Origin of the sequence: Terrabacter ginsenosidimutans (genome assembly GCF_039539425.1) — a bacterium.
GTDB lineage: Bacteria > Actinomycetota > Actinomycetes > Actinomycetales > Dermatophilaceae > Terrabacter > Terrabacter ginsenosidimutans.
Genome location: NZ_BAABDC010000010.1, coordinates 57,672 through 101,541 on the forward strand (window position 1 = coordinate 57,672; position 43,870 = coordinate 101,541).

33 protein-coding genes and 1 riboswitch (1 of these 34 running past the window's edge) are annotated in these 43,870 nt (G+C 71.2%); of the genes, 11 read left to right on the plus strand and 22 right to left on the minus strand.

From position 1 onward, the window contains the following. The 8 genes from murD to mraZ all read right to left on the minus strand — a co-directional run. Positions 1 to 85 carry the 5' portion of a UDP-N-acetylmuramoyl-L-alanine--D-glutamate ligase gene (murD, locus tag ABD831_RS19970; protein ID WP_344950983.1) on the minus strand. It extends 1,406 nt beyond the left edge of the window, so only the first 85 of its 1,491 coding nucleotides appear in the window; its start codon is at positions 83 to 85; its stop codon lies off the left edge, out of view. Then, positions 82 to 1,167 (minus strand): phospho-N-acetylmuramoyl-pentapeptide-transferase, encoded by a 1,086-nt coding sequence (gene mraY, locus ABD831_RS19975; protein ID WP_344950986.1) that lies wholly within the window; start codon positions 1,165 to 1,167, stop codon positions 82 to 84. Before mraY ends, murD begins: the two co-directional genes overlap by 4 nt. Further along, complete coding sequence (locus ABD831_RS19980; RefSeq protein WP_344950989.1) at positions 1,164 to 2,594, minus strand: UDP-N-acetylmuramoyl-tripeptide--D-alanyl-D-alanine ligase; 1,431 nt, start codon at positions 2,592 to 2,594, stop codon at positions 1,164 to 1,166. Before ABD831_RS19980 ends, mraY begins: the two co-directional genes overlap by 4 nt. Continuing rightward, the gene (locus ABD831_RS19985) at positions 2,591 to 4,201 is read right to left on the minus strand and encodes a UDP-N-acetylmuramoyl-L-alanyl-D-glutamate--2,6-diaminopimelate ligase (protein ID WP_344950992.1); all 1,611 of its coding nucleotides are present in this window, start codon (positions 4,199 to 4,201) and stop codon (positions 2,591 to 2,593) included. The genes ABD831_RS19980 and ABD831_RS19985 overlap by 4 nt, the downstream gene beginning before the upstream one ends. 11 nt (positions 4,202 to 4,212) lie before the next feature. Continuing rightward, the gene (locus ABD831_RS19990; RefSeq protein ID WP_344950996.1) at positions 4,213 to 6,435 is read right to left on the minus strand and encodes a peptidoglycan D,D-transpeptidase FtsI family protein; all 2,223 of its coding nucleotides are present in this window, start codon (positions 6,433 to 6,435) and stop codon (positions 4,213 to 4,215) included. A gap of 4 nt (positions 6,436 to 6,439) precedes the next feature. Further along, positions 6,440 to 7,090 carry a cell division protein FtsL gene (gene ftsL / locus ABD831_RS19995; RefSeq protein WP_344950999.1) on the minus strand — a complete coding sequence of 217 codons (651 nt, stop codon included), beginning with the start codon at positions 7,088 to 7,090 and terminating at the stop codon, positions 6,440 to 6,442. Further along, entirely contained in the window at positions 7,087 to 8,109 is a 1,023-nt protein-coding gene (rsmH, locus tag ABD831_RS20000) for a 16S rRNA (cytosine(1402)-N(4))-methyltransferase RsmH (protein WP_344951002.1), read from the minus strand. Before rsmH ends, ftsL begins: the two co-directional genes overlap by 4 nt. A gap of 374 nt (positions 8,110 to 8,483) precedes the next feature. Continuing rightward, entirely contained in the window at positions 8,484 to 8,915 is a 432-nt protein-coding gene (gene mraZ / locus ABD831_RS20005; protein WP_330472966.1) for a division/cell wall cluster transcriptional repressor MraZ, read from the minus strand. Between the two features lie 590 nt (positions 8,916 to 9,505). Between mraZ and ABD831_RS20010 the strand changes: the two genes are divergently transcribed. The 6 genes from ABD831_RS20010 to ABD831_RS20035 all read left to right on the plus strand — a co-directional run bounded on the left by ABD831_RS20010 (position 9,506) and on the right by ABD831_RS20035 (position 18,692). Continuing rightward, positions 9,506 to 10,441: an AAA family ATPase gene (locus ABD831_RS20010; protein WP_344951083.1), complete on the plus strand. Its 936-nt coding sequence runs from the start codon at positions 9,506 to 9,508 to the stop codon at positions 10,439 to 10,441. Positions 10,442 to 10,455: 14 nt separating this feature from the next. Next, the gene (locus tag ABD831_RS20015; RefSeq protein ID WP_344951009.1) at positions 10,456 to 11,700 is read left to right on the plus strand and encodes a DUF58 domain-containing protein; all 1,245 of its coding nucleotides are present in this window, start codon (positions 10,456 to 10,458) and stop codon (positions 11,698 to 11,700) included. Then, the gene (locus ABD831_RS20020; protein WP_344951012.1) at positions 11,697 to 14,006 is read left to right on the plus strand and encodes a transglutaminase TgpA family protein; all 2,310 of its coding nucleotides are present in this window, start codon (positions 11,697 to 11,699) and stop codon (positions 14,004 to 14,006) included. The genes ABD831_RS20015 and ABD831_RS20020 overlap by 4 nt, the downstream gene beginning before the upstream one ends. 193 nt (positions 14,007 to 14,199) lie before the next feature. Continuing rightward, positions 14,200 to 15,060 carry a polyphosphate kinase 2 gene (ppk2, locus tag ABD831_RS20025; RefSeq protein ID WP_344951015.1) on the plus strand — a complete coding sequence of 287 codons (861 nt, stop codon included), beginning with the start codon at positions 14,200 to 14,202 and terminating at the stop codon, positions 15,058 to 15,060. Positions 15,061 to 15,109: 49 nt separating this feature from the next. After that, positions 15,110 to 17,890, plus strand: a complete 2,781-nt coding sequence (locus ABD831_RS20030; RefSeq protein WP_344951018.1) for a cation-translocating P-type ATPase — start codon at positions 15,110 to 15,112, stop codon at positions 17,888 to 17,890. A gap of 160 nt (positions 17,891 to 18,050) precedes the next feature. Next, on the plus strand, positions 18,051 to 18,692 hold the full coding sequence (locus ABD831_RS20035) for a phosphatase PAP2 family protein (protein ID WP_344951021.1): 642 nt from the start codon (positions 18,051 to 18,053) through the stop codon (positions 18,690 to 18,692). Positions 18,693 to 18,747: 55 nt separating this feature from the next. Here the strand turns inward: ABD831_RS20035 and ABD831_RS20040 are convergent, their stop codons facing one another. From ABD831_RS20040 to ABD831_RS20080, 9 genes are all read right to left on the minus strand, one after another. Then, the gene (locus ABD831_RS20040) at positions 18,748 to 18,924 is read right to left on the minus strand and encodes a phosphatase PAP2 family protein (protein WP_344951023.1); all 177 of its coding nucleotides are present in this window, start codon (positions 18,922 to 18,924) and stop codon (positions 18,748 to 18,750) included. A 213-nt stretch (positions 18,925 to 19,137) separates the two neighbouring features. Further along, a complete protein-coding gene (locus tag ABD831_RS20045; RefSeq protein WP_344951026.1) occupies positions 19,138 to 20,493 on the minus strand; it encodes a diacylglycerol/lipid kinase family protein in 1,356 nt (451 codons plus the stop codon). Further along, positions 20,490 to 22,196, minus strand: coding sequence for a SulP family inorganic anion transporter (locus tag ABD831_RS20050; protein WP_344951028.1), 1,707 nt, complete (start codon positions 22,194 to 22,196; stop codon positions 20,490 to 20,492). The genes ABD831_RS20045 and ABD831_RS20050 overlap by 4 nt, the downstream gene beginning before the upstream one ends. Before the next feature lie 260 nt (positions 22,197 to 22,456). After that, positions 22,457 to 24,088, minus strand: a complete 1,632-nt coding sequence (locus ABD831_RS20055; protein ID WP_425582862.1) for an RNA polymerase sigma factor — start codon at positions 24,086 to 24,088, stop codon at positions 22,457 to 22,459. 319 nt (positions 24,089 to 24,407) lie between these two features. Next, on the minus strand, positions 24,408 to 24,806 hold the full coding sequence (locus ABD831_RS20060; RefSeq protein WP_142180156.1) for a universal stress protein: 399 nt from the start codon (positions 24,804 to 24,806) through the stop codon (positions 24,408 to 24,410). Positions 24,807 to 24,996: 190 nt separating this feature from the next. Next, on the minus strand, positions 24,997 to 26,262 hold the full coding sequence (gene metX / locus ABD831_RS20065) for a homoserine O-acetyltransferase MetX (RefSeq protein ID WP_344951033.1): 1,266 nt from the start codon (positions 26,260 to 26,262) through the stop codon (positions 24,997 to 24,999). 15 nt (positions 26,263 to 26,277) lie between these two features. After that, positions 26,278 to 26,392, minus strand: a riboswitch (SAM riboswitch). A gap of 85 nt (positions 26,393 to 26,477) precedes the next feature. Next, a complete protein-coding gene (locus tag ABD831_RS20070; RefSeq protein ID WP_344951036.1) occupies positions 26,478 to 27,935 on the minus strand; it encodes a DUF4192 family protein in 1,458 nt (485 codons plus the stop codon). A 132-nt stretch (positions 27,936 to 28,067) separates the two neighbouring features. Next, positions 28,068 to 28,790, minus strand: a complete 723-nt coding sequence (locus ABD831_RS20075; protein ID WP_344951039.1) for a YkvA family protein — start codon at positions 28,788 to 28,790, stop codon at positions 28,068 to 28,070. 4 nt (positions 28,791 to 28,794) lie between these two features. Further along, entirely contained in the window at positions 28,795 to 29,535 is a 741-nt protein-coding gene (locus tag ABD831_RS20080) for an EcsC family protein (protein WP_344951042.1), read from the minus strand. 174 nt (positions 29,536 to 29,709) lie between these two features. On the opposite strand from ABD831_RS20080, the gene ABD831_RS20085 reads away from it, so the two are divergent. Then, entirely contained in the window at positions 29,710 to 30,876 is a 1,167-nt protein-coding gene (locus ABD831_RS20085) for a MalY/PatB family protein (RefSeq protein WP_344951045.1), read from the plus strand. Beyond that, complete coding sequence (locus ABD831_RS20090) at positions 30,869 to 32,620, plus strand: DNA polymerase (protein WP_344951048.1); 1,752 nt, start codon at positions 30,869 to 30,871, stop codon at positions 32,618 to 32,620. The genes ABD831_RS20085 and ABD831_RS20090 overlap by 8 nt, the downstream gene beginning before the upstream one ends. Positions 32,621 to 32,893: 273 nt before the next feature. On the opposite strand, the gene ABD831_RS20095 is transcribed toward ABD831_RS20090, so the two are convergent. Then, positions 32,894 to 33,832, minus strand: coding sequence for a PAC2 family protein (locus ABD831_RS20095; protein WP_142180150.1), 939 nt, complete (start codon positions 33,830 to 33,832; stop codon positions 32,894 to 32,896). A gap of 84 nt (positions 33,833 to 33,916) precedes the next feature. Further along, positions 33,917 to 37,942, minus strand: coding sequence for an ATP-dependent RNA helicase HrpA (hrpA, locus tag ABD831_RS20100; RefSeq protein ID WP_344951051.1), 4,026 nt, complete (start codon positions 37,940 to 37,942; stop codon positions 33,917 to 33,919). A gap of 344 nt (positions 37,943 to 38,286) precedes the next feature. Between hrpA and ABD831_RS20105 the strand changes: the two genes are divergently transcribed. Next, positions 38,287 to 38,934, plus strand: a complete 648-nt coding sequence (locus ABD831_RS20105; RefSeq protein WP_344951054.1) for a hypothetical protein — start codon at positions 38,287 to 38,289, stop codon at positions 38,932 to 38,934. Positions 38,935 to 39,007: 73 nt separating this feature from the next. Then, on the plus strand, positions 39,008 to 39,988 hold the full coding sequence (locus tag ABD831_RS20110) for a hypothetical protein (protein WP_344951057.1): 981 nt from the start codon (positions 39,008 to 39,010) through the stop codon (positions 39,986 to 39,988). 33 nt (positions 39,989 to 40,021) lie between these two features. Here the strand turns inward: ABD831_RS20110 and ABD831_RS20115 are convergent, their stop codons facing one another. From ABD831_RS20115 to ABD831_RS20125, 3 genes are read right to left on the minus strand one after another with little or no spacing between them, the layout of a single operon-like run. Next, on the minus strand, positions 40,022 to 41,269 hold the full coding sequence (locus tag ABD831_RS20115; RefSeq protein WP_344951060.1) for a lipid II:glycine glycyltransferase FemX: 1,248 nt from the start codon (positions 41,267 to 41,269) through the stop codon (positions 40,022 to 40,024). Positions 41,270 to 41,293: 24 nt separating this feature from the next. Next, positions 41,294 to 41,782, minus strand: a complete 489-nt coding sequence (locus ABD831_RS20120; RefSeq protein WP_344951063.1) for a hypothetical protein — start codon at positions 41,780 to 41,782, stop codon at positions 41,294 to 41,296. Further along, positions 41,775 to 42,137, minus strand: a complete 363-nt coding sequence (locus tag ABD831_RS20125; RefSeq protein WP_344951066.1) for a hypothetical protein — start codon at positions 42,135 to 42,137, stop codon at positions 41,775 to 41,777. Before ABD831_RS20125 ends, ABD831_RS20120 begins: the two co-directional genes overlap by 8 nt. Positions 42,138 to 42,264: 127 nt before the next feature. On the opposite strand from ABD831_RS20125, the gene ABD831_RS20130 reads away from it, so the two are divergent. Beyond that, positions 42,265 to 43,710, plus strand: coding sequence for an ADP-ribosylglycohydrolase family protein (locus ABD831_RS20130; RefSeq protein WP_344951069.1), 1,446 nt, complete (start codon positions 42,265 to 42,267; stop codon positions 43,708 to 43,710). The last annotated feature ends 160 nt before the right edge of the window (positions 43,711 to 43,870 follow it).

The following is a 43,870-nucleotide window of genomic DNA, read 5'->3' on the forward strand; positions in this document are numbered from 1 at the left end:
CGACGACGAGGACGTTGAGCCCCGACCAGTCGGCGTCACAGTGGGTCAGGCCCTCGCGCGGCTCGTAGAGCGGGTCGTAGCTCACTGGGACCCCACCACCCACTCGGCGTAGAAGACGCCGAGGCCGAAGGCGACGAAGAGCCCGGCGATGATCCAGAAGCGGACCACGACCGTCACCTCGTCCCAGCCGACCATCTCGAAGTGGTGGTGCAGCGGTGCCATCCTCAGCACCCGTTTACCGGTGGTCTTGAACGACGCGACCTGCGCGACGACCGAGAGCGTCTCGAGGACGAACATGCCGCCGAGGATGATGAGCAGGATCTCGGTGTGCGTCGCGATGGCGAGGCCCGCGAGGGCGCCACCGAGGGCGAGGGAACCGGTGTCGCCCATGAAGATCTTCGCGGGCGTCGCGTTCCACCAGAGGAACCCGAAGCAGGCGCCCATGCCCGCCGCGGCGACGAGCGCGAGGTCGTGGGAGTCGCGGACCTCGTAGCACTTGATGCCCGGGTTGGTCTGGCAGTTCTGGTTGTAGGTCCAGATGCTGATGAGGACGTAGGCACCGAACACCATCGTCGAGACACCTGTCGCGAGTCCGTCGAGGCCGTCGGTGAGGTTCACCCCGTTGGACGCGCCCGCGATCATGACGTTGGCGAAGATGACGAAGAGGATGACCCCCACGACGGTGCTGCCCCCGAGGGCGAGGCTGATGTTCGTGTCGCGCACGAAGGACACGAGCAGCGATGCAGGTGTGCGGTACTGCTCGTTGGGGAACTGCAGCGCGAGGCCGGCGAAGGTGATGCCGACGAGCGCCTGCCCCAGCAGCTTCTGCTTCGAGCGCAGGCCCAGACTTCGCTGCTTGCTGATCTTGATGAAGTCGTCGAGGAACCCGACGAAGCCGAGCCCTGCGGCGAGGAAGAGCACGAGCAGCCCGCTCGCCGTCGGCGGGTTGAGCGTGAGCAGGTGGGACAGGAAGTAGGCACCCAGCATCGCGGCGAGGATGACGGCACCACCCATCGTGGGCGTGCCGCGCTTCGTGTGGTGCGAGGTGGGGCCGTCGTCGCGGATGAACTGGCCGTAGCCGCGCTTGACGAGGAACTTGATGAACAGCGGGGTGCCGAACAACGAGATGAGCAGCGAGACCGACGCCGCGAGCAGGACGCCCTTCACCGCTGCGCCCCCTCTCGGGACGACGCCGGGACGGGTGTCGCCCTGCCCTCGCCGCCCTCGCCGCCCACGGCCGCGAGCCGGTCACCGAGCCAGCGCAGCCCGCTGTCCCGGCTCGACTTGAGCAGGACGACGTCACCCGCGCGCAACCGCGGGGCGAGCAGGTCATGGGCCGCGTCGGTGTCGGGCACCCACTCCGAGCCCGGGAACGCGTCGGCGAGCGGCCGGGCACCCTCACCCACGGCCACGACGTGGTCGAACGCGAGCGACGCGGCATACGCCCCGACGGACGCGTGCTCGGCGTCGCTGTCGGGTCCGAGCTCGAGCATGCCGCCGAGGACCGCCCAGCGCTCCCCCGCCACGTGCATGGCTGCGACGGCGTCGAGCGCCGCCCGCATCGAGTCGGGGTTGGCGTTGTAGGCGTCGTTGACGACGACCACGCCATCGGGGCGGTCGGTGATCTCCATCCGCCAGCGGCTCACGGCCTTGGCGGCGCCGAGACCGGCGACGACCTGGTCGAGGGAGAGTCCCAGCTCGAGTGCAGCCGCGGCGACAGCGAGCGAGTTGCCCACGTGGTGGGCACCGCTCTGCCGCAGGGCGACCGGAGCCGTGCCTTGCGCACAGACCAGGGTGTATGCAGCCCTCCCGCGCTCGTCGAGGCGGACGTCCTCCGCGCGGACGTCCGCCTCAGGGGCGAGGCCGACGAGCTGCACCCTGGAGGTGAGGTCGGACGCCATGGCGGCGACCAGGGGGTCGTCGGCGTTGAGGATCGAGAGGCCCTCGGCCGGAACGGCACGAGGGAGCTCCGACTTGGCGCGGGCGATGTTCTCGCGTGAGCCGAACTCCCCGATGTGGGCGCTCCCGACGTTGAGCACGATCGCGACCTGGGGCGGCGCGATGCGCGTGAGGTAGTCGATGTGGCCCACGCCGCGGGCACCCATCTCGGCGACGAGGAAGCGGGTGGTCGGGGTGACTCGGCAGACGGTGAGCGGGACGCCGATCTCGCCGTTCAGCGAGTTGACCGGCGCGACCGTCTCGGCGACGGAGGTCAGCACCGACGCGAGGAGGTCCTTGACACTCGTCTTGCCGGACGAGCCGGTGACGCCGATGACGCGCAGCTCTGGTGCGCGGTCGATGACGCCTCGCGCCACCAGGCCGAAGGCGGTCTGGACGTCGTCGACGACGACGCACGGCACGCCCTCGACGGGACGCGACGTCAGGGCGGCCACGGCCCCGGCCGTGACCGCCGAACCGACGAAGTCGTGGCCGTCGGCGGTCTCACCGACCCGCGCGACGTAGAGGCTGCCCGGCCCGCAGTCGCGGGAGTCGGTGCTGACGCTCCCGTCGATGATCACGGCCTCAGGGGTCTCGGTGCCGTGCACCTGCCCACCGGTGAGGTCACGGATCTCGCTGAGCGACAAGGCGATCACGACGTCACCCCCGACGAGGTGACGGCTGCGAGGGCGGCGCGCACGGCGTCGCGGTCGTCGAACGGGTGCTTCACTCCGCGGATCTCCTGACCCTTCTCGTGTCCCTTGCCGAGCACCACGACGGTGTCGACAGGGCGGTCCTCCCCCGTGCCGACCACCGCGAGCGCGATGGCCTCGGCGATGGCGCTCGAACGCGGCCCGCCGTCGATGATCTCAGTCGCCCCCGGCGCCCCGTCACGGACCGCCTCGCGGGCGCCGGCGATGACCGCCGCCCGGATCTCGGCGGGATCCTCGGAGCGAGGGTTGTCATCGGTGACGACCACGACGTCGGCCTGACGCGCCGCTGCGGCGCCCATCGCGGGGCGCTTGCCCCGGTCGCGGTCGCCGCCCGCGCCCAGAACGGCGATGAGCCGGCCCGTCGTCGACTCGCGGAGCGCCGCCAGGGCGGCATCGACGGCGTCGGGTGTGTGCGCGAAGTCGACGACGCACCGCGGACCCTCGGGACCGCCCGACGCCACGACCTCCATCCGGCCCGGCACGTCGGGGGCCACGGACATCGCGGCCTCGACCTCGGTCGGCGCGAGCCCGATGCCCAGCAGCGCCAGGGCGGCGAGGGCGGTGTTGGCGACGTTGAAGTGCCCCGGCAGGTGCGAGACGAGTCGCAGGACCCGGCCGGTCGACCGCTCTCGCAACGAGAACGCGCCCTGTTGGGTCTGCTCGGTCTGCTCGGCCCGCTCGGCCCGCTCCGCGACCCAGTCGGCGTCGCCGCCGGCCTCCTCGGACGTGGCGAGCGTGACGGTCGGCACGGTGGCCTCCGTCGCGAGGCGGCGACCCCAGGCGTCGTCGACGCACACGACCGCGGAGCGGGAGCGCTGCGGCGTGAACAGCGAGGCCTTGGCGGCGAAGTAGTCGTCCATCGAGGCGTGGAAGTCGAGGTGGTCCTGCGAGAGGTTGGTGAAGAGCGCCACGTCGTAGACGACGCCGTCGACCCGACGCAGCTCGAGGGCGTGGCTCGAGACCTCCATGACACAGGCATCGAGGTCCCGCTCGCGCATGAGCCCGAGCAGCGCATGGAGGTCGGTCGCCTCGGGGGTCGTGCGCACCGACTCGATGCGCTCGTCGCCGATCCGGGTCTCGACGGTGCCGATGAGCCCGGTGCGCTGCCCGTGCGCGCGCAGCGCCGACTCGACGAGGTAGGCAGTGGTCGTCTTGCCGTTCGTGCCGGTGATGCCGACCATCGTCAGCCCCTCGGACGGATGTCCGTAGACCTCGGCGGCCACCGCGCCGAGGACGCTGCGGGGGTCGTCGGCCACGACCACGGGGACGGACGACGAGAGGTCCGCGAGGCCGTCCGGGTCGGTGAGGACCGCCACTGCGCCGGCGGCCACGGCGTCGGCGACGAAGCGCGCACCGTGCAGGTTGAAGCCCGGCAGTGCGGCATACAGGTCGCCCGGGAGGACGGAGCGGCTGTCGAGCGTGACGCCGGTGACGAGCACGTCGCCGGCCTCAGGTCCTGCCGCGCGCACGGACGAGCCGGTCCCGATCCGGGCCGTCAGGTCGCGAAGGAGCACACCCGACGTGGCGGGTCGAAGGGGGGAAGGTGACACGTCATCCCAACTTACAGGCCATCCCGCTTGGCCCGCGCATTGCTGATGACCGCCGGGTCGTCCGACGACAGCGGCTTGTCGGCCCAGACGTGGTAGTCCAGGGTCGACTTCGGGCTGGGCAGAGCGGCGGTGCGCTCGAGGAGGTAGGACATCACCTGGTTGAAGACGGGCCCGGCCAGCGCGCCGCCGAACATGCCGGCGCTGGGCTTCTGGATGAAGACGGCGACGACGTACTTCGGCGCCTCCGCCGGCGCGAAGCCGATGAAGGATGCCGTGAAGCCGTTGTAGCGCTTCAGCTTGTCGTCGTAGCGGTCGGCCGTGCCGGTCTTGCCCGCGACGCGGTACCCCTTGATGCGGGCGGCGCTCGCCGTGCCGTTCTCGCCGGTGACCTCCTCCATCATCCGCGACAGCTTGACCGCGGTGTCCTGGGTGACGACGCGCGTCGGCGTCGTCGCGGCCGACGGGATGAAGGTCCCGCTGTCGTTGACCGTGCCCTCCACGAGCGACGGAGGCACCCGCACGCCCTTGTTGGCGATGGTCTGGAAGACGCCGGCCTGCTGGATCGCCGTGACGGCGTAGCCCTGGCCGAAGAGGATGGTGTAGCGGCGCGTGGAGACCCAGTCCTTGGCGCCGGCGAGGAGGCCGGCGGACTCGCCGGGGAAGCCCACCGGCGTCTTGGCGCCGATGCCGAACTTGCGGTAGTAGGCCTCCATGACCGCCGGTGAGACCCGCTCCCCGATGAGCATGGTGCCCATGTTGGAGGACTTTGCGAGCACGCCTGTCGCGGTCATGTTCTCGACCCCGTGCGGCTCGTTGTCCTTGAACGAGGTGCCCGCACGCGGCAGCCGCGGCGGCACGATGACCCCGGTGTCGGGCGTGATGACGCCCTTCTCCAGCGCGGCGGCCATCGTCATGAGCTTGCCGGTCGAACCGGGCTCGAAGGCGTCGTTGAAGGCGTAGTTGCCCAAGGCCGCCTTCTTGGCGTCGGCAAGGTCGTTGGGGTCGAACGTCGGGTAGCTCGCAGCCGCCCGTACCTTGCCGGTGGCGACCTCCATCACGACGGCAGTGCCCGACTCGGCGCCGACGGCGGTGACCTGCTTGGCGAGCGCGTTCTGGGCGTACCACTGCAGGTCCGCGTCGATCGTCAGCTTGACGTCGCGCCCGTTGACGACGGGCGTGTCGACGCGCTGGGACCCCGGGATGATGTAGCCGTCGCGGGCCCGCTCGGCGACGCTGACACCAGGTGTGCCCTTGAGCGCCGTGTCGAACATCTGCTCGACCCCGCCTGCCCCGGTCTGGTCGATCGGCCGGACGAAACCGACGAGCTGACCCAGTGCCATCGAGGTGGGATAGATCCGCTGGGCGGTCCGCTCGCCGGTGATGCCCGGGATGCCCAGGGCCCGGATCTCGCGGTAGATCGCCGGGTTGACCTCCTTCTTGACCACGACGTAGCGGGTGCTGGAACGGGTGAAGAGCTTGGTCAGCTGCGCCGGCGTCATCTGGAGCAGGGGCGCGAGGTCCGCGGCCGCGCGGGTCACGCCGACCTTGGTGCGCACACCGTCGACCTTGACGACGTACTCCGGGATGATCGTCGGGTCGGCGGCGATGGTGAAGCGCTCGACCGAGTCGGCGAGGACCTGCCCGTTCGTGTCGAGGATCTGGCCGCGCATGGCCGGGGTCGTCGTCTTGACGGAGCGCTTGAACAGCGCGGCCTCCTGCGTCGCGGACGCGTCGAAGGCCTGGATGCGCAACAGCTGGCCGGCGAAGATCGTGAAGACGAAGAGGATGGCGACGAAGATGACCCGCGCACGGCGGCGCGGGTTCGCCCGCGAGATCTTCAGGGGGCGGCGTGGACCACGTGGACCATGTGGACCACGTGGACCACGCGAAGCGGCCTTCGGGGCGGGACCGCGACCCCGGCTCGAGGCGGGTCCGTTCCGCGTCGGGGCGGGTCGGGGGCCACCGCGGGCGTCCCCCCGGCGGGCGGTCCGGGTCGGCGTGACGCCACGACTGGCGGACGTCGCCCGCGCCGTGGAGGAGGTCTTGGGGTTGGTCGAACGCACCGGGGCGCCGGGCCGAGCCTGGGCCGGCGGAGTGCCCTGCGTACGTCCGTGGGTGACCTTTCCCTGGCCGGCGCGCGCCGTGGCAGCTGCCGGCGCGTCGCGGCGGGTCTGTCGAGCGGGCGCAGCGCCGCGACCGGACCGTCGTGGATCGGTCCCTCGGGTCTGCGTCACGGGATCACCTCACCGTCGTCTGCTGGGCCTGCCCACCCTGGTCCGACGCGGCGCCGTCGGTGGCCTGCCCCGTCGACGCGCCGGGCGTCGTGCCCAGTGTGGGTGCTGCAGGCGCCGCGGTGCTGGCACCCGACGCCGTCGGCGTGGCGCCCGAGGCGGCAGAGGCGGCAGCGCCGACCTTGCTCGCCGAGGACAGCACCTTCTTGACCGAGGCCGTGACCGCGGGCGGCGTCGGGCTCGTGACGATCGGGAAGGCGTTGTTCTTCGTGGCCGGCTCCGGCTCGCCCGTGACGGTGCCCTTCGACAGGTCGACGTAGCCGCGGGTGTTCATCCGCACCATCCCGATCTCCGCCGCGCTCCGCGCGAGCGCTCCGGTCGCCGACGCCCGGTCGATCTCCTCCTGCAGGTTGCCCGCGGTGTCGCTGAGGCGCACCGACTCCCGCTGCAGGTCCCCGAGCGCGAGCGAGCCCTGGGCCAGGGCGGTGTTGAGCAGCAGCAGGGCGATGAGGCCGCCGATGAGCAGCGCGATGCAGGTCGAGACGAAGGCGCCGTTGCCGGTGCGCGTGATGCTGCTCGGGATGACCCGAAGCGGTGTCGGGGCTGGCCCGCGCCGCGGCGCGCGGAGCGGCCGGGCCGTGGCGGTCATCTGGCTCATCGGGTGGGTCCCTTCCTGGTCCTGCTGTCTGTGCTGCCGGTCGTGGTGTTCGTGGAGGTGTCGCGCACGCGCTCTGCGACGCGGAGGCGGGCCGAGGCGGCCCGGGGGTTGGTGGTGACCTCGTCGTCACCGGGCGCCTCCGCGCCGCGGGTGACGAGCTTGAGGTATGCCGCGTGCTCGGGGAGCTCGACGGGCAGGCCCCGCGGCGTGCTGGAGGTGGCACCCGCGGCGAAGGCCTGCTTGGTGGCGCGGTCCTCGAGGGAGTGGTAGGACAGCACCGCGATCCGGCCGCCGACGGCGAGGACGTCGATCGCCTCGTCGATGGCGCGGCGCCAGACCTCGAGCTCGTCGTTGACCTCGATGCGCAGTGCCTGGAAGGTCCGCTTGGCCGGGTGCCCGCTCTGGCGCTGCGATGCCGCCGGGATGACACGCCGGAGCATCTCGACGAGGCGGCCGGACGAGGTGTACGGCTCGATCGCGCGGTCGTGCACGACGGCCTTGGCGATCTTGCGGGCGAAACGCTCCTCGCCGTAGTCGCGCAGGATGCGGGTCAGGTCCTCCACCGAGTAGGTGTTGAGCACGTCGGCCGCGGTCATCCCCGTCGACTGGTCCATCCGCATGTCGAGGGGTGCGTCGACGCGGTAGGCGAAGCCACGATCGGTCTCGTCGAGCTGGAGCGAGCTGACGCCGAGGTCGAAGAGGATGCCGTCGACGGCCTTCACGTCGAGGTCCGCGACGACCGCCTTGATGTCGTCGTAGACGGCGTGGACCGGTCGGAAGCGGTCACCGAAGCGCGCCAGGCGCTCCCCCGCGAGCGCCAGGGCCTCGCGGTCGCGGTCGATGCCGACCACGGTGCACTCCGGGAACCTGTCCAGGACGCCCTCGGCGTGGCCACCCATGCCGAGCGTGCCGTCGACGTGCACTGCACCGGGGCGCTCGAGGGCGGGCGCGAGCAGGTCGAGAATCCGATCGCGCATGACGGGGACGTGGCGTCCCTGCGCCGGTCCTCGATCGCTCATGTGCGTCCCTCTCACGCTGGTGCTGCTGGTGGGCCCCTGCTGGTGCATCTGTGGTGCACGGGGCTGGTGTGACTGTTGTGACCGAGCAGCAGATACAGATCGGCCATCGGTGCTGGTGGTGGGTGGCCGGTCGGCCGGAAGTGGCAGCGATCAGGTGGAGGGTGCTGATCGGATGCCGGTCGGAAGGTGCGGGGTGGCGTGGCCCACCTGGGGGCTGGTCCCCATCCGCTGCCTCGCCCGGGACGGGGGAAGTCGTCCCGGGAGCGGAGCGGCTGGAGGCCGGCACGCAGGTGGTGGTCGGTCGGTCGGTGGTCGGTGGTCGGTCGGAGTCCGGTGCGGTGGTGGTCGGCGCGCGGAAGAAGGGTCCCGGTGGCTCAGAAGAGCCCGGGGATCACCTCCTCCGCCGTGTCGGCGAAGCTCTGTTCGGTCTGCTCGAGGTAGGCGTTCCAGACCGCGCTGTCCCAGACCTCGAGGCGTGAGCCGGCACCGATGACCGTGACCTCACGGTCGAGACCGGCGTACTGGCGCAGGTTGGCCGGGATGGTGAAGCGGCCCTGCTTGTCCGGGATCTCGTCAGAGGCCCCGGAGAGGAAGACGCGCATGTAGTCGCGGGCGACCTTGCTCGTCGTGGGCGCCTGGCGCATCTGGTCGGCGACCCGGACGAACTCGTCCATCGGGTAGATGAACAGGCTGCGCTCCTGGCCGCGCGTGACGACCAGCCCACCGGCCATCCGTTCGCGGTACTTCGCAGGCAGGAACAGCCGGCCCTTCTCGTCGAGCCGGGGTGTGTGCGTCCCGAGAAACATGGTTCGCCACCTCCCCTTTGTCGACCCGCGGGCGCACCCATTCACTACCTTGATGCCCCACGATACTCCACTCTCCTCCACCGTCAACGAGGTTTGGCCCTTTTTGGTCCGGCGATTTCTGCGTTTTCGCAGGTCAGCAGTGGTGGAGCGAAGTGGAGCCCTTGAGCGCCACTCCCGGTCTGCGGGGGCGCGGTGGTCGGGGGGCACCGGACGGACGGGACGGCATACGCCAGCTCGCCCGTCGCATCCGTGCTCAGCGCGAGCCCGGCGAGGGCAACGAACGAACCGAACCGCTCCCCCGGACGTTGCACGTGGAGGAAAGTGGAGATGCACAAGCGGGTCCACGGATCCGGCAGCCCGGCAGGTCTCCATCCGGTCACGACCGAGGCAGCCCTACCGTGACGAGGGTCGATGGGAGAAGATCACCTGACGGGTGGGCGGGCCGTCACGAACGGTGCCGCGCCACGACATGGGGACGACAACCGGAGGACAGTGTGACCACGACGGACACGGGGATCGAGACGACGGCCGCTTCCGGCCGGCCTGCGGGCGCCGGCGCAGGGAGCGCCGGCGGGGCCGACCTCGGTCTCATCCACGAGGTGGCGGACCGGCTCATCGGAGCGATGACCAGTGTCATCGAGGGCAAGGAGGACGTCGTCCGCACCACGGTGACCGTGCTCTTCGCCGGCGGCCACCTGCTCATCGAGGACGTGCCCGGCGTCGGCAAGACGATGCTCGCCAAGACGCTGGCGCGTTCCATCGACGCGACGGTGCGACGCATCCAGTTCACGCCCGACCTGCTGCCGAGCGACGTGACGGGCGTCAGCATCTTCAACCAGGACGCCCGCCGCTTCGAGTTCCGGCCGGGCGCCATCTTCGCCAACGTCGTCGTCGGCGACGAGATCAACCGTGCCTCGCCCAAGACGCAGTCGGCGCTGCTGGAGTCGATGGAGGAACGCCAGGTCACCGTCGACGGCACGACCTACACGCTGCAGGCCCCCTTCATCGTGATGGCCACCCAGAACCCGATCGAGATGGAGGGCACCTACCCGCTCCCCGAGGCCCAGCGCGACCGGTTCATGGCCCGCATCTCCATGGGCTACCCGTCGCCCCGGGCCGAGCTCGACCTGCTCGAGACCCACGGCTCCAGCTCGCCACTCGATGCCCTGACCCCCGTCACCGACGCCGAGACGATCAACCGCGTCGTGCAGTCGGTCAGCCGGATCCACGCGAGCCCCGCGGTGCGCCAGTACATCGTCGACCTCGTGACCCGCTCGCGGTCGACGACGGCGCTGCGGCTCGGCGCCTCACCGCGTGCGGCGCTGCACCTGCTCCGGGCGTCGAGGGCCTACGCCGCGCTCGAGGGCCGCGACCACGTCATCCCCGACGACGTGCAGATACTGGCTGGTCCGGTCCTCTCGCACCGCCTCATGCCCTCGAGCGAGACCCAGCTCGCACGCCGCACCACCGCCGAGGTGGTCACCGACCTGCTGCGCCAGGTGCCGGTGCCGCCCGCAGCCCGCTGAGCAAGGACACGCGCATGCGCTCACTGCGGAGCGTCCTGACGACGAGGGGGCGGGCCTTCATGGGCTCGGGCACCGTTCTCGTGCTTGCCGGTGTCATCTTCGGTTTCCGCGACCTGACCCGCTTCGGGGTGCTCCTCGTCACGCTCCCCGTCATCTCTGCCGTGCTCGTGCGCACGCGCAAGACCCGGATGCGCATCGAGCGGCACACCCACCCCGAACGGATCAGCGTCGGCCAGGACGCTCACGTCACGCTCTCCTTCGAGAACGTCTCGAGCGCCACGACCCCGATCTTCCTCGCGGAGGAGCGCCTCGACTACGCCCTCGGCGACCGGCCGCGGTTCGTCGTCGGCCGCATCCCGTCCGGGCGTGTGCGCGCCATCGACTATGCCGTGCGCTCCCACCTGCGCGGACGCCACCACCTCGGCCCCCTCGGGGTCCAGGTCCAGGACCCCTTCGGCTTGGCCAACCGCAACGCCGTGCTCGAAGGCACGGCCGACCTCGTCGTGCTTCCGGCCGTGCACCCCCTCTCGTCGAACCGCCAGCCCAGCTCCGGGGTGGGGTCCGAGGGCGAGCAGGCGCAGCTCATCTCGCTCCACGGCGAGGACGACGTCACGATCCGCGAGTACCGCGACGGCGACGACCTGCGCCGCATCCACTGGCCGGCGACGGCCCGCACGGGCGACCTCATGGTGCGCCAGGAGGACCGACCCGCTCAGCGGCGAGCGGTGGTGCTCATCGACCCTCGGCCGTCGGCGCACGGAGGCACGGGAGCCAGCAGCTCCTTCGAGTGGGCGGTCACCGCCGCCGCCTCGGTGGCGGTCCACCTGTGCGACTCGGGGTATGCCGTCCACCTCGTCTGCGCCGAGACGGTCGAGACCGCCCGCGCGGCCGAGACCATGACGCCTGACGAGATCCTCGACGTCCTCGCCGTGGCGACTCCGCGTGACGACGCCGGCGATGACGAGATCCTGCGTGCCGGACAGGCCCTCGCATCCGCCGGTGGGTTCCTCGTGGCCATCGTCGGCCCGTTCGGACGTGACATCACCTCCCGGGTGGCGAGCCTTCGTCAACCGGGGACGACAGGCCTGGCCCTCGTCCTCGACGCACGCAGCTTCGGCGAGACCCAGGCGGAGGAGGCCGAGCCGCACGTCGACACCCTGCGCCTGGCCGGCTGGCGCGCCGTCGCCGTCCGGCGCGACGAGGACGTCGCGTACGTGTGGGCCGTCCTCACCGCCGCGACCGTGGGAGGCAGCCGATGACCCGCCGACGGTGGAGGATCACGGTCCTCGGCGCTCTCGCGACACTGAGCGCCGTCTACCCCATCACCAGCCTGTTCGTGGAGACGACGTGGCTCCCCCAGGCGGTGTTCATCATCGCCCTCGTGGCCGGGCTCGGCCTCCTGGGGCGAGGACTCACCCGTTCGCGTGGGCTCGTGGTCCTCGTGCAGGTGCTCGTCACCGCCTACGTCATCCTCGCCCGCTGGACCGGTGAGTCCTTCGTCCTGCTCGTCCCCACCCCCGCGACGCTCGAGGCGGCCAACTCGCTGGCGCTGCAGGCCCTGGAGACGGTCAACCGCTACTCCGCGCCCGCACCGCTCAACGAGGGCATCACCTTCTGCCTCGTCGTCGCCGTCGCGCTCGTGGCCATCGCCGTCGACGCCATGGCGGCCACCTGGCGCAGTCCGGCGGCCGCGGGGCTGCCGCTGCTGACGGCATACCTCATCACGGCCGCCAACGGCGACGCTGCGCTCGCGCTGCGCTACTTCGTCGTGCCGGTGGCGCTGTGGCTGGTCATGCTGCACACGACCGCACGCGCGCAGTTCGGCCGCTGGGGCACGGCCAACGCGGCCGCCCACAGCGAGATCGACGAGGCCGCCCACGACCGGGACGCCTTGCGCTCCTTCACCGCCGGGGCGCTCAAGCTCGGCGCCATCGGTGTCGTCGTCGCCGTCGTCGTCCCGGCCGTCATCCCTCACTTCCCGCCGCGCTACCTCACCGAGGGGCTGGGGCGAACCGGTGGCGGGGGCGGGGAGGGCTCGGTCGGCTTCAACGACACGCTCGACCTGTCACGCAGCCTCAACAACCAGGACCAGTCGCCCATCCTCACCTACACGACGACCGCGTTCACCCGGGCGCCTCTCCGCGTCCTCGCCACGTCGTACTACTCACGTGGCCAGTGGAGCATCGCGGGCGCGACCGGGGCCCGCCCCGACAACCCGCCGCCGCTGCCTCCGCAGGACAAGCGTCGCGACTACGTCGTCACCGTCTCGAACAACACCCTGGCCGCGCCCCGCATCGCCGCGCCCTACCCCGTCGTCGCCGTCGCGATGGAAGGCACGCCGTGGACCATCGACCCCGTCACACGTGACGTGCGCGTCGGCCGGGCCGTCAGCGACTACCGCGTCACCTACGCCGACATCGCCCCGTCCCCGCCGCAGCTGCGCGATGCCGGCCCCCCCGACTCCCCCGACATCACCGACGACGACCTGACCATCCCGGAACGCTCTCGCGACCTCGTGCAGCGCTGGTCCGACGAGGTGACGCGCGGGAAGGGCAACGCGCTCGACAAGGCCATCGCCATCCAGAACCACCTGCGCGACACCAGCCGGTACACCTACTCCCTCGACCTGGGCGAACCGCTGCGGGACGGCGAGGGGCGCCTGCTCGAGCCGATCCAGAACTTCTACCAGACCCGGCGCGGCTACTGCGTGCAGTTCGCGACCGCGATGATCATGATGGCGCGGGCCCAGGGCATCCCGGCCCGGATGGCCATCGGCTTCCTGCCGGGACAGCTCTCCGGTGAGCGCTATGTCGTGCGCGCCAGCGACGCGCACGCGTGGCCCGAGCTCTACTTCCAGGGCTACGGCTGGCTGCGCTTCGAGCCGACGCCCGGCGCCCGTTCGGGCGCACCACCGCCGTATGCCGTGCTGGGCTCGGACTCCGGCCCCACCGGCGGCGGCCGCGGGGTGAGTGAGACCGGCACGCTCGGCGCCTCGGCGGCGAAGCCCAAGATCACGGCCGAGACGGCCGTCGCACCCGCGCCGCAGCAGCGCGGCGTCCTCGAGACCCTCGGCGCGGTGTTCACGCTGCGCAACCTCGTGCTCGTCGTCGCCGTTCTCGTCGGCCTGCTCGCGGCGTTCACCATGCCGATCACGGCCTGGCTGCTCCGGGTGCGACGGCGACGTGCAGCCGTGACGCAGCAGGACCTCATCGAGGCCGAGTGGGAGGAGCTGACCTCACACCTCGGCGACCTCGGCATCGACGCTCCGGCAGGCGTGACCCTGCGCCAGCTGCGCGAGCGGTACGTCGGCGAAGGTCACCTCGACGAGGAGAACGCGACCGCCATGCGACGGGTCACAGCCACCCTGGAGAAGTCGCGCTACGACCTGCCCGAGCGAACGACGCCGCAAGAGGCGTTCCGGCTGCACGAGGACATCCGCTCGATCCGTCGTCAGGTCGGCCGCACCCGGGCCTGGCAGACGAGGGCGCGGTCCTTCTTCTGGCCCGCCACCGGCGTGTCGTTCTGGCGGTCCCTGCCGGGGCGCCTGACCTCCCGGCGCCGCTGACGGACTGCGCCGACGAGATCCGTTCACGCCAAACCAGGCCGACCCGAGAACTCCGGGACCGGCTCCGAAGCCGTGGGCCCACGTTCGGGGAAGGTCGGACGCGGTGCTGCCGGCCGAGTTAGCCTACAAAGGCGGTGAACGTTTCCTATGGCCGCAACGGCTGACGCGGCGCGCGTCGTGCAGGAGGCCGACGATGAGCAAGAAGAAGGCCAAGAGGGCGGACGAGACGGACGAGCTCCCTGTCGGGACACCAGGCACGTGGGACGAGTCCTCCGACGCTTCGAAGTTGCGTCGCAAGACCTACGAGTCCGAGCTCGAGCCCCTGCAGGCAGAGCTCGTGGCCATGCAGGAGTGGGTGAAGTCGTCCGGCGCCAAGATCTGTGTGGTGTTCGAGGGACGGGACACGGCCGGCAAGGGCGGCACGATCAAGCGACTCGTCGAGCGCGTCAGCCCACGAGTCTTCCGAGTGGTCGCGTTGCCGGCGCCGACCGATCGGGAGAGGTCGCAGATGTACCTCCAGCGGTACATCCAGCACCTGCCCGCCGCAGGCGAGGTGGTGATCTTCGACCGCAGCTGGTACAACCGCGCCGGGGTCGAGCGCGTGATGGGGTTCTGCACCCCCGCGCAGACCGAGCGTTTCCTCGAGCAGATCGCCGGTGTCGAGAAGGCCATGGTCGACTCGGGGATCCTCCTGATCAAGTACTGGCTCGAGGTCGGCGCCGAGGAGCAGACGCGCCGGATCGAGAGCCGCATCCATGACCCTCGGAAGGTATGGAAGCTCTCGGACATGGACCTGAAGTCCTACGGCCGCTGGTACGACTACTCGCGTGCCCGCGACGCCATGTTCGCGGCCTCCGACACCCCGTGGGCCCCGTGGTACGTCGCGCACACGGACAACAAGAGACGTGGCCGTCTGAACATCATCAGTCACCTACTGAGCCAGATCCCCTACGAGCCGCTCGAGATCAGGGACGTCGAGCTCCCGAGGCGTCAGGAGCCTGGGGACTACCAGTCCCCGGCCCTGCCGCCGCGCTTCATCCCCACACCATTCTGAATTGCGACGGCCTCTTCATGACTGACCGCGTCGTCCCAGGGAGGAAAGCATGTCCGAGAAGGTCAGCGCTCCGACCGTGACTGCGCGGCGGGACCACGCCGTCGCGTGGTGGGCCCTCCCGGTGGATGAAGTGACCAAACGGCTGGATGTCGACCCGGTCAGGGGCCTGACGGAGCTGGAGGCGGAGCAGCGGCTCAGGACGTCGGGCGCGAACGCGATAGCCGAAGCGGAGCCGGAGCCGATCTGGAAACAGTTCCTGAAGCACTACCGGGACTACATGCAGATCGTGCTCGTCATCGCGGCGATCGTCAGCCTGCTGATCGGTGAGTGGGGGACGGCGGTGGGACTGGCGCTGCTCACCGTCTTCAACGCCTGGTTGGGATACCACCAGGAGGGCAAGGCCCACGCAGCGGCGGCGGCGCTCGGGGCGATGCTGGAGGCAGTCGCCAAGGTGCGGCGCGACGGCTCCGTCCTCGAGATCCCCGCCGCAGAGATCGTGCCCGGCGACATCGTCCTTGTCGACGCCGGTGACCGAGTGCCCGCAGATGGCCGAGTGATCGTTGCCGCCACGCTCCAGGTCGAGGAAGGCGCTCTGACGGGCGAGAGCGTCGCAGTCGAGAAGACGACCGAGCCGCTCGGCACGACCGACGTAGCGATCGGCGATCGAACCAACATGGCCTTCATGAACACCAACGTCACGCGCGGCCACGGGGAGATCCTCGTGACCACCACGGGGATGGGCTCCGAGGTGGGGCACATCGCGCACTTGCTTGCTGGCCAGAAGGTGGAGAAGACACCTCTGACCAAGCAGGTCGACCGGCTCACGATCTTCATCATCGGCGCCGCCCTTTTCGCCTTCATCGCCATCGTCATCATGGGCCTCGCGCAGGGTGAGTCCTTCACGGTCCTCTTCGGCATCGGTGTCGCCCTGGCCGTCGGATCCATCCCGGACGCCCTTCCCGCAGTGGTGACGACGATCCTTTCGGTGGGGTCGGTCAACATGGCCAAGAAGAACGCGATCATGAAGGTGCTGCCCGCCGTCGAGACGCTGGGCTCGACCTCGGCGATCAACTCCGACAAGACCGGGACCCTGACGCTGAACCAGATGACCGTCCGAGAGTTCACGACCGTCGCTCATCACTACACCGTCAGCGGTGAGGGCTACAGCTTCGACGGGCAGGTCCAACGAACGACGGGCGATCCCGAAGCCAATCTGGACTACGTGTTCTTCCCGTGCGCGCTCTGCGACGATTCCGACATCCAGGACGGCGCCGTCGTCGGCGACCCCACGGAGGGGGCACTCTACGTCCTCGCCCAGAAGGGCGGCATCGACGTCAGGCAGTTCCGCCTGAACCACCCGCGCATCGCGGCGGTGCCGTTCGACTCCGACTACAAGTTCATGGCCACCTTCCACACGATGCCCGGGTCTGAAGGTCAGCCTGTCGTACGGGCCTACGTGAAGGGCGCGCCGGACGTGATCCTGGACCGGTCGACTCGAGCCCGGATGCCCGGAGGGGTGAGCGTGATGCTCACCCCTGAGATGCGCGGGAAGGTCCTGGCCGAGAACGAGCGCATCGCCAGCCAGGGACGGCGCGTCCTGGCGTTCGCGCAACGCGAGTTCGATCCCGCCACCTTCGACCCCGCCGCCGACCTGATGGAGCTGATGCAGGACCTCGAGCTGGCAGCCCTGGTCGGCGAGGTCGACCCGCCGCGGGCGGAGGCGATGAAGGCCATCGCCGAGGCCAAGCAGGCCGGGATCCGGGTCCGCATGATCACCGGAGACCACGCCATCACCGCTGCCGCGATCGCCAGCGAGCTGGGCATCGAGGGGCGGGCTGTGACCGGCGCCGAGTTCGCCGCGCTCGACGACGAGCAGGCGGCCAGGCAGGTCGACGAGATCGGCGTGATCGCCCGGGTGGCGCCCGAGCACAAGGTCAGGCTGGTGGAGGTGCTCAGGCGCAACGGGCACATCGTCGCGATGACAGGGGACGGGGTGAACGACGCGCCGGCCATCGGTGCTGCGGACATCGGCATCGCCATGGGGATCACCGGAACGGATGTCGCCAAGGGCGCGGCCAAGATGATCTTGACCGACGACAACTTCGCCACCATCGTGGCCGCCGTCGAGGAAGGACGCTCGGTCTACGACAACCTGCAGAAGTTCCTGCGGATCCAGATCGCCAACCTGTTCATGTTCGTCCTCGCGTTCCTCGGCTCGACTGCGTTCCAGATCGCCGGCACCGCGCTGCTGATCCCTTCCCAGGTGCTGTGGATCCACATGGCCGTGGTGGCGCCGCTGGGCGCGGTCATGGGCCTGGACGTCGCCAGCCCGGGGATCATGCGGCGCAGGCCCCGTCCCTTCAACCAGGCCATCATCATCAGGTCGATGATGGTGCGCCTGTTCGTCAACGGACTGTTCATGGCCGCCGCGACGCTGGTGCTGGTCCAGATCGGCAAGACCACCTATGACTCGCTCGAGGTGGGGCAGACCATGGCGCTGGTCGGCTTGTCGCTCATGAACATCTTCCTCGCCCTCAACCTCCGTTTCCCTGAGGACAGCGCCTTCGGGAGCGCGACGCTGTCCAACCCGAAGCTGCTGTGGGCCTTCGCGTGGGCGGTCGTCGGCGCGATGCTGATCACCCAGATGCGCGTGCTGCAGGACCTGTTCCACACCACGCCACTCGACGGCAGGCAGTGGGCCATCGTCCTGGTACCCGGCGTCGTGCTGCTGATCCTGGGCGAGCTGTACAAGGTGATCCTTCGCGTCTGGCGGGCGCGCGACCGGGCGAAGGTCTCCAACCAGACCGCGGCATCGTCTCTGGCCGGCTGACCGGGGCCGGCTGAACTCGGCCATCTCCGTGGGCGCCGACGAACCTCCCCTGGTGACGCCACGACGGCTTCGCGGCCCGGTGGCCCTCACTGGGCGAACGCGCCGACGGTTTCTGGCCTGGGGGTCTGCCAGCACCGTGACCTGTCTGGCGCTGTGCGTCGTGGCTGCGCATCATCCGCAGCTGCTCGACCAGTGGGACCACGTCCTGGCACTTGGTCCAGACTGGTGGCGGCGCTCTGCGTCGTGGCTCGAGCACCCGCTGGTGTGGGTGTCCTCCGCCTTCGGCACCGTGGCAAGCGCGATCGCGACGGTGGTCGTCGCGGGCCTGCTGCTGTACTGGAAGCAGGGCAGGGCGGCCGCCTACGTCGTACTGACGATCGCCGGCACCTCCCTCGTGACCGCCGGCCTCAAGCAGTACGTCGGCCTCGCGCGGCCGGTGGTGGTGAACCCGATCCTCCAGTACACGTCGAGCGCGATGCCGAGCGGCCACGCGTCGAACATTGCTGCGGCTGTCACGGTGACCGGTGTCCTGTCGGCCCTGTTCCTGCGTCGGCGTGCGCGCCGCCGCCTCGTGCTCGTGGTCGGTGTGATCGTGGTGGTCGTCGTCGGGCTCGACCGGCTCATGCTCGGGGTGCACACCCCAACGGAGGTCGTTGCCGGCTACACACTCGGAGCCGGGCTCGGCCTCCTCGCCGCGTACGTCGTCAACCCGGTGGCGCGGGTCTGCGTGGAGCGCGTCCACGAGGCGGGCGACCGCGCCGAGCCCGCGAATCCAGGTGAACCACCTGAAGCGCAGGCATGAGTGCCACAGAACATGGGTCGGGCGGGCCACACCCGGGCCGCGCTCTGGGCGTTCGTCAGCCTTGGTGCAGCCGCGAGGCCACGGTCGAGGTCAGAAGTCCGAGCCCTGCACCAACAGTCGCACCAGCCAGGACATCACCCGGGTAGTGCACCCCGGTGTAGACACGCGAGAACGCCACGACTGCCGCCGCCGACGCGGAGTGTCCTGAGGCGAACGAGGCGGACGACGGCATACCCACCCATCGGCCGGGGGCACGCCCAGCCGGGAACGACGGAGGCGCTGACGGGCCGCCATCTTCATCGGCTGGTTGACCAGGAGCGACGTCACCCCGATCGTGGCCGCCCCGTGACCGCGACGCCGGACGAGCCTCGACAGTCGAGGGGGCCGTGAGCCGCGAGGCGCTCGGCAAACAGCGCTTCGACAGGCTCGGGAGGGGCCGGACTGCTCATCCGGCGTCCGCGCGGCGCCCGGTCGCGGTGCGCCAGAGGGCGGCGAGGGTGGACCTCGTGGTGATCCGCGCCGGGTGGGCGGCACGCGACCGTCGTAGGGCGGCGCGCGGAAGTCGGACGGTGACCGCGCCAGGCCGGATGGCGAAGCGCAGCGGCGGATCGAGGACGAGGGCCTCCCCGTCGACGCCGACCTCCACCGGCCCAGCGGCGCGCACGTCGAACTGGGACGCCGTCCACTCGTTCCATCCCGCGAAGTGCTGGACCTGACCGGTCATCTCGAGGGCGGCAAGCTTCTCTGCGTCCGCGGCCGACCCGACTCGCAGCGACACGACCCCGAGCAGCCCGCTGTCGAGCCGCTCCCGTGTGCCTCCGCCACGCAGGTGCGCGAGATCGTAGGGGTTGTTGGACACCAGCAGCAGCTGGCCCGGTACGGCCTCCTCGCCAGAGGGCAGCATGTAGTGCAGGTCGAGAGATTTGGCCCCCGGGCCCAGCATGTCGGGCAGCAGGGCCGAGGCGGTCTGCACCTTCGCGTCGCGGTAGTCCGCCGACTGCACGACTTTCGCGTACACGCCCATCGACGCGTTGTTGACGAACACCCGGCCGTTGATCTCGGCCAGGTCCACCCGCGTGTCGACTCCGTCGTCGAAGGCCTCCAGCGCGCCCGGGACGTCTTCGCGGTCGATGCCCAGGTCGAGCGCGAAGTGGTTGCGCGTCCCCGCGGGCACGACGACGAAGGGAAGTCCGTGCCGGCTGGCGATCGAGGCGACGATCGCCAGTGAGCCATCGCCTCCAGCCATGCCGAGCAGGTCGGCGCCGCGGGTGACAGCAGCCTCGGCCACTGCCCGGAGGTCGTCGCCGGGCTCCAGGACGTAGGGCTCGACACCTCGCTGCTTGCAGAGCTCGACGAGGCCGAACCGCTCGACCTTGCCCCCGCCTGACTTCGGGTTCATGATCAGCACCGCCTGCCTCGCCTTGGGCGCGGCTTCGGCGTCGTCGTCGAGTGTTGCCGGGGGCAGTGCGTAGCGCGCTGCAGCTGCGGAGAGCGCCGCGAGGGCCAGCCCGACGGCCAGCACCCGGACACTCTGGCTCGCGAGTATCACCAGGACGAAGACGACGAGCGCGATGGCGCCGAGCACGGCAGCGGTAGCCCGGACGCTTCCCTTCCGCGACACGACGTACCACGCGGCCACCACGGCCACCCCGAGCGCGATGACGCTGACCAGCAGGACGTCCCAGCGGCGGATGGAGACGACCACGAGGAAAAGCAAGGCTGCCGCCAACGCCATCATGGCGAGCATTGCAGAGGCCCTGCGCAGTGCGCTGGGCCTTCGGTCGTGGACAGACGTCGTCATGAGGGCTCCTTCGGGGCCTGCCAGCTCGCGCCGGTCAGCCGCCGGTACTCGGCGACAGCCGAGTCGACGGTCGGGAGGAAGTGCTCCGGGGCGATGGTGCGGGTCAGCTCGTACCTCTCGATCTTCGCGCGCACCGGGTCCTTCATCTCTGCGAACACGAGCGACACCCCGCGCGCGTTCAGCCAGGTGTCCAGCTCCTGCAGCATGTCTGAGGCCGTGGTGTCGACGTCCGTGATCGGCTCTGCCGCGACCACGATCCAGCTCAGCGACGGGTCGTCCTCAGCCATCTCGCGAACCGTCTCGCCGAAGCTCCGGGCGTTGGCAAAGATGAGCGGCGCGTCGAACCGGTAGACGACCAGTCCGGGCAACCGCTCGGCGTCGGGGTAGCTCTCGGTGTCGTGCAGTCCCGCAACCCCCTCCACACGGCCGAGCTCTGCCTGGTGCGGCCACCAGGTGCGGCGGAAGACGTTGAGGATGGACAGCCCGACCGCGATGAGGATGCCGGGCAGGACACCGAGGAGGGCCACGCCGAGGAGGGCGATGAGGGACAGGAGGAACTCCGTCCGACGCTGCAGCCAGAGGCGACGCGTGCCAGCAACGTCGGTCAGCGACACAGCGGCAGCGATGACCACGGCACCCAGCGCTGGTTGCGGCACGTACTGCATCAGCGAGTTGGCGAAGAGAAGGACGACGGCGATCACCAAGGCGCCCACGACCCCGGTGACCTGGGACCGGGATCCGGCCTGTTCCGCGACTGCCGTCCGCGACCCGCTCGTGCTGACCGGGAAGCCCTGGAAGGCTCCGGCGGCGATGTTGGCGGCCCCGATGCCGATCATCTCCTGGTTTCCCTGGACGCGTTCGCCCCGTCGGGCAGCGAAGCTCGACGCCGTTGACATCGTGTCGGCGAGCGCGACGACGGCTATCGCAAGGGCTCCCAGGAAGAGCGGAGGAAAGTCACCCCAGCCCACGTGCGGGATCGCGAACGTCGGGAGGCCTTGCGGGAGCACGCCGACCGTGTCGACCCCGTGGGACTCGAGGTCGTACAGGTTCACCACGACGGCTGTGAGGGCGACGACGACGAGAACGCTCGGGACCTTGGGGATGAACCTGTTGAGCAGCAGGATGCCGGCAAGCGCGCTGACTCCGATGAGGGCGGCCGTGCGGTTGGCCGCCCCGGTGAACAGGCCCGACACGAAGGCGTTCGCCTCAGCCACGAGGCCGTTGGCGTCGGTGGAGAACCCGAAGAGCTTGGGCAGCTGACCGACGATGATGGTCAGCGCGAGACCGTTCATGTAGCCGATCTGGGTCGGCCTCGACAGCAGGTCCGCGACGAAGCCGAAGCGCGCCAGCCCGGCGACGACCATGACGACACCGACGATGACGGCCAGCATCGACGCGAGCGCAACGGCACGCGCGGGGTCACCGCCGGCGAGCAGCAGGGGGGCGATCGTTGCAGCGATCATTGGCCCCAGGGACGAGTCCGGTCCCAGCACGAGCACTCGGGAGGGCCCGAAGACGGCATATCCGATGAGGCACAGGATCGAGGTGTAGAGCCCCGTGACGGGCGGGAGCCCTGCCAGCTGCGCATATGCCATCCCTTGCGGCACCAGCAGCGCCGAAAGGACGAGCCCCGCGACGATGTCCTTCGGGAGCCACGACCGCTCGTAGGAGTGGGCCAGACGCAGGCCCGGAACGCGATCCATCCACCCGCTCGTCCCGACGTCGTGTCGGTCGGCGAGCGCGGCCATGGTCAGCCGCCGATGTGGGTGCGCACGCTGAGTTGGTATCGACCAACGCCCGAGTGCTCTCGTCCAGTCTGGAGAACAGGCACCATCCGAGCCTACAGGCGGCCGGCCGCGCCGTCCGGCGTTCACAGAGCGCTCGGCACCGCCAGGGACGGCAGCGGGTCAGGTACCCGAAAGGGCACCCGACCCGCTGAAGCCCGACAAGAACAGGGCGACTGTCAGTCGAGGTAGTCGCGCAGGACCTGGCTGCGGCTCGGGTGACGCAGCTTGCTCATCGTCTTGGACTCGATCTGACGGATGCGCTCACGCGTCACGCCGTAGACCTTGCCGATCTCGTCGAGGGTCTTCGGCTGACCGTCGGTGAGGCCGAAGCGCATCGACACGACGCCCGCCTCACGCTCGGAGAGCGTGTCGAGCACCGAGTGCAGCTGCTCCTGCAGGAGCGTGAAGCTGACGGCGTCTGCCGGGACGACGGCCTCGGAGTCCTCGATGAGGTCACCGAACTCGCTGTCGCCGTCCTCGCCGAGCGGGGTGTGCAGCGAGATGGGCTCGCGGCCGTACTTCTGGACCTCGACGACCTTCTCCGGGGTCATGTCGAGCTCCTTGGCGAGCTCCTCCGGGGTGGGCTCACGGCCCAGGTCCTGGAGCATCTGGCGCTGCACGCGGGCGAGCTTGTTGATGACCTCGACCATGTGGACCGGGATGCGGATCGTACGAGCCTGGTCGGCCATGGCGCGGGTGATCGCCTGACGGATCCACCACGTCGCGTAGGTCGAGAACTTGTAGCCCTTGGTGTAGTCGAACTTCTCGACCGCACGGATGAGGCCGAGGTTGCCCTCCTGGATGAGGTCGAGGAAGAGCATGCCGCGACCGGTGTAGCGCTTGGCGAGCGAGACGACGAGTCGCAGGTTGGCCTCGAGAAGGTGGTTCTTGGCCTTCTTGCCGTCCTGGGCGATCCACCAGAGCTCGCGCTTGAGCTTCATGTCGATCTTGTCACCGGAGTTGAGCTTCTCCTCGGCGAACAGGCCGGCCTCGATGCGCTTGGCGAGCTCGACCTCCTGCTCGGCGTTGAGGAGGGCGACCTTGCCGATCTGCTTGAGGTAGTCCTTGACCGGGTCGGCCGTCGCACCTGCGGTGACGACCTGCTGGGCCGGGGCGTCGTCCTCGTCGTCGTCACGGATGACGAAGCCGGACTCCTCGGTCTCCTCGGCCTTGGCCGCGGCTGCCGGAGTGGCGCCCTCTTCGGAGTCCTCGTCGGCGTCCTCCACGGGCTCGACGACGACGTCCTCGAGCTCCGCGACCGGGGCGTCCTCGGGCTCGGCGTCGTCGGCCTCGTCACCGGCGCCGGCGGCGCCGGCAGCACCCTCGCCCGATGCCGTGGCCTTCTTGGCCGCGGTCTTCTTCGTCGCCGTCTTCTTGGCGGGTGCCGGCTTGGCTGCCGCCTTGGCGACGCCGGCGTTGGTAGCTGCCTTCTTGGTCGTCGTCGCGGCGACCGAGGTGGACTCCTCGCCGGTCGGCCCCGCGGTGGTCTTGGCCGCCGTCTTCTTGGCGGCGGTCTTGGTCGCCGCGGTCGTCGTCCGTGTAGCGGACTTCGTCGCCGCGGCGGTGCTGGTGCGTGCGGTGGCCACAGTGCCTCCCTTGGTCCCTGTTCGGGTCTTCTTCGTCGTGCTGACGTGCGGCGCATCGACGACGATCTCGATGTCGTGGGCCTCGAGGGTCGTCAGGACCGGCTTCATCTGCTTCAGGTCGAGTCCGGCATCGACCTGGGCGCGCGCGATCTCCGTTCCCGTGATGGTGCCGCTACTGCTGCCCTTGACCAGGAGCTGCATGATCGCCTCGTGCTGGAACACCTTCGGCAGGGTCTTGGGAGCTCCAGCGCTTGTTGCCTTGGGCACGGATGCAGTCGCCTTTCGTCGCAGGTCTCGTTGTGATCGACCCGATTTCGGGCATGCATCATCACAACGAACGAGAATGGGGGTTGGTGCCGGGAGGGTGTGGCCAGTTGGAGTCGATCCCTGTTTCGAGCTCTCGGTGCGCCTTGTGCGATCCCGTACTCAGACATTATAAAACGGCCGATGCCGTTTGGACGAACGCACGTCGAACGCGCGCCCGGCGCGAACGGGCCGGAGGGCCCTGCGAGACCCTGTGGCAGCGCCGGGGGGTGGCGCCTCAGTCGCCCTTGACCGCCAGCACCGGGCAGCTCGCGTCGAGCAGGATCCGCTGCGCGTTGGACCCGAGGATGAGCTTGCCGACAGGGCTGCGACGACGAAGACCGATGACGATGAAGTCGGCCTTCTCCTCCTCGGCGACGGAGATGAGGTCCTCGGCGGGGTCGTTGCCCCGGACGAGCTGGCGCACCTCGTGCTCGAGCCCTCTCTCCTCGAGAACGGCCTGCACGCGGGCCAGCTCGGTCTCGAACTGCCTGGCCTCGTCCGCGTCAAAGTCCTTGCCCCCGCGGTGGGAGCTGATGACGACGAGCTTCGCACCGCGCAGGACGCACTCCTCGGCGGCTCGCTTGAGCGCCGCACGACCTTCTTTGGTGGCGACATAACCAACGACGATGGCCACTTTCCCGGACCTCCTTGGGACGGAAACAACCAGTGCTCGCACCGTACCCGATATCGCGGCGCCGGGTGCGTCCCGCGCCGACAGTGCAGACCAGGCTGCGTCACACCGTCCGACACGGCGTGCGGACCGCTGTCCTCACCCACTCCTGACCCCACGTCCGAGGGCGAACCCGCCCGGGACGCAGCAGGGTTCAGAGGGTGCGCCGGTCGAGCGCATCCCGGATGATCCGACCGACCTGGTCCTCCTCGATGAGGAATCCGTCGTGGCCGAAGTCGGACACGATGTGCGCCCGGTGCGAGGTCGGGAGAGCGGCGTGCAGCTCGTCGGACAGGCGTGGCGGGTAGAGGCGGTCGGTGTCGACCGAGACGATCGTGCAGTCGGCGCTGACGCGTCGCAGGGCCGCCTCCACGCCGCCTCGGTCGCGCCCGACGTCGTGGGAGTTCATGGCCTCGGTCAGCACCACGTAGGAGTTCGCGTCGAAGCGACGAGCCAGCTTGCCCGCGTGGTGGTCGAGGTAGGACTCGACGGCGAAGCGACCGCGGTCGCCGGCGCGCAACGGATCCTCGCCGAGCTGCGGGGCGCGACCGAAGCGTTCGTCGAGCTCGCTCTCCGTGCGGTAGGTGATGTGGGCGATGCGACGCGCGAGACCGAGGCCCGTATCGGGGCGCCGGTCGCTCGAGTAGTAGTCGCCACCGGCGAAGTCGGGATCGTGCCGGATGGCGAGCAGCTGCGGCTGGCACCAGGCGATCTGGTCGGCCGTGGCACAGGGGGTCGAGGCCAGCACGATGCAGCGGTCGACGTCGTCAGGGTGGGTGACCGCCCACTCGATGGCTCGCATGCCGCCCATCGAGCCGCCGACGACGGCGGCGACGCGGCGGATGCCGAGGCGGTCGAGGAGCAGCCGCTCCGCCGCGACCTGGTCGCGCACCGTGACGTAGGGAAACCGGCTCCCCCACGGCTGCCCGTCCGGGGCCTGGCTCGAGGGGCCGGTGCTGCCCTGACAGCCGCCGAGGACGTTGGAGGCGATGACGAACCACTCGTCGGGGTCGACCGGGCCGCCCGCACCGACCAGGGAGTTCCACCACCCGGGCGAGGCGTGCCCGGGGCCGGCCTCGCCGACGACGTGGCTGTCGCCGGTCAGGGCGTGCTCGACGAGGACGACGTTGTCGCCGGCCTCGTTGAGCCTCCCCCACGTCTCGTAGGCGATCCGGACGTCGGGCAGCACGCCCCCGCGCTCGAGCTCGAGGTCACCGAGGTGGACGAACTGGCGTCGTCCCACGGGGTCGCCGACCCGCCAGGCGCCGTCAGCCCGATGGGCCGGTGGCCGTGTCGACCCGTCGGTGCCGTCCCGCTCCAGGTGGCCGGAGGCCTCGGTGCCCTGGGGCGAGATGGTGCCCTCGGCAGCGTGACGCACGGTCGGCCGACGCGTGCTCTGCTTCCGGTGGGTGACGGTCATCGGGGTACTCCTCGGTCCTCGCGCTTGCACGCACCCACTGCGGGTGCGGCCAGGTCCTCACCCGGGGCACCCCACCGCGAAGGAGGGTTGCCGACCAGCGAGCCGGGGCTTGTCGCTGGTACTCGTGACCTGCGCCAACCATACGCGAGCACCCACCGGGACAAGGTCGCCCGGTCCACGACATGGACGCCCGCCGTTCCGGACGGTCCCCGCCCTCATGCGCAGCGCGAGGGCCGGATGCCGTGGTCGAGGGACTGGCGCACGAGCCGGCACAGTCGGTGGTCCGGTTCGAGGTCGAGCGCGTGGTCGACAGCGATGCCGGCCCGTGCCCCGTCACCGCACCACCATGCGAGCGACGCGACGACCGACAGCAGGGGTGCCGCGTGCGCAGCCGGGGTGAGCCGGCACACCTGCTCGAGGCGCCCGAGCATGAGACGCGGGCCCGACGCCACGTCCCAGTCCTTCCAGCCCTCGTCCGACTCCCGCCCACCCACCTCGTCAGTGCCATCCCAGCCCTCGTCCGACTCCCGCCCACCCACCTCGTCAGTGCCATCCCAGTCGTCCGGCTCGACGTCGCACGCCGGCCCGACGGTCTCGCCCCCGCCGTCGTTAGCGCCGCTCGGCGTGTCCGACCCGAGGTCGAGCAGGGCGTGCAGAGCCCGCAGCGCCTCGAGGTCGGACGCGGCCAGCCGCGAGGCGACGTCGCCGCCCGCCCCGGCATCGATGCTCGCGGAGTTATCGGTCCCGTCACGTGCTCCGCCATCGGCGGCTGGTGCGAGTCGAAGGTGCGGGCCGAGCAGGACGTCGAGCATGACGACGAGCTCGACCGGGAAGGTGTCGAGCGGCGCCGTTCCCGGGCACAGCCACCCGATGAGGGCATCCCGGAACTGGACGTCGCGCAGGGGGCCCACGAGGGAGGGCAGCCAGTGCTCGATGCCGTAGCCCACGACGTCACCGGTCAGCACGCCTCCCCAGGCGACGAGGGAGTCGTTGACGAGGAACTGGCGGGAGGTCGGCTCACCGCCGTCGAGAACCCCCAGCCCTGCGCCCGCAGCCTTCGCCCGCCGGGCGGGGTCACGGCGCCCGGTTGGCTGCTGCGGCAGCTCGGACACCGACCCTCCCGCCGCGCGGTACCGACGCTGCCAGTCCTCGATGGCGCTCGCCGTCAGGTCGTGCCGGGGCTCGGATGGCGACAGCGGACTCACGAGGCGGGCGAGCTCCTCACGGTCCGGGAGCACCGCGTGCCCGAGCGCCACGTAGCTCGCGACCGCCGGCACGTCGGCCTGCTCGGGCAGGAGCCAGCCCTCGTCGGGACAGCAGTCGCACCCGACGGAGCGCCACCGGCCACCACGCAGCACGAGACGCTCCCGGACGATGACCCGCTCGGCCTCGACTCCCTCGGCGAGGGCCTCGAGCAACGGCAGCGACTCGTCGGGGACGTCCTCGAAGCCGACGATGGCCACCGACGACGGGGCGCCCTGCAGCAAGGTCGGCAGGGTCTGCGCAGCGGCCTCGGGAGCCAGCTGCGCGTCGACGACGTCGAGCCGGGCCACCAGCCCGAGGCGCTTGCCGTGGAAGCACACCACGACGACACTGCGCTCCGGTTGGAAACCCAGGTGGAAGGGGATGATGGTCAGCAGCTCGGCCGGCCCGGACAGTGAGATCTTCGGCATGCACCGAGCCTCGCCGCCCTGCTCGGAGCTGGGCAGACCCACTGGCCCACCTGTGGAGGAACGACCGTCACGGCGAAGGGGTGTGGATCCAGGGCGCCCCGCCGGCCGTCACCGCGAGGTCGGGGCCCGGTCTCAGCGCTCCAGACGCTTGCGGACCGACTCGAGCACGTAGTCGGTCGCAGCCCGGCGGACGCCCTCGGGCAGCCTGACTCGATCCCCTCGGCTCGACCCCGAGGCCGCGGCCCGGGTGCCGTGCCCGCCCGTCGAGCCGGTGCTCGGACGCTGGCGGGAGCCCGCGCCCGGCAGGCGTACCACGCCGTCGAGGAGGCTGCGCGGAGCGGCTGCACCGGTGGTGTCCCGGTCGGGCCGCAGGCCCGAGTTCCCGCCGACGCCCGTCACCGGGACCAGGGCGTTCGCAGCGCTGCCCCGGCCGCCCGGACCAGTCGAGCCCGGCGCGTCCATGGGCACCGCGGCCGACGCGTGCCGGCCGGCTTCGTGGCTCGTGGCCCGAGACCGGCGCAGACCCTGCCCGGCCTCCCACGCCATGAACCGGTCGGTCTCCTCGAAGAACGTCCTGATCGCCCACGAGATGACGACGGCGTCGTCGGCAGCCCCCACGACCGGCAGCACGGCCTCCGGGAGCAGGTCGACCGGAGAAGCGACGTAGGCGACCGCGCCCGCGACGAGACCGAGCCGCTTGAGGGTCGTGCCGGCATACGTCCGGTCGACGGTGCAGCGCACCAGACGGGGCACGGCCTGGACGCGCTCGGAGATGCTCGGCGCTCCGGGACGCGTGGAGGCCCGGACGACCGAGGCGACGGTCGCGGCCATCTTGATGCGGGACGCGGTCTTCATGCGCTCAGCGACCGAAGGTCTCGACGGGCGGGAACTCCTTCGCGGCCTGCTTGCCGATGCCGTTGAGCATGTACACGTCGATCGCCGCCCCGATGAGACCGCCGACGAGAGGCACCGCGCGCCCGAGTCGGGCGAACGTGCCCTGCCCGATGCGGCCGAGCAACCGGAAGCCGACCGCCTTGTTGAGGACCATCAGGGCCGGGGCGGGCAGCCGGTCGAAGGCGACCGACGAGAGCTTGCCTCCGGCGGCCTGCAGGCCGGCCTTCTTGAGCAGGTCGTCGCTGTCGGCGCCGGCGAGGGTGAGCAGGATCGCCGAGCGGATCTCCGGCTGGTCGATGTCGTAACCGCGCACCTTGGCCGTCGCCGCCGTCATGCGCGTGGCGAGGAGGTAGAACTCCAGGACGTTCGCGGGCAGCGAGATCGGCATCGTGAAGAAGCCGCCGAGCCCCGTCACGAAGCCCCCGACGGCACCGAGCTGGCGGTGGTCGCGCACGATGATCCGCAGCGCCTGGTCGGCGTCCCCGCGGGCGTGCTTGAGGGCGCTGGCAGCGACCTCGTGGGCGGGGTCGAAGGGGCCCCTGCCGTCGATGCCGACGTCGAGGAGCCGCTCGACGAGTCGGGTCGCCGCTCCGGAGAGGCCTCCCTCGGCCGGCAGTGCGGCCCGCTCGAGCGCGCCGGCGTCCTTCGATCGCCGCAGCTTCGCGGCGGTCGCGTTCGATGCCTCGACCGTCTCGGTCCTGCTCAAGCCCAAGATGCCCACCAGTTGCCACCCTCTTCGTCCGACGTCGTGTGTCTCGGTTCCTGCGCGCCGCCGACGACACCGTATGCCGCCGCGGTCGCCCGTGGCACCCTCGTACCCAGTCGACCCGGCAGCGGGACCGCGGGAGACGGCGTCGGTCGCCTCTCGTAAGGTCGCCCCATGGGCGAGACGAGCGCGAGGCAGCCACCCATCCTCGGCGTGCCGTTGGCGGACCTGCGGCGCGACCGCACCTCGGTGAAGTGGGGCGTCCACGGCCCCGACGTCATTCCGATGTGGATCGCAGAGATGGACTGCGCACCGTGCCCAGCCGTCGTCGGCGCCGTGGGTGCCGCCGTGTCGCGGGGCGACACGGGCTACGCCCTGACCGAGGAGTACGCCGCCGAGTTCGCTGCGTTCGCCCACGCCGAGTGGGCGTGGCAGCTCGACCCGCGCACGACGACCCGGGTGGCCGACGTGCTGTCCGGCGTGACGCACCTGCTGGGGCTGTTCACCGACCCGGGCGGTCCGGTCGTCGTGAGCCCGCCGGTCTACAACGCCTTCTACGAGGTCATCGAGGCGTGCGGGCGACGGGTCGTCGAGGCACCGCTCGGGCCGGACCACCGCCTCGACCTCACCGGCCTCGCCGAGGTCTTCGCCAGGGAGACCGCCGGGGGCTCGCGCACGGCATACCTGCTGTCCAACCCGCACAACCCGACGGGCACGGTGCACACCCGGGCCGAGCTCGAGTCACTGGCCCGCGCGGCCGACGAGCACGGCGTGCGCGTCGTCTCCGACGAGATCCACGGACCGCTCGTGCTGCCGACGAGCACGTTCACGCCCTACCTCACCGTCGCCGGCTCGGAGCGCGGCGTCACCGTGACGTCGGCCTCCAAGGCGTGGAACCTCGCCGGGCTCAAGGCGGCGATCATCGTGCCGGGCGAGGGCGCCGTCGACGCCGTGCGCCGGCTGCACCCCTACGTCACGTTCGGCGCGAGCCACCTCGGCGTCATCGCGCAGACGGCGGCCTACCGCGACGGTCGCGAATGGCTGCACCGGCTCGTCGGCGAGCTGGACGCCAACCGTCACCTGCTCGCCGAGCTCGTCGCCGAAAAGCTGCCCGGCCCACGTCTCGTCGTGCCCGAGGCGACCTACCTCGCCTGGCTCGACCTCGGGGGGCTCGGTCTCGGCGACGACCCCGCCGGTGAGGTGCTGCGCCGTGCGCGCGTCGCGCTCTCCCCCGGCCCGATCTTCGGCTCGGGGTGCCAGGGGCACGCTCGCCTCAACTACGCCACGTCGCCCGAGATCCTCCGCGACGCGGTCGACCGGATCGCGAGCATCCTTGCCTGACAAGAATCTCGGGCCCCCGCTCGTCGCGCTCGTCGTCGGTTCTCAGGGGGCGTATGCCGTGGGGCCGGGCCTCGACGAGGCATGGTCGCTCGGCGACGTGGTGCGACGCTTCCAGGAGACGACGGCGCGGGTGGGTCCGCGGTGGGTCGTGTGGTCCGCCGCGTCCACCCTGCGTCGTGTGGTCGACGCCGGCGTCGACGTGTCGCGCACGTGGGACCTCGCGGAGGCGCACCGCATCGTGCACGGGGGGTGGTGGGCCACCCCGGGCCATGTCGTGGCCGGGTGCCGTGGGCTGGACGAGGCCGACGTGCCCGCGGCGCGGACGCCCCGGCTCAGCGGGTTCGACGGCGACCTCTTCGACGTCGCGGCCGGGGACGACGTGTCCCTCCTGACGGCTGCCGGCCACCTCCGTGCGGATGCCCTCACGTGGGCGACCGACGACGCCCGCCTGCGCGAGCTGGCGGTACTGGCACTCGGGTGCCAGACGAGCCAGCGTCAGGCACTGGGCCGTATCGGTGGCTCGCACGTCGGCCGCCTCGAGCGCACCGTCTGGTCCGAGTCGGCGGCAGCCGTGCTCTGCCTCGAGCTCGAACGAGACGGGCTGCCCGTCGACCGGGCGGCGGCCGAGGACCTCATCGCGGCCTCCGCGGGGCCACGGCCTCTCGACGACGCGGACTCAGCACGCATCCGGTCCGAACGTGACGCGCTCGTGCTGCGCCACGCGCCCGGCCGGGAGCGCACCGACCTGCGCAACCCCGCGCAGGTGCGCGACCTGCTGCTCTCCGCGGGCGTCGACGTGCCCAACACCCGCGCCTGGGTGCTCGAGCCCTACCGGCACACCCACCCCCTGGTCGACGCGCTGCTGCGCTGGCGCAAGGACGAGCGCATCGCGACCACCTACGGCTACCGCTGGCTGGACGACCACGTCGGCGCCGACGACCGGCTGCGCGGCGGCTGGACCGCGTGCGACGGTGCCGCCGGGCGCATGACGGCCCAGAACGGCCTGCACAACCTCCCCGCTCCCCTGCGGCCCGCCATCTGTGCCGCACCGGGCCACGTGTTCGTCCGGGCGGACCTCGGCCAGATCGAGCCGCGCGTGCTCGCGGTCGTCAGCGCCGACCGGGCGTTCGCCGAGGCGACCCGAGCGGACGACCTCTATGCCCCGGTCGCGGCGAAGCTCGGTGCCGACCGGCCCAAGGCCAAGGTCGCGGTGCTCGCAGCGATGTACGGCCAGCGGTCGGGAGCGGCCGGCGAGGCACTCAAGGACCTCGAGCGCGCCTACCCCGTCGCGATGGGGCTGCTCGACCGCGCCTACGCCGACGGCGTGGCCCGGCGCCCGGTGCGCACCTGGGGTGGCCGCCTCATCCGTTTCGGTCGCGTGCCGGCGCCCGCCCTCGGCCCTGGCGCGCCCGAGCCCTCGGGGAGTGCCGAGTTCTCGGCCACCGGCGCAGACGGGGCGCGGGGCCGCTACGCGCGCAACGCGATCATCCAAGGGTCGGCGGCCGAGCTCTTCAAGGCGTGGGCCGCTACGGTGCGCCACGCGGTGCGCCCGCTCGCCGGCCAGATCGTGCTGTGCCTGCACGACGAGCTGCTCGTCCACGTCCCCGAGCAGCACGCACCGGCCGCGGTCGCCGCGGTCGAGGGCACGCTGACGAGCGCAGCCCGCACGTGGGCCGGCACCGACGAGGTCCGCTTCGTCGCCGACACCTCGGTCGTCCGTCGCTGGAGCGAAGCCAAACCCTGACGCGCCGCACGTCGAGAAGTGAGCACTCGACCGCCAGGGAGCGGGGCGCGGCGGTGCGAGCGGCATCGGAGGCGGCCCTCGGCATACGAAAGGCGAAGCCGCGCTGGGACGGCCGCCGACGCTCCAGCCGCGAGCGCCACCGCGCCCCGCGAGCGCCACCGCGCCCCGCGAGCGCCACCGCGCCCCGCGAGCGCCACCGCGCCCCGCGAGCGCCCCGAGACAGACGAAGCGGGCCCGACCACGTGGTCGGGCCCGCTTCGTCCTGGTGCTGGGTCAGCTGTGGCCGTCGCCCTGGTCCTCGTCGGTGACGTCCTTGAGGAACGCCTCGAACTCGGCGCCGATCTCGTCGGCCGTGGGCAGGTCGGACAGGTCGGTGGCGAGAAGGTTGCGCTGCTGGCGCCCCTCGAGGAAGGTGTCGTACTGCTGTTCGAGGGCCCGGACCACCGCGGTGATCTCGTCGGACTCCTCCATCTGCCGGCTGATCTCGGCCCGGTTGAGCCCGGCGGTCGCGGACAGCTCACGCAGGTCGAGGTCCAGGCCGGTGGCAGCGCGGACCCGCTCGAGACCGAGCACCGCTGCGTCGGCGAACTCGCTCTGGCCGAGGTAGTGGGGCACGTGGACGGCGAAGCCGATGGCGTCGAGGCCGGCCTCGCCGAGCCGGAACTCGAGCAGGGAGGAGAAGCTGGCGGGCACCTGGACCGTGCCGAACGCCGGGTCGTTGCCGGTGACGAGCCGCGGGTTGGTGCCATGGGCCGTGACGCCGAGCGGACGCGTGTGCGGCACCGCCATCGGGATGCCGTGGACGCTGACCGTCAGGTCGACCCCGAACGTCCTGATGAGGGAGGTCGTCGCCTCGACCATGCGGTTCCACTGGTAGTCCGGCTCCGGGCCGACGAGGAGAAGGAAGGGCACGCCCTCCTTGTCGACGACGCGGTGGAGCAGCAGGCTCGGGTCGTCGTAGCTGCTCCAGTGGTCGCGGTCGAAGACCATGACGGGACGGCGGCCGCGGTAGTCGAGCAGCTGGTCCACGTCGAAGGAGGCGATGACGCGCGACTCGTGCGTCTCGAGGATGTGGTCGGCCATGAGTCGCTGGGTGTGGCCGGCGTCGATGAATCCACCGAGGGCGACGACGAGCACCGAAGCCTGCAGCTCCTGGAGCTGGCTGGGTGAGGTGTCGCTCTCGAACTGGAAGAGCTCGGTCGGGTCCTGCACGGGTCTGGCCTTTCGTCTACGGGGTCGAAGGGTGCAACGCCCCGCCGCATCCCATGATTCCCTGTCGCGGGGTGGGCCAGCAGGTCAGGCGCCGACCTTGGCGATCGCCTTGAGGATGCGCTGGGGCGACACGCTGTATGCCGTCCCGACCGTCTGCGCGAAGAGCGAGACCCGCAGCTCCTCGATCATCCAGCCGATGTCGACGACCTCGGATGCGCCACGCTGCGCCGGGCGCAGGGAGTCGAGCAGGTCGGCGTAGCGGCCCTCGACGAGGTCGACCTGCTCGAGCGCCTGTGCGTCGCGAGCCAGGTTGGCCTGCCCCTTGTCGAGCCGGTGGGCGATGGCCCGCAGGTAACGGTCGAGGTCGGGCAGGCGGCGCAGTCCGGTGTCGGCGACGAACCCCGGGCGCACGAGCTCACGCAGCTGCGCGCGGACGTCGGCCAGCATCGGCCGGATGGCCGCGCTGCTCGAACGGTCCAGCTCGGCGAGGCGGTTGGTCAGGGCGAGGTGCTTGGCGAGGATCGGCTCGACGAGGCCGACGACCTGCACCACCTTGGCGCTCGTGTGGGTCCGCACGGCGGACAGCGCCCACTCGAAGTCCTCCCGACTGCGGACCGCGTGGTCGTCACGGTCGGTGACCGCCTCGTCGCGGGTGGCGTCGATCGCGGCGGCGAGGCAGTCGTCGAGCAGAGCCGGCACGCTGCCGTGCGGGTTGTGGCCGAGGGCGAGCTTCTGCGTGTTGGTGAGCCGGGCCAGGATCTGCTTCCACGGCGGGCTGATCCCGAGCAGGAGCAGCCTCCGCACCCCCAGCCGGTGCTCGGCGTCGGCCTCGGCCCGGGTCGGCAGCACGCGCAGGTCGACCGCCGAACCGGTGTCGACGAGCGCCGGGAACCCCTGGATGCCCTGTGCGCCCTCGAAGCTGTCGGGCACCCCCTCGTCGGGGAAGGAGGTGAGCCCGCGGCGCTCGAGACCTGAGCCGGCGCGGCTGACCTGCCGCCGCAGCTGTGGGGTGGCCGCGTCACGGACGGCTTCGAGGTCCTTGCCGGTCGCCACCGCTCGTCCGTCGGCACCGTCGACCTGGAAGGTGACGGCGAGGTGTGGCGGCACGCGCTCGACGTCGAAGTCCGTCGCCGTGACGGCCACCCCGGCCCGCCGTCGCAGCACCGTCGCGAGCGCCACGAGCAGCGGGCCGGACGTCGGGTCGAGCTCGGGCAGGACGGCGCGCGCGTGGTCCGGCGCCGGGACGAGGTTGCGGCGGATTCCCTTGGGCAGGCTTCGGATCAGGGCTGTGACGAGCTCCTCGCGGAAGCCCGGGACCTGCCAGTCGAAGCCGTCTGGACTCACCTGGTTGAGGCGTTCGACGGGGATGTGGACGGTCACGCCGTCCTGCGCCGAGCCGGGCTCGAACTGGTAGGTCACCGGCAGCACGTTCTCGCCCTGGGTCCACGTCGTCGGGTGGTCCTCGTCGGCGATGCTGCCCGCGCTCTCCCGAAGGAGCAGCTCCTCGGTGAAGGTCAGCAGGTCGGGCGTCTGCCTCCGTGTCTTCTTCCACCAGGTGTCGAAGTGGCGTCCCGACACGACCTCGGCGGGGACCCGTTTGTCGTAGAAGGCGATGAGGGTGCTGTCGTCGACGACGATGTCGCGACGGCGGGTGCGGGCCTCGAGCTCACCCAGACGCTCGACGAGGGCGGCGTTGTCGCGGAGGAAGGCGTGCTCGGTGTGCCAGTCCCCCTCCACGAGGGCGTGCCGGATGAAGAGGTCGCGCGCGAGCTCGGGGTCGACGCGGCCGAGTCCCACGACGCGCCCGACCACGAGCGGCACCCCGTAGAGCGTGACCCGTTCGGTCGCGACGGCCGAGCCGCGCTTGCCCGACCACCGCGGCTCGGAGTACTGGCGCTTGACGAGGTGCTCGCCGAGCTGCTCGGCCCACACCGGGTCGATGCGGGCGTTGACCCGGGCCCAGAGGCGGCTCGTCTCGACGAGCTCCTCGGCCATGACGAACTGGGGCTGCTTGCGGAACAGGGCCGACCCGGGACTGATCCCGAAGCGCGTGCCGCGCGCACCGGCATACTCACGCTTCTGCTCGTCACGGACGCCGACGTGCGAGAGCAGCCCGGCGAGCAGCGACTGGTGGATCGCATCGGCGTCCACCTCGCCCTCACCCACGTGGACCGAGCCTCGACTGATGTCGAGACCGGCCTGCTTGGCGGCCTGCTTGACCTGGCTGTGGAGGTCCTGCCACTCGCGGATGCGCAGGTAGTGGAGGAACTCGGCCTTGCACATCCGCCGGAAGGCGCTGCTGCTCAGCTCCTTCTGCTGCTCCTTGAGATACGCCCACAGGTTGAGCCACGTGACGAAGTCGCTCGTCTCGTCGGCGAAGCGCTTGTGCGAGGCGTTCGCGAGCTCCTGCTTGTCCTGCGGTCGCTCGCGCGGGTCCTGGATCGACAGGGCGGCGACGATGACGAGCACCTCCCTGAGCACGCCGCGCTTGTCGGCCTCGATCACCATGCGCGCGTGGCGGGGGTCGATGGGCAGGGCTGCGATGGTGCGGCCGTATGCCGTGAGGCGACGTCCCGGACGCCGCCGACCTCCCGCGGCGGGCTGGTCGTCCTCGGGCGAGAACGCCTGCAGCTCCTCGAGGAGCCGGACGCCGTCGGTGATCTGGCGACTGTCGGGCGGGTCGACGAACGGGAAGCGGGCGATGTCGCCGAGCCCGAGGCTCGTCATCTGGAGGATGACGGAGGCGAGGTTGGTGCGCAGGATCTCAGGGTCGGTGAACTCGGGTCGGCTCTCGTAGTCGTCCTCGGAGTAGAGCCGAATCGCGATGCCGTCGGCGACACGGCCGCAGCGCCCCGAGCGCTGGTTGGCGGAGGCCTGGCTGACCGGCTCGATGGGCAGGCGCTGGACCTTGGTGCGCTGGCTGTAGCGACTGATGCGCGCCGTGCCCGTGTCGATGACGTAGCGGATGCCCGGGACGGTGAGCGAGGTCTCGGCGACGTTGGTGGCCAAGACGATTCGCCGCCCGGTGTGTGACGAGAAGACGCGGTGCTGCTCGGCGGCGGACAGGCGTCCGTAGAGCGGGACCACTTCGGTGACGGGCAGCTTCATCCCGTTCAGGGCGTCGGCCGCGTCACGGATCTCGCGCTCGCCGGAGAAGAAGACGAGGATGTCGCTGCTCGTGCCGGAGTGACGCTCGGTCCACAGCTCCTCGACGGCCTCGCAGACACCCGTCACCATGTCCCGCTCCTCCGCGTCCGGGCGGTCGGGATCGACGAGCGGGCGGTAGCGGATCTCCACGGGGAAGGTGCGCCCCGAGACCTCGATGATGGGCGCGGCCTCTCCCGTGGCCGGGTCGGCGAAGTGCTCGGCGAAGCGCTGGGGGTCGATCGTCGCCGAGGTGATGACGATCTTGAGGTCGGGGCGGCGCGGCAGGAGCTGCTTGAGGTAGCCCAGGATGAAGTCGATGTTGAGGCTGCGCTCGTGGGCCTCGTCGATGATGATCGTGTCGTAGCGCCGCAGGTCGCGGTCGCGCTGCATCTCGGCGAGCAGGATGCCGTCGGTCATCACCTTGACCAGCGTGTCCCGGCTGGACTGGTCGGTGAACCGGACCTGGTAGCCGACGGCGGTGCCGAGCTCGACGGCCAACTCCTCGGAGAGTCGCTCGGCGACGGCCCGTGCCGCGATACGGCGCGGCTGGGTGTGGCCGATGACGCCGTCGAGGCCTCGGCCGAGCTCGAGGCAGATCTTGGGGATCTGGGTCGTCTTGCCCGAGCCGGTCTCGCCGGCGATGACGACGACCTGGTGGTCCCGGATCGCAGCGGCGATGTCGTCGCGGCGCTCGACGACGGGCAGGTTCTCGGGATAGGTGATCGGCGGGACCGTCGCCTCCCGGGCGGCACGGCGAGCCTCCCGCTGCTCGGGCGTCAGGTCGCGGCCGCCAGCGCGGCGAGATGCCGGCCCTCGGCCAGAGCCCCGTCGATCGGTCGCCTCACCGGAGCCCTGGGGCCTCACGTCCGCATGCGGCGCTGCCTCCCCGGAGGCGGGGCGGCGACGGCCCCGACGTCGGGGTGGCCGCGAGCGCGCGGGGGCGTTCACGGGCTCGTCGGGCATGGTCGACAGGATAGGCGCGGACGAGGACTGCTCCGAACGGATATCCGGTCGTCACGAGCGGAGAGGTGCGAAACCGTGGTCAGGCGCGGCCCGGGAACGCAGCACGGGTTCGCGGGGTCTGAATGGTCGAGACGAACGGCACCTGAGGACCTACCGTGGTCCCACCCATCCGAAACGAGGCACCGTTGTCCGATCCCGACCGCAGCCGTCCGGCAGTGCCGGACCCGCAGCAGGACCGCCACGTCTCCTTCCCGGACGATGCCCGACCCAGCGGACCCACGACGGCGGGAGCATCTCTGCCCCCTGAGGCATGGGCCCCCCGGACACCGAGCCCCGAGCCCGCGATGACGCCAGGGGTCACCCTGACCGGGCACGCCCAGGGCGTGCCGGTCCACACGATCCTCACCACCCCGCCAGTGCGCCCCGAGCCGCGTCGCCGTGGCCGCGGCTGGGCTGCCCTGCTGTTCATCCCCGGGCTGCTGATCGGGTTCGCGAACAACGGAAGCGGCGGGAGCGGCGGCGAGTCCGGCACCGTGACCGGCGAGTGCTGGTCCGACCCAGGTGCCGACCCGCAGACCATGTCCTGCGACCCCTCCTTCGCGGTCACGGCCGAGGACGTCACGGCGTCCGTTTCTCCTTTGGCGCCCGTGCTGCGCGGGTCTCAGAAGGTCTCCCCGGTGCCTGCCGACGCCACCGTCGTCCGCGTCGAGGTCGTGTCGACGACGGACTCCACCGGGGACCGTCGCGACGCCCGGGCGAGCGCCCTCAAGACCCAGATCGACGCGACGGCCGGCGGCGTTCCGATCGCCTCGTGGGACCAGGGCACCCCACACGCGCTCGACGTCCATCTCGCCGAGCGGCCGACGGACCTCCAGGTCCAGGTGACTGTCGCCTCGGGGTCGGGCACTGTCCAGTGCCGTGTCTATGCGGGCAGCACGCTCGTGGCGATCGACACCTCCACCGCGACGGCGAGGTGCAGCCCGGCGCTGTGACCGCCGTCGATCACCGTCGACCCGCACGACCGAACCAGCATCGAGCCGCCGACACACGAGACGAGGGGACCCCGTGTCAGACATCCCGCCCCACCACCCGGACCCGACGCGTGATACGACGGCCGATGCCGCCGGCGAGTCGGCCGAGTCGGCCGAGGTATCAGCCACCAGCGACGTCGCAGCCGAGCCCGGCACCCCCGCGGACCCGGCCGACCTGCCCACCGTGGGGTCGGCGCCCGAGGGCGTGACGGCATACGACACCACGTTCGGCCTGCAGCCGGCGCCCCGGTCGAGCTGGGTGCCGCAGCGGGCCGGCGGCCGGGCTGCGCCGACGCCCCCTCCCCCGCCGGCCACGCGCCTCTCCGCCGTGGTCGGACCGCGCACCATCACCCTGCCTCCTGCCGCCACCCGCTCGCTCGGAGGTCGGCTCCAGGCGTGGCACGTCGTCGCGATCATGGTCGGGTTGCTGGTGCCCGTCGGCTTCTGGGCGGTCTCGAGCCTCGCCGAAGACCTCGACCCGCTCGCCCGGCCCACCGTCAGCATCACCCGGCATCGTCCGTCGGTGACACGGCCGATCGCCGTCCCGACGCCCGTCACCACCGTCCCCGGCCAGCGCCCGTCGGGCCAGGGTGCGACCAAGACCGTGCCGGCGGTGCCCAGGCCCACGCGCTCCGTCGTGACGTCCCCGCCGAAGGTGGTCACGGTCCCGGCCATACCGGTCACGCCCGTCCCGGCGAACGCCCGGACGATCCGCTTCGAGACATATGCCGAGAACGGCGCGCGCATCGAGGTGTCCCTCTCGGACGCGACCCACCAGCGCATCGACTTCCCCGTCCAGGCCGCGCCGCTCGCCTTCGAGGCGCCGGTCGACCCGGGGGCGACGAGCAACGACTACTACAGCCTGCGGGTCCGCATCAGTGACCCGACCGGATCGGGGGTGCGCGGAGCCGTGTCGTGCCGCATCCTCGTCGACGGCATCGTCGTGACGACCCAGCAGGGACAGCGCTACGCGACCTGCTCGATCAGTCCGTACTTCGACATCAAGCGGCGCTGACCTGCCTCACCCACCGCCTTCGGAGGGCGCCCCTCAGATGTCGGCGGCGTCAGACGTGGCTCGAGCAGCCTTGCGGCGCTTGTTGATCGCGATCCGGGCAGCCATGGCCCGCGCGAAGGCGAGGTGCCAGAACCGGTTGATGACGAGCTCACGCTCCCCCACCATCTCGACGACGTCGGCACCCGCGCCGAGCTTGAAGAGGAGGAGGCCGGTGAGCGGGCTCGTGGCACCGAGGGAGGTGTTGAAGCCGCGGAAGTCATAGGCCTCGCAACCGGCCGCGGCGGCGTCACGCATCGCCTGCCACTGCAGGGCGTTGGAGGCGCGGGCGTCGCGGTTGCGCTCGGTCGAGCCGCCGTAGAGGTAGGAGAAGGTCCGGCCGAACCGGATCATCAGGGCCGACGCGAGCACGTCGCCGTCGACGTGGGCCTCGTAGAAGCGGGCCGACACGGCGCCGTCATGGTCACCGCCACCCTCCGACGCGAAGGAGCGAGCCATGACGTCGAAGTAGGCCTTGGGGCGCGGCAGGAAGTTGTCGCGCTGGGCCGACTCGACGTAGAGGGCGTGGAAGGTGTCGAGCCCTTCAGGCCCGACCGTGCGCACCTGCACGCCGGCCTTCTCGGCCTTCTTGACGTTGCGTCGCCACTGCTGGTTCATGCCCTTGAGCAGCTCGGCGTCCGTGCGGCCACGCAGGTCGACCACGCACAGGAGACGCGGCTGCCCGACGGCGACCCCGTCGGCACCGAGGGGGAGCCACCGGTTGCGGTCGAGCCACGCCTCGAGCCGGCGGGCGGCAGGGTTGTCGACGGCCGTCGGCAGGCTGGTGAAGCTGAGCAGCCCGTTCTCGGAGACCTGCTTCTTGACCGGCTCGCGGTCCCAGATGCGGGAGACGACGGGGTAGCCGAGACGCAGCGCGAAGGCCTTGTGCGCCTTGGCCCATGCGACGAGCGGGTCGAGCCAGGCGGCGGGGTCGCTGGCCACGACGTCCCACGGCAGGCCCGGTCCCTCGGGGAGATAGGCGTACGACCGCGACAGTCGCGGGATGGTGCGCGACAGCACGAGGCCGGCACCGACCCGGCGGCCCGAGGCGTCGAACCAGCCGAGGTGCGTGCGACGCCAGCCGGCCTTGGCGCGGCCCCACGCCGGTGTCTGCAGGAAGCTGCCACCGAGCTCGAGGAGGGTCTCGACGGCCTCGTCTGCGCTGATCTCGCGAACCGTCAGCGGGCCGGCGACGGGCGCGGGCGCGTCGGTCGTCGACACAGGGGCAGGGATCTGCTCGGTCATGGCGGCCACCCTATCGGCGCCGGCTCAGTGCCCCGACCGCGCCACGTCAGCATCGGAGGTGGCAGTCGCACGGGCCGTGCGGCGGATCCACCAGAGGCCGACGATCGGCAGCACGAGGGGGACGTAGCCGTAGCCCTGGCCGAAGTGCGACCAGACGGTCTTCTCGGGGAACGCTGCAGGATCAGCGACGCTCCAGGCGCCGACGACGAGGACGCCGAGCAGCTCGACGGACAGGGCCACGGTCGCGAGGCGCACGGAGGTGCGGTCGCCCCGGGCCAGCCCGATGGTCACGACGAGGTAGATGACCGCCGCGAGGGCCGACAGGAGGAACGGGACGGGCGCCTTGTCGAAGTACTCGACGATCTGCAGGATCGAGCGCCCCGTCGCCGCCAGCGCCAGCAGGCCGTAGACGGCCACGAGCAGGCGGCCGAAGCCGTGTCCGGTGTGCGGGCGCTCGGCGGGCGGGGACTGCTGCGGGGACTGCTGCGAGGACGCGGGCGTCGTGTCAGACATTGAGGCTCCAGACCTGTTGGAGGCGGGCGACGAGGATCGCGACGACGAGCGCGCCGCCGAGCACGACCGCCATGGCCCACTGCGTCTTCTCCTTGACGGCGATGACGACGCTCGCGGGGATGACGAGCAGCACCGTGAAGAGGTAGGCGATGAAGGTCGCCCTCTCGGCGCCGTCGCTGATGGCCGACGCCTTGCCCAGGCCCACGACGAGCTGCACGAGCAGGACCAGCTCGATGACGGCTCCGACGATGATGAGCGGGTCGTCGACGAGACGGCCGCGCAGGAGGTGGTGCGCGGCCAGCAGGCCGAGCACGCCGCTTCCGACGAGGAGCACGACGGTCAGGGGTTGGAGCACGCGAGAAGCCTACGGCGTCGACATCGCCCGACCGCACCGGCGTCGAGGGTCGGACCACGCGTCGCGGGAGCCGGCGCGGACGGTAGTTTGCATCCCTGACCACCGTCGCCATGTCAGAGGAGCAGCCGTGCCGATCCGCCCCATCGCCGTCGACCGTGCGGCCGGGGTCCTGCTCGGTGAGGCCTGCGGCGACGCGCTGGGCGTGCCCTACGAGATGGCGGCGCCGCCGATCGGTGAGGCGGTGATGAAGGGCGGTGGCCTGGGCCCGTACGAGCCGGGCGAGTGGAGCGACGACACCCAGATGACGCTCTGCGTGGCCCGCGTCGCCGCCCAGGGCATCGACCTCGCCTCGGCCCAGGGCCTCGACGCGGTCTCCGAGGCGTTCACGGCCTGGCTTGACGGTGGTGCCACCGACGTGGGGACCCAGACCCGGTCCGTGCTGACGGAGGCCAAGCACCTGGCCGGCGCCCCGCACGAGCGCCTGACGCGGGCCAGCGAGGCACTGCACGCACGCACGGGCATGACGGCCGGCAACGGCGCACTCATGCGCACCCCCATCGTCGGCCTGTCGGCGCTCGACGACCGGCACGCCACCGCACGGGCCGCGCGGGCCATCGCGCTGCTCACCCACGCCGACCCGCTGGCGGGTGACTCGGCCGTGCTGTGGTCGGAGGCGATCCGGGTCGCGGTCACCGAAGGACGCCTCGACCTCACCGCCGGGCTGGACCTCGTGAGCGCCATCCACGTCGGCCGCTGGGGCGACTGGATCGAGGCCGCGACGGGAGCGGAGCCCGGCGGTTTCGGCAACAACGGCTACACGGTCACCGCGCTGCAGGACGCCTGGGCCGCCATCACCACGACCGACCGCGGCGACGGCTCGGCCATGCACCTGCAGCGAGGTCTGCAGGCAGCGGTCCGGGCCGGTCACGACACGGACACCGTCGCGGCCATCGCGGGCTCACTGCTCGGGGCTCGCTACGGCGCCTCGGCCGTGCCCACCCAGTGGCGCCGCATGGTGCACGGCTGGCCAGGGCTGCGCGCGCACGACCTCGTCGAGCTCGCCGTGTCGACCTCCAGTGGCGGGCGCCGGCACGAGGAGTGGCCGTCGGTCGCGTCCATGGGGGACCCGGACATCCCCACCCTCGGGACGCCGCACCCGATCGACCCCGACATCGTGCTCGGCACCATCTCGGACCTGGGCCGGGTCCGAGAGCTCGACGTGCAGGCCATCGTCTCCCTCTGCGCGCTCGGTCTCGACGACATCCCGGCCGCAGGAATGACCGCCCGCGACCACATCGAGTTCTGGATCAACGACGAGGAGCAGGAGGAGACGAACCCGCACCTCGACTTCGTCCTCGACGACGCCTCGTCGGCGCTGCGCCAGTTCCGGGCCGAAGGCAAGCGGGTGCTCGTGCACTGTCGCCAGGGCGTCCAGCGCACCCCGGCCGTCGCACTGCGGTATGCCGTCGACCTCGGCGTCGCTCCCGAGCTCGCCGAGCGATCGATCCGGGACGCCCTGCCCGGCATCCGCGGCGAGGGACGCCTGTGGGAGGTTGCCGCGCACGGCGCCTGACGGCGACGCCTTCTCGCCGAGGGCCGCCCGCCGCTAGGTGTACTGACCGGGCACGTTGGTTGAGGGAATGCGACTTCGCGTTGTGAGCTGATGACATGGGAGGGCCTCCCGCGGTGGAGTGGAACTGCTCAAGGTTCACTTCGCCAAACAGGAGGCCCTC

Bases quoted from the DNA above. Each gene is read 5' to 3' on its own strand.
- ABD831_RS20120 (WP_344951063.1), bottom strand. From the start codon at position 41,782: ATGTCTGACACGACGCCCGCGTCCTCGCAGCAGTCCCCGCAGCAGTCC.
- ABD831_RS20030 (WP_344951018.1), top strand. From the start codon at position 15,110: ATGTCCGAGAAGGTCAGCGCTCCGACCGTGACTGCGCGGCGGGACCAC.
- ABD831_RS20015 (WP_344951009.1), top strand. From the start codon at position 10,456: ATGCGCTCACTGCGGAGCGTCCTGACGACGAGGGGGCGGGCCTTCATG.
- ABD831_RS20040 (WP_344951023.1), bottom strand. From the start codon at position 18,924: ATGCCGTCGTCCGCCTCGTTCGCCTCAGGACACTCCGCGTCGGCGGCG.
- ABD831_RS20045 (WP_344951026.1), bottom strand. From the start codon at position 20,493: ATGACGACGTCTGTCCACGACCGAAGGCCCAGCGCACTGCGCAGGGCC.
- hrpA (WP_344951051.1), bottom strand. From the start codon at position 37,942: ATGCCCGACGAGCCCGTGAACGCCCCCGCGCGCTCGCGGCCACCCCGA.
- ABD831_RS20115 (WP_344951060.1), bottom strand. From the start codon at position 41,269: ATGACCGAGCAGATCCCTGCCCCTGTGTCGACGACCGACGCGCCCGCG.
- mraZ (WP_330472966.1), bottom strand. From the start codon at position 8,915: ATGTTTCTCGGGACGCACACACCCCGGCTCGACGAGAAGGGCCGGCTG.
- ppk2 (WP_344951015.1), top strand. From the start codon at position 14,200: ATGAGCAAGAAGAAGGCCAAGAGGGCGGACGAGACGGACGAGCTCCCT.
- ABD831_RS20050 (WP_344951028.1), bottom strand. From the start codon at position 22,196: ATGGATCGCGTTCCGGGCCTGCGTCTGGCCCACTCCTACGAGCGGTCG.
- ABD831_RS20020 (WP_344951012.1), top strand. From the start codon at position 11,697: ATGACCCGCCGACGGTGGAGGATCACGGTCCTCGGCGCTCTCGCGACA.
- ABD831_RS20070 (WP_344951036.1), bottom strand. From the start codon at position 27,935: ATGCCGAAGATCTCACTGTCCGGGCCGGCCGAGCTGCTGACCATCATC.
- rsmH (WP_344951002.1), bottom strand. From the start codon at position 8,109: ATGAGCGATCGAGGACCGGCGCAGGGACGCCACGTCCCCGTCATGCGC.
- ABD831_RS20105 (WP_344951054.1), top strand. From the start codon at position 38,287: ATGACGCCAGGGGTCACCCTGACCGGGCACGCCCAGGGCGTGCCGGTC.
- ftsL (WP_344950999.1), bottom strand. From the start codon at position 7,090: ATGAGCCAGATGACCGCCACGGCCCGGCCGCTCCGCGCGCCGCGGCGC.
- ABD831_RS20075 (WP_344951039.1), bottom strand. From the start codon at position 28,790: ATGAAGACCGCGTCCCGCATCAAGATGGCCGCGACCGTCGCCTCGGTC.
- ABD831_RS20085 (WP_344951045.1), top strand. From the start codon at position 29,710: ATGGGCGAGACGAGCGCGAGGCAGCCACCCATCCTCGGCGTGCCGTTG.
- metX (WP_344951033.1), bottom strand. From the start codon at position 26,262: ATGACCGTCACCCACCGGAAGCAGAGCACGCGTCGGCCGACCGTGCGT.